Source organism: Bacillus paranthracis (genome assembly GCF_001883995.1).
In the GTDB taxonomy this organism is placed as follows: Bacteria; Bacillota; Bacilli; order Bacillales; family Bacillaceae_G; genus Bacillus_A; species Bacillus_A paranthracis.
Map to the genome: position 1 here is coordinate 57,672 of NZ_MACE01000083.1, position 48,767 is coordinate 106,438.

General features: G+C 35.5%; 52 protein-coding genes, 1 riboswitch and 1 other annotated feature (1 of these 54 only partly in view). Of the genes, 20 read left to right on the forward strand and 32 right to left on the reverse strand.

Translation table 11 applies throughout. From position 1 onward, the window contains the following. The 4 genes from BAQ46_RS27885 to BAQ46_RS27900 form a co-directional block, all read right to left on the reverse strand. Positions 1-263 carry the start of a YjjG family noncanonical pyrimidine nucleotidase gene (locus BAQ46_RS27885; RefSeq protein ID WP_000875919.1) on the reverse strand. It extends 448 nt beyond the left edge of the window, so only the first 263 of its 711 coding nucleotides appear in the window; the start codon lies at positions 261-263; the stop codon falls past the left edge of the window. Between the two features lie 44 nt (positions 264-307). Then, positions 308-1,252 carry a phosphotransferase family protein gene (locus tag BAQ46_RS27890; protein ID WP_033670767.1) on the reverse strand — a complete coding sequence of 315 codons (945 nt, stop codon included), beginning with the start codon at positions 1,250-1,252 and terminating at the stop codon, positions 308-310. 89 nt (positions 1,253-1,341) lie between these two features. Further along, positions 1,342-2,364: a tyrosine-protein phosphatase gene (locus BAQ46_RS27895; protein WP_061131005.1), complete on the reverse strand. Its 1,023-nt coding sequence runs from the start codon at positions 2,362-2,364 to the stop codon at positions 1,342-1,344. A 179-nt stretch (positions 2,365-2,543) separates the two neighbouring features. Then, entirely contained in the window at positions 2,544-3,266 is a 723-nt protein-coding gene (locus BAQ46_RS27900) for a GNAT family N-acetyltransferase (RefSeq protein WP_071743291.1), read from the reverse strand. Between the two features lie 123 nt (positions 3,267-3,389). Between BAQ46_RS27900 and BAQ46_RS27905 the strand changes: the two genes are divergently transcribed. After that, positions 3,390-4,229 carry a DUF2785 domain-containing protein gene (locus BAQ46_RS27905; protein ID WP_000355462.1) on the forward strand — a complete coding sequence of 280 codons (840 nt, stop codon included), beginning with the start codon at positions 3,390-3,392 and terminating at the stop codon, positions 4,227-4,229. Between the two features lie 17 nt (positions 4,230-4,246). Continuing rightward, complete coding sequence (locus BAQ46_RS27910; protein WP_061131008.1) at positions 4,247-4,696, forward strand: NUDIX hydrolase; 450 nt, start codon at positions 4,247-4,249, stop codon at positions 4,694-4,696. 59 nt (positions 4,697-4,755) lie between these two features. Here the strand turns inward: BAQ46_RS27910 and BAQ46_RS27915 are convergent, their stop codons facing one another. The 4 genes from BAQ46_RS27915 to BAQ46_RS27930 all read right to left on the reverse strand — a co-directional run bounded on the left by BAQ46_RS27915 (position 4,756) and on the right by BAQ46_RS27930 (position 8,335). Continuing rightward, positions 4,756-5,136, reverse strand: coding sequence for a VOC family protein (locus BAQ46_RS27915; protein ID WP_061131009.1), 381 nt, complete (start codon positions 5,134-5,136; stop codon positions 4,756-4,758). Between the two features lie 61 nt (positions 5,137-5,197). Continuing rightward, entirely contained in the window at positions 5,198-6,226 is a 1,029-nt protein-coding gene (locus tag BAQ46_RS27920; protein WP_071743293.1) for an ROK family transcriptional regulator, read from the reverse strand. Positions 6,227-6,562: 336 nt separating this feature from the next. Beyond that, a complete protein-coding gene (locus BAQ46_RS27925; RefSeq protein ID WP_000845609.1) occupies positions 6,563-7,126 on the reverse strand; it encodes a maltose acetyltransferase domain-containing protein in 564 nt (187 codons plus the stop codon). A gap of 210 nt (positions 7,127-7,336) precedes the next feature. Then, positions 7,337-8,335 (reverse strand): tryptophan--tRNA ligase, encoded by a 999-nt coding sequence (locus tag BAQ46_RS27930; RefSeq protein WP_071743295.1) that lies wholly within the window; start codon positions 8,333-8,335, stop codon positions 7,337-7,339. 44 nt (positions 8,336-8,379) lie between these two features. Further along, positions 8,380-8,585: a binding site (T-box leader), on the reverse strand. Positions 8,586-8,722: 137 nt separating this feature from the next. Here BAQ46_RS27930 and BAQ46_RS27935 point away from each other — a divergent pair. Then, positions 8,723-9,880, forward strand: a complete 1,158-nt coding sequence (locus BAQ46_RS27935; protein WP_061131011.1) for a 1-deoxy-D-xylulose-5-phosphate reductoisomerase — start codon at positions 8,723-8,725, stop codon at positions 9,878-9,880. A 29-nt stretch (positions 9,881-9,909) separates the two neighbouring features. Here the strand turns inward: BAQ46_RS27935 and BAQ46_RS27940 are convergent, their stop codons facing one another. Both BAQ46_RS27940 and BAQ46_RS27945 read right to left on the reverse strand, forming a co-directional pair. Next, complete coding sequence (locus tag BAQ46_RS27940; protein ID WP_000416969.1) at positions 9,910-11,031, reverse strand: AI-2E family transporter; 1,122 nt, start codon at positions 11,029-11,031, stop codon at positions 9,910-9,912. 63 nt (positions 11,032-11,094) lie between these two features. Continuing rightward, positions 11,095-11,343, reverse strand: a complete 249-nt coding sequence (locus BAQ46_RS27945; RefSeq protein WP_000539718.1) for a GlsB/YeaQ/YmgE family stress response membrane protein — start codon at positions 11,341-11,343, stop codon at positions 11,095-11,097. 137 nt (positions 11,344-11,480) lie between these two features. On the opposite strand from BAQ46_RS27945, the gene BAQ46_RS27950 reads away from it, so the two are divergent. Together BAQ46_RS27950 and BAQ46_RS30865 are read left to right on the forward strand one after the other, a co-directional pair. Further along, a complete protein-coding gene (locus tag BAQ46_RS27950) occupies positions 11,481-11,942 on the forward strand; it encodes a GNAT family N-acetyltransferase (RefSeq protein WP_061131012.1) in 462 nt (153 codons plus the stop codon). Positions 11,943-11,980: 38 nt separating this feature from the next. Beyond that, positions 11,981-12,123: riboswitch (cyclic di-AMP (ydaO/yuaA leader) on the forward strand. 97 nt (positions 12,124-12,220) lie between these two features. After that, complete coding sequence (locus BAQ46_RS30865) at positions 12,221-12,364, forward strand: hypothetical protein (protein ID WP_000945244.1); 144 nt, start codon at positions 12,221-12,223, stop codon at positions 12,362-12,364. A 55-nt stretch (positions 12,365-12,419) separates the two neighbouring features. Here the strand turns inward: BAQ46_RS30865 and BAQ46_RS27960 are convergent, their stop codons facing one another. Together BAQ46_RS27960 and BAQ46_RS27965 are read right to left on the reverse strand one after the other, a co-directional pair. Continuing rightward, positions 12,420-13,175 (reverse strand): class I SAM-dependent methyltransferase, encoded by a 756-nt coding sequence (locus BAQ46_RS27960; protein WP_071743297.1) that lies wholly within the window; start codon positions 13,173-13,175, stop codon positions 12,420-12,422. Between the two features lie 41 nt (positions 13,176-13,216). Next, on the reverse strand, positions 13,217-13,759 hold the full coding sequence (locus tag BAQ46_RS27965; RefSeq protein WP_071743299.1) for a CGNR zinc finger domain-containing protein: 543 nt from the start codon (positions 13,757-13,759) through the stop codon (positions 13,217-13,219). Between the two features lie 112 nt (positions 13,760-13,871). Here BAQ46_RS27965 and BAQ46_RS27970 point away from each other — a divergent pair, with 112 nt between their 5' ends. The 3 genes from BAQ46_RS27970 (at position 13,872) to BAQ46_RS27980 (ending at position 15,918) form a co-directional block, all read left to right on the forward strand. Continuing rightward, complete coding sequence (locus BAQ46_RS27970) at positions 13,872-15,071, forward strand: MDR family MFS transporter (RefSeq protein ID WP_048557678.1); 1,200 nt, start codon at positions 13,872-13,874, stop codon at positions 15,069-15,071. Positions 15,072-15,224: 153 nt separating this feature from the next. Beyond that, positions 15,225-15,602, forward strand: a complete 378-nt coding sequence (locus BAQ46_RS27975) for a hypothetical protein (RefSeq protein ID WP_000823782.1) — start codon at positions 15,225-15,227, stop codon at positions 15,600-15,602. Positions 15,603-15,678: 76 nt separating this feature from the next. Then, positions 15,679-15,918, forward strand: a complete 240-nt coding sequence (locus tag BAQ46_RS27980) for a DUF3923 family protein (protein WP_000747691.1) — start codon at positions 15,679-15,681, stop codon at positions 15,916-15,918. A 97-nt stretch (positions 15,919-16,015) separates the two neighbouring features. On the opposite strand, the gene BAQ46_RS27985 is transcribed toward BAQ46_RS27980, so the two are convergent. The 4 genes from BAQ46_RS27985 to BAQ46_RS28000 form a co-directional block, all read right to left on the reverse strand. After that, positions 16,016-16,564, reverse strand: a complete 549-nt coding sequence (locus tag BAQ46_RS27985; RefSeq protein ID WP_000938434.1) for a DUF2179 domain-containing protein — start codon at positions 16,562-16,564, stop codon at positions 16,016-16,018. Between the two features lie 198 nt (positions 16,565-16,762). After that, positions 16,763-17,176 carry an ATP synthase subunit I gene (locus tag BAQ46_RS27990; protein ID WP_000616837.1) on the reverse strand — a complete coding sequence of 138 codons (414 nt, stop codon included), beginning with the start codon at positions 17,174-17,176 and terminating at the stop codon, positions 16,763-16,765. Positions 17,177-17,228: 52 nt separating this feature from the next. Continuing rightward, positions 17,229-18,557 (reverse strand): hemolysin family protein, encoded by a 1,329-nt coding sequence (locus BAQ46_RS27995; RefSeq protein ID WP_000402267.1) that lies wholly within the window; start codon positions 18,555-18,557, stop codon positions 17,229-17,231. A 119-nt stretch (positions 18,558-18,676) separates the two neighbouring features. After that, a complete protein-coding gene (locus tag BAQ46_RS28000; RefSeq protein WP_000285640.1) occupies positions 18,677-19,084 on the reverse strand; it encodes a MerR family transcriptional regulator in 408 nt (135 codons plus the stop codon). A 276-nt stretch (positions 19,085-19,360) separates the two neighbouring features. Here BAQ46_RS28000 and BAQ46_RS28005 point away from each other — a divergent pair, with 276 nt between their 5' ends. The 5 genes from BAQ46_RS28005 to BAQ46_RS28025 all read left to right on the forward strand — a co-directional run bounded on the left by BAQ46_RS28005 (position 19,361) and on the right by BAQ46_RS28025 (position 24,250). Next, positions 19,361-20,155, forward strand: a complete 795-nt coding sequence (locus BAQ46_RS28005; RefSeq protein WP_001997813.1) for a glycosyltransferase family 2 protein — start codon at positions 19,361-19,363, stop codon at positions 20,153-20,155. 114 nt (positions 20,156-20,269) lie between these two features. Beyond that, entirely contained in the window at positions 20,270-21,037 is a 768-nt protein-coding gene (gene rfbF / locus BAQ46_RS28010) for a glucose-1-phosphate cytidylyltransferase (protein WP_071743301.1), read from the forward strand. Position 21,038: 1 nt separating this feature from the next. After that, positions 21,039-22,094, forward strand: coding sequence for a CDP-glucose 4,6-dehydratase (gene rfbG, locus BAQ46_RS28015; RefSeq protein WP_061131015.1), 1,056 nt, complete (start codon positions 21,039-21,041; stop codon positions 22,092-22,094). Positions 22,095-22,106: 12 nt separating this feature from the next. Beyond that, positions 22,107-23,330 carry a class I SAM-dependent methyltransferase gene (locus tag BAQ46_RS28020; protein WP_071743302.1) on the forward strand — a complete coding sequence of 408 codons (1,224 nt, stop codon included), beginning with the start codon at positions 22,107-22,109 and terminating at the stop codon, positions 23,328-23,330. Further along, positions 23,327-24,250, forward strand: coding sequence for an NAD-dependent epimerase/dehydratase family protein (locus BAQ46_RS28025; RefSeq protein ID WP_071743304.1), 924 nt, complete (start codon positions 23,327-23,329; stop codon positions 24,248-24,250). The genes BAQ46_RS28020 and BAQ46_RS28025 overlap by 4 nt, the downstream gene beginning before the upstream one ends. Here the strand turns inward: BAQ46_RS28025 and BAQ46_RS28030 are convergent. Together BAQ46_RS28030 and BAQ46_RS28035 are read right to left on the reverse strand one after the other, a co-directional pair. Further along, positions 24,219-25,016 (reverse strand): glycosyltransferase family 2 protein, encoded by a 798-nt coding sequence (locus BAQ46_RS28030; protein WP_000797328.1) that lies wholly within the window; start codon positions 25,014-25,016, stop codon positions 24,219-24,221. The genes BAQ46_RS28025 and BAQ46_RS28030 overlap by 32 nt on opposite strands. Positions 25,017-25,079: 63 nt before the next feature. After that, the gene (locus BAQ46_RS28035) at positions 25,080-25,430 is read right to left on the reverse strand and encodes an SH3 domain-containing protein (RefSeq protein ID WP_000875277.1); all 351 of its coding nucleotides are present in this window, start codon (positions 25,428-25,430) and stop codon (positions 25,080-25,082) included. 202 nt (positions 25,431-25,632) lie between these two features. Between BAQ46_RS28035 and BAQ46_RS28040 the strand changes: the two genes are divergently transcribed. Next, positions 25,633-26,517, forward strand: a complete 885-nt coding sequence (locus BAQ46_RS28040; RefSeq protein ID WP_071743305.1) for a DMT family transporter — start codon at positions 25,633-25,635, stop codon at positions 26,515-26,517. 45 nt (positions 26,518-26,562) lie between these two features. Here BAQ46_RS28040 and BAQ46_RS28045 read toward each other — a convergent pair whose 3' ends face one another. Further along, positions 26,563-27,384, reverse strand: a complete 822-nt coding sequence (locus BAQ46_RS28045) for a pentapeptide repeat-containing protein (RefSeq protein WP_071743306.1) — start codon at positions 27,382-27,384, stop codon at positions 26,563-26,565. Between the two features lie 195 nt (positions 27,385-27,579). On the opposite strand from BAQ46_RS28045, the gene BAQ46_RS28050 reads away from it, so the two are divergent. Beyond that, positions 27,580-27,756: a DUF1272 domain-containing protein gene (locus tag BAQ46_RS28050; RefSeq protein WP_001207874.1), complete on the forward strand. Its 177-nt coding sequence runs from the start codon at positions 27,580-27,582 to the stop codon at positions 27,754-27,756. Positions 27,757-27,939: 183 nt separating this feature from the next. On the opposite strand, the gene BAQ46_RS28055 is transcribed toward BAQ46_RS28050, so the two are convergent. From BAQ46_RS28055 to BAQ46_RS28105, 11 genes are all read right to left on the reverse strand, one after another. Further along, entirely contained in the window at positions 27,940-29,001 is a 1,062-nt protein-coding gene (locus BAQ46_RS28055) for a lactonase family protein (RefSeq protein WP_428839392.1), read from the reverse strand. 126 nt (positions 29,002-29,127) lie between these two features. Further along, positions 29,128-30,669 carry a gluconokinase gene (gene gntK, locus BAQ46_RS28060; protein WP_000254936.1) on the reverse strand — a complete coding sequence of 514 codons (1,542 nt, stop codon included), beginning with the start codon at positions 30,667-30,669 and terminating at the stop codon, positions 29,128-29,130. A gap of 55 nt (positions 30,670-30,724) precedes the next feature. Further along, a complete protein-coding gene (gntP, locus tag BAQ46_RS28065) occupies positions 30,725-32,050 on the reverse strand; it encodes a gluconate permease GntP (protein ID WP_001057620.1) in 1,326 nt (441 codons plus the stop codon). 389 nt (positions 32,051-32,439) lie between these two features. Then, positions 32,440-33,108 (reverse strand): fructose-6-phosphate aldolase, encoded by a 669-nt coding sequence (fsa, locus tag BAQ46_RS28070; protein ID WP_000667676.1) that lies wholly within the window; start codon positions 33,106-33,108, stop codon positions 32,440-32,442. A 51-nt stretch (positions 33,109-33,159) separates the two neighbouring features. After that, entirely contained in the window at positions 33,160-34,053 is an 894-nt protein-coding gene (gene gnd / locus BAQ46_RS28075; RefSeq protein WP_071743309.1) for a phosphogluconate dehydrogenase (NAD(+)-dependent, decarboxylating), read from the reverse strand. Positions 34,054-34,157: 104 nt separating this feature from the next. Beyond that, on the reverse strand, positions 34,158-36,152 hold the full coding sequence (gene tkt, locus BAQ46_RS28080) for a transketolase (RefSeq protein WP_071743311.1): 1,995 nt from the start codon (positions 36,150-36,152) through the stop codon (positions 34,158-34,160). A 39-nt stretch (positions 36,153-36,191) separates the two neighbouring features. Then, positions 36,192-37,676: a glucose-6-phosphate dehydrogenase gene (zwf, locus tag BAQ46_RS28085; RefSeq protein ID WP_000445343.1), complete on the reverse strand. Its 1,485-nt coding sequence runs from the start codon at positions 37,674-37,676 to the stop codon at positions 36,192-36,194. Positions 37,677-38,026: 350 nt separating this feature from the next. Next, complete coding sequence (locus tag BAQ46_RS28090; RefSeq protein WP_071743312.1) at positions 38,027-38,575, reverse strand: glucose-6-phosphate dehydrogenase; 549 nt, start codon at positions 38,573-38,575, stop codon at positions 38,027-38,029. Positions 38,576-38,664: 89 nt separating this feature from the next. Next, positions 38,665-39,618, reverse strand: a complete 954-nt coding sequence (locus BAQ46_RS28095; RefSeq protein ID WP_071743314.1) for an NADP-dependent oxidoreductase — start codon at positions 39,616-39,618, stop codon at positions 38,665-38,667. 13 nt (positions 39,619-39,631) lie between these two features. Then, positions 39,632-40,585 carry an LLM class oxidoreductase gene (locus tag BAQ46_RS28100; RefSeq protein WP_071743316.1) on the reverse strand — a complete coding sequence of 318 codons (954 nt, stop codon included), beginning with the start codon at positions 40,583-40,585 and terminating at the stop codon, positions 39,632-39,634. A 134-nt stretch (positions 40,586-40,719) separates the two neighbouring features. Continuing rightward, on the reverse strand, positions 40,720-40,899 hold the full coding sequence (locus tag BAQ46_RS28105) for a hypothetical protein (protein WP_000534222.1): 180 nt from the start codon (positions 40,897-40,899) through the stop codon (positions 40,720-40,722). Positions 40,900-41,004: 105 nt separating this feature from the next. Between BAQ46_RS28105 and BAQ46_RS28110 the strand changes: the two genes are divergently transcribed. Further along, the gene (locus BAQ46_RS28110; RefSeq protein ID WP_071743317.1) at positions 41,005-42,000 is read left to right on the forward strand and encodes a zinc-dependent alcohol dehydrogenase family protein; all 996 of its coding nucleotides are present in this window, start codon (positions 41,005-41,007) and stop codon (positions 41,998-42,000) included. A gap of 254 nt (positions 42,001-42,254) precedes the next feature. On the opposite strand, the gene BAQ46_RS28120 is transcribed toward BAQ46_RS28110, so the two are convergent. Then, complete coding sequence (locus tag BAQ46_RS28120; protein WP_000551093.1) at positions 42,255-43,049, reverse strand: SDR family NAD(P)-dependent oxidoreductase; 795 nt, start codon at positions 43,047-43,049, stop codon at positions 42,255-42,257. A gap of 729 nt (positions 43,050-43,778) precedes the next feature. Here BAQ46_RS28120 and BAQ46_RS28125 point away from each other — a divergent pair. Then, positions 43,779-44,096, forward strand: a complete 318-nt coding sequence (locus BAQ46_RS28125; RefSeq protein ID WP_001064754.1) for a winged helix-turn-helix transcriptional regulator — start codon at positions 43,779-43,781, stop codon at positions 44,094-44,096. 175 nt (positions 44,097-44,271) lie between these two features. Continuing rightward, positions 44,272-44,907, forward strand: coding sequence for an FMN-dependent NADH-azoreductase (locus tag BAQ46_RS28130; RefSeq protein ID WP_000002013.1), 636 nt, complete (start codon positions 44,272-44,274; stop codon positions 44,905-44,907). A gap of 347 nt (positions 44,908-45,254) precedes the next feature. On the opposite strand, the gene BAQ46_RS28135 is transcribed toward BAQ46_RS28130, so the two are convergent. Further along, the gene (locus BAQ46_RS28135; protein WP_001997893.1) at positions 45,255-46,739 is read right to left on the reverse strand and encodes a GMC oxidoreductase; all 1,485 of its coding nucleotides are present in this window, start codon (positions 46,737-46,739) and stop codon (positions 45,255-45,257) included. Between the two features lie 380 nt (positions 46,740-47,119). Between BAQ46_RS28135 and BAQ46_RS28140 the strand changes: the two genes are divergently transcribed. Together BAQ46_RS28140 and BAQ46_RS28145 are read left to right on the forward strand one after the other, a co-directional pair. Beyond that, positions 47,120-47,977, forward strand: a complete 858-nt coding sequence (locus BAQ46_RS28140; protein WP_000353538.1) for a GRP family sugar transporter — start codon at positions 47,120-47,122, stop codon at positions 47,975-47,977. 16 nt (positions 47,978-47,993) lie between these two features. Continuing rightward, the coding region (locus BAQ46_RS28145) for a glucose 1-dehydrogenase (protein WP_071743319.1) at positions 47,994-48,767 on the forward strand (774 nt) is incomplete at its 3' end.

Here is a 48,767-nt window from a genome sequence, read left to right on the forward strand (position 1 = left end):
CTAAATTGCTGTGCATCTACTTCTATATTATGAAGTGCAAATAATTGTCTAAATCGATCTACCGCTAATTCACTTAACGTAATCATTTTATTTTCTAAATCTCTCCATAACCCATTACTAATCTCTTTATAACTTGCAAGATAATCAGTATACCCTGTAGGCATACCAAACTGTACAAACGCATTATGTAATGCGTGTCTTTCCGTTTCAGGGAAATCTAATAATGTATCATCTACGTCGAATAATATAACTTTGTATTTCATGATGTTCTCCTTAGTTCCTATTTTAAAAGCTTCGTTCTCATTGCTTATAAGTTTTTATATATTTCTTGATGAAGCGCTTTAACCCGCTCTTTATAGAATACACCTTTATCTTTTATTTTCAAATGTGCTATAAATAAGTTTGCTAGCATGACAGCTGTATCTAGTCTATAAAATAAACTAACGATATGAGGGGTAACATTAAAGATACTATCATTCTTATATCCATCTTTAAATTCATCCCAACTAATCTCATTAGTTTCAGCTATTCTCATTAACTCCAGCAATGGATGACCAATTAAAGCGTTATCCCAATCAACTATTGCTTTAACTTCTCCATTATACCCGATTAAATTGGCTGGTCGAATGTCCATATGTAATAAGCATTTTACATGATCTGCTGTACTAAGAATATGTTCAATTGTTTTTGTATCTGGAAGTTTAATTCCACAGTTCGTAATTGTATTAAACCCTTCTATCCGTTTCACAATTCTTTCTGCTATATACTTACTAATCGGCTCTTTAATATTTTTCTCGTAATGCAAACCATCAATTGGCATGCTATGAAGCTTGCTCACTAACTCTCCTATTTTGTGCGCAGAAATTGGCATATGATCAGTATACACACAATCCGAAATTAAAAAATCAAGTTCGACAGAAAGATGCAATCCGTGTATCTTTGGCACCGAAATACCTTTTGAATGACAATACTTAGAAAGCTCTGCTTCCTTTTTCAATGAAATCCGACTATTAAATAAATCTTCATTTATATTTTCTACTTCTCTTTCCCACGGCACTCGAAATGCCAAAGACCCCTTTTCTGAATCTCCTCGAAAAACAATATTTTGCACTCCCGTTCCAATCACCTTTAAATCCTGAACAGCTAATTCCTTATAATCTTGACTTAGTATTGTTGCTAGCTTTTCTCTTAACCCCTCTGCTTTTCCACGTGTATGAATCATTTTATCCCCCGATTCGTAAGTTCTTTTCATTCATTCTCTCTTCGTTGCACAACATTCTCATTAGCAAAATTATAACAACAATAAGAAAAGGAGGCTAATCCAATCAGCCTCCCTCCGCTTTATTTATCTTCTAACAATAAAACTTTCATTTGTTCTAACGACTCTTTCGTAAAGCCAAGTGCTTTTTCAGCATACGCTTCAACTGAACCATATTGCTTTTTCACTTCATCAATCGCAGCTTGTAAATACTCAGCACGTGCTTCGAACATCGCACCTAATATCGCTCTACTCTCATCGTTTTGTAGTTTTGCACCTAAAAAGGCCATCATTTTCTCGTTTAACTTTTCACGGAAACCGTTACTTAGTAAATAATCTTCCATTACTGTTTTCTCTGGTACACCTAGTAAAAGTAATAATAATGCTGATCCAAATCCAGTACGGTCTTTCCCAGCTGTACAATGGTTTACTAACGGTAAGTTTTCCGGGTTTTGCGCTAAGTTTAAGAAGCTTACGAACGCCTCGTTACCACTTACGAAATCTTGATTCATTTTCACAAGGTATTCGCCTGGTTTGCCTAACATAGAAAGGTCACCAACTTGGAAAAACTCATTTATGTTCAAGTCTTTTGCTAAGTCTTGCATAACTGGTAAACACACTTGACGAGCTCCTGTAATCTCAGGGTTTGGCTTATGCTTCACTTCAAAGTCTGTACGGTAATCGCAAATTAACTTTAAGCCAGACTTTTGTAAATACGCAATATCCCACTCTGTTAATCCTGCTAATTCTTCAGAACGGTATAATTTACCCCATTTTACTTTACGGCCTTCTGTCGTTTCATATCCTCCCATATCACGGAAGTTAAACGCGCCTTGTAATGGCAGTCTACGCTCAGCTACTGTTACTGCTTGTCCATTACTACCTACTAGTCTAAAATATGGACGCTCATTTTCGCTCAGGTTTTCAATTGTATATGATGATTCTCCATTTACCGTTGCAAGTAATTCTCCATTTTCTTCAATATGATCTGGCGAAGTACTCCAGTAAATGCGAACTTCCTCTATATTATTTTCCCACTTTATTTGTAACGTATTATCTTCATTTCTTTCTACAGTTGCTTGTAACCAATGTCTTTGCTGCCCCATTCTTTCACCAACGCTTTCTCTTATAATCGAATCTTACTCTATTGTATTATACAAATATCTACTTTGTCGTTCTCATTTTTCTTTTTATCTTACAAACAGGCAAAAAGTTCTTTTACTTGTTCATAAGTTGTACACGGATTCCCTCGAAATGAGTTCAAGAGAGTACATCGTTCATCCTCCTAAAACTTTCTCACATATCTCTCAGTTGAACTAAGCAGCTGACATCCGTTATTTTCAAAAATATCCTTCATCCACTCATTTTGTACATTTGTCTCACCGATATAATAAGATGCTCCTATTTCTTTTAATACAAACATTGCTCCTGTAAAGAATGCTGCTTCGTATCCTTTATTTCGCATATTTGGAGCGACTGCGAAATACATAAGTTTTCCTTCTTCTAACGTCCCCTTTTCAATATGTGGGATTACAATTCCGATCGGCTCTTCATTAATACTCGCAGTTAAACAATGTTCTTTCCATTGCTCTCCAATTTCTTGTAGCATCATATTTACAAATTGCTCATAAGTGACTTGTTCTTCTGTCATCTCGTTCCAAAGTGAATAAAAAGCATCTTCACCAACTTCTTCAATCAACTTAAAATCAATTTCACTTTCTACATCTTCTACTTCATATATATCCTTAAACACAATCATGTTTTCAGTAACATATTCAAAAGAATACGCTTCGAAACATTTCTTATACACATCATAATTTGGGCTTTTTGAAGAAACTTCAAAATGTAAGTTTTCAATTCCCTCTTTTTCAGCCTCAGCAACGCAATATTGCATGATTCCCTTTAATTGCTCTTCTGTAAAAATCTCTGCATTATTTTCTTTTATCATGATAGAAGAAGCATTTCTTCTTATTTTAAAATGTTTTACTAACTGTTCTATCGTCGTCATATTCTTCCCTCATCTATGTCATACTTGAATTTCTACTTGTTCTCCTTGCATGAGGAGGATTGTCCTTGAATATATAGAATACTAGAAAACATCGCATCTTTAAAGTGCGGAGGAGGTTCTCCATTGGATATTACAGCGCTGCAACAACAGTTAGAGCTTATACAACAAAATGACTATACGCAACTGCGATATATAGATATAAATGAATTAACGCTCCATATGCTTCAGTATATCGGAACGACTGATAGTTACGTTCGTTATCAACTTATATATAAATGTTTTGTGCATTTTATTCATCATGAATTCCTTATGGATGATCAACTGAAATTACTGTTGCAAACTTGTTTAAGTGATGAATATTTATATTGTGACATATACTCCCCGCATTCAGATGGGGTTTTCACACGTTCTTACACTGTTTCGTTAATTGCGTTAATACTCCAATTCGCTAATTCGCACTACTTTTGTACGGAGGAGGATATTGAAGAAATAAAAAACAAACTCATTACATACACAAACTTAGAAACAGATTTCCGAGGCTATATTGAAAATAAAGGATGGGCTCATTGTCTTGCTCACGTATCTGATGCCTTTACGGAAATTGTTCATAATACGTATACAACTTTTGAATGGTACGAAGAGTTAATTCATTGTTTATTAAATAAAATCTTCATTCCATCTGACCTTTTTCATAATAACGAAGATGAACGCATCGTTACTCCTTTACTAGCGATGTTGTATCATGACTTTCCGCAAGACGAGTTAATTTCTATTATTCATAAAAAAATAAAAAGGCTTCCTCAAATTAGAAAACGCCTTTCGTTAAATGAATATTGTATTTTATGCGCCAACATTAAAACCTTTTTACGCACTTTATTTTTCAGAACGAAAGATGATCATAACTTAGCCTTTACAGCACGGAAAACAGAAAGAATGTTAAAAGAACTTCCTAATTATTATTAGCTATAAGGAGAATAACTATGGGTTATATTGAAGATATGAGAAATTTAGTAGGAAATCAGCCACTGATTTTAATAGGATCACACGCCATTATAGTAAATGAAAACAATGAAATATTGCTGCAGCTCCGCACAGACTTTAACCGCTGGGGCATTATTGGCGGCGCTTTAGAATATAACGAAACATTAGAAGACGCTTTAAAGCGAGAAGTATATGAAGAAACTGGACTTATTATTAAAAATCCAGAACTATTCCGTACATACTCTGGACCAGATTACTTTCAAATCTATCCAAACGGCGATCAAGTACACGGTGTACTCGTTGTTTATATTTGCCGCGAATTCCACGGTGAGCTTGTATGTGATCAAACAGAATCAAAAGAATTACGTTTCTTTCCGCTTGATGAATTACCTAGTACTCTTCATCCAGTTATTGAGGGGATTCTTCGCGATTTTCATCACTCCAATTAAAGATAAAAATAAAACAGCCTCATCTCCCGTCATGATAATGCGAAATGAGGTTGTTCATGTTAGATCGTTATCTCAATCTGATTTCCTTCAGGATCACTTACTACACTTTCATAGTAACCATCCCCTGTAGTTCGTGGGCCGTTTAACACAGGGTACCCTGCTTCTCTTAATGTATTCGTTAATTCGTTCACCTTTTCTTTACTACCTACAGAAAAAGCAATATGTGCATATCCTATTGTTTCTGTTTGTAATGCATCCTCTATCCCTACCCGCTTCATAAGTTCTAGACGCGCACCACCTTCAAAAGTTATAAAATAAGATTTAAATTGCTTTTTCGGATTATCATATAAGCTATTTTCTTCACCATTAAAATATTGTTTATAAAAATCACGCATTCCTACTAAATCATTCACCCAAATTGCTACATGTTCAATTTTCATAATCGACACCTTTTCTTTTATGTTATTCAACTGGCAATTGGATGCTTCATTGCCAGGACATTTAATTTTCTTTATTCGTTCTCGTAATCATAAGATCAAGTCCTAGACTTTTTAATCCATATAAATAATCTTCTTTCCAATTACTCACTGTTATTTTCGGAATATGTTCCGCCGGGATGTACTGCGGACAAGTTTTTACAATTTGATCTATTACAAATTGATTCACTTCATCATCACAGAAGATAAAGGCATGCGGGTTAATAATAGCTATACATGTAGCGATTAAACGAGTAATAGCATCTATATTATATTCCTCTGGATTATTCGGATCTTCACTTCTCAAAGCTTGCAAGAAATTTTTATTATTATACTGCGGGACGAAAGATATCTCTCCTGAGAAAAATGTGCTTCCGCGTACGACATCTCCATTTACCATAATACCTGCACCTGGACCATTTTGACCGGAATACAAATATACAAGAGAGGAATTGTCATAGTTTCCAGTGTTTTTATAATAACCAAGCACAGCAGCATTCATATCGTTTTCTATTACTACTGGTATAGAAAACTGTTCCTCCAAATGACTTTTCAAATTAAAATTTTGGAACTTTTCATATCCAGGAATATAAAAAATACGACCATTATCAACCGAACCAGGCACACCAATTGATATAGAGCTTATTTTCGGGAATGTAGCGATAAGACCTTCAATATGTTTAGATAATAGATTTACGCCCGTATCAATTAACATACTTGAAGTACTCCCCTGTTCTTTTACTTCCCCTAAACAGTTAAAAATTGTATAGTTTGTTTCATTTTTTTCTAAAAATATCGCTAAACCTAACATATATTCTGGATTATATTCATATCGTTTCGCTCTTCTTCCACCACTTGAATCATCTAAACCAGCTAAAGTGACTTCACCGTCTTGTTTCATTTTTTCTATAAATTTACTTATCGTTGGAAAACTAATTTCTAATGTATTACTAAGCTCAACTTTCGTTGCACTACCTCGCTCTAAAAGAACTTTACGAATGCCGCGAAGGATTGTCTCTTTAATCGATTTTTGAGTAACAAACTGTTTACTCAAATCGCTCACCACCTTAATCAACATACTTATTAAACTTTTTTAATAAGTTGCGTTGACAATATATCATACATCATTTTCTAAAGCAATAAAGATGATATATTTCTACTAGCAGTATTCCGAATGCTTCCCCTAGTATACTTAAAAATTGTGTATAACCTATGATAGAAACTTACGGCAAACGAGAAAACCAGCAAAACAAATAAGAAAAAGAGCGTTTCAAGAAGTAAGTAATGTCTTCGTACGATTTTCCGCACTATTTTTCTTTATATGAAACATCTTTCACATTTTCTATACGATACAACATCTGTTTATTCATGCACTCATAAAAAACGATTTCTATAAGTCTATCGTTTTAATAACTTTAGCTGGGTTACCACCAACTACTACATTATTGGGTACATCTTTTGTCACAACTGCCCCTGAAGCAATTACAGCGTTATCTCCAATTGAAATACCAGGGTTAATAATAGCTCCCCCGCCTACCCAAACATTGTTACCAATCTTTACAGGCTTTCCATATTCTTTACCAGAATTCCGCTCTACCGGGTGTAAAGGATGAGTAGCAGTATAAATGTGAACACCAGGTGCAAACATACAATTATCCCCAATTCGCACTTCACAAACGTCTAAAATCACACAATTGAAATTGGAGAAAAAATTCTTTCCAATATGGATATTGTAACCATAATCACAACGAAAAGTAGGTTTAATATGTGATGCCCCGTCAGCTGAAGAACCTAAAAGCTGATTTAATAATGTAAAACGTCTCTCATCTCCTGTCTCCATCGCCTCGTTATAAAGGCGTGTTAAACGTTTTGCCTCCACCCTATCAGCCACTAATTCTTCGTCATCTGCAATATACATTTCTCCCGCTAACATCTTTTCTTTTTCTGTTTTCATACAATCATCTCCTTCGTAATCAAATGAACCCTACTTATTAAACATGTTTATTAAGTGACTTTCATTATACTTATTAAACATGTTTAATAAGCAACCCTATAGTAGCATACTTTTTAATATATGCAACTAATAAGTTTCAAAAGAATATGCGAACTCCTTGCTTTACTCATCGATATGACGAATAAGTTATAGAGAAAAAAGAGGGAACGCTCAGTGCTCCCTCTCAAATCCAATCCGTTTCTTAATTTCTGTTAAATTTACCTTCGCAATAGTCCGCGCCCGCTCAGCACCTTTTTCCAACGCTTCATATAATAAATTCGGTTCATTCATATACATAGCATATTTCTCACGTGGCCCAGCTAATTCACGGTCTACAACGCGAAACAACTCTTTTTTCACATCGCCCCATCCAATGCCAGTTTCATATTTTTCACGCATTGACTGCATTTCATCTTCCGTTGCAAATTCTTTATAAATTGTAAATAACGTTTCTAGTTCTTTCGGTTCATTTGGAAGTGAAGAATCTGTTTTGATTTTAAATATTAACTTTCGTAGTTTTTCTTGCTCCGCGAATAACGGGATCACATTCCCGTAACTTTTACTCATCTTTCTTCCATCAAGCCCTGGTAATATTGCACCCTCTTCTTGTATGACATACTCCGGAAGTGTAAATGTCGTGCCAAAAGTATGATTAAAATACGTCGCAATATCACGCGCAATTTCGATATGCTGAATTTGATCTTTTCCAACGGGTACATGCGTAGCCTGGAATAGTAATATGTCGGCTGCCATTAAAATCGGATACGTATATAATCCCATATTCACTCCTGCATCGACCTCTAAACCCGCTTCTTTATTTTGCTCTACTTTCGCTTTATACGCATGAGCACGGTTCATAAGCCCTTTCGGAGTTAGGCAAGCTAATATCCAAGCTAATTCTAGAATCTCCGGCACTTCTGTTTGCCTATAAAAAATAACATCTTCTCCAAGTCCAAGCGATAACCAAGTAGCTGCTACCTCTTTCGTATAACTACTAAACTGGCTCGGATCATGCACAGCATTTAACGCGTGATAATCTGCTATAAAATACAATGCTTTCCCTTCATTCTTCTTTGACATTTGCAACGCAGGTTTAATTGCACCAATATAATTTCCTAAATGCGGATAACCTGTCGGTTTAATTCCTGTTAACATTATTTTCTCACTCATCCTAACTCCTCCTTTCTCAAAATAAAAAGAGCCCCTCATCCTTAAAAAAGGACGAGAGACTCCCGCGGTACCACCTTAATTAGCTATTGTTAGCTCACTTCAACTTCTTAACGTGAAGCAACCGTCTTTACCTACTCATTTCAGTTAGAAGCTCCAGAGCCTATTCCATATTCATCCCTTACTGATTTCCACCACATATCAGCTCTCTGAAAAGTTTCGAATATGTACTCTTCTCTTTCATCGCTTTTCGTTATTTTTTACAGTTTATCACATTTCACCTCTAAACAAACCAAAATTTTCTATTTTATATAGCAGGAATTTCCACTTCAATTGCCTAATATTATATAGGTTTGCAGAAATACTCGAAACAACTTTGGAGGTTTTTTCATGGTAAAATATATATCCATTTTAGGTTCAACAGGATCTATCGGCACATCTGCATTAGATGTCGTTTCAGCTCATCCCGAATATTTTAAAATCGTCGGTTTAACCGCAAATTATAATATCGAGCTTCTTGAGCAACAAATCAAAAGGTTTCAACCTCGCATTGTAAGCGTCGCGACAAAAGAATTAGCAGACACGCTTCGTACGCGTATTTCAACCAACGTAAAAATTACATACGGAACAGATGGCTTAATTGCGGTAGCTACTCACCCTGATTCAAATCTTGTATTAAGTTCCGTCGTTGGTGTTTCAGGATTACTCCCAACAATTGAAGCATTAAAAGCGAAGAAAGATATTGCCATCGCTAATAAAGAAACGTTAGTTGCAGCTGGTCATATTGTAACTGAACTGGCCAAACAAAACGGATGTCGTTTAATTCCAGTCGATAGCGAACATTCAGCTATTTTCCAATGTTTAAACGGAGAAAATAATAAAGAAATTGACAAATTAATCGTTACAGCTTCTGGCGGTGCATTCCGTGATAAAACACGTGAAGAAATGAAAACTCTACAAGCAAAAGATGCTTTAAAGCACCCAAACTGGTTAATGGGGGCAAAATTAACGATTGATTCTGCCACATTAATGAATAAAGGATTCGAAGTAATGGAAGCAAGATGGCTATTTGATATTCCTTATGAAAAAATTGATGTAATGATTCATAAAGAAAGTATTATTCATTCTTTAGTAGAGTTTATTGATGGATCAGTTATAGCGCAGCTCGGTGCTCCTGATATGAGAATGCCGATTCAATATGCGTTTCACTACCCTACTCGGCTACCTTCTTCCTATGAAAAATTAAATTTATTAGAAATCGGTAGTTTACATTTTGAAAAACCAGATTTAGAGAAGTTCCCTTGTCTACAATACGCATATGAATGTGGCAAAATTGGTGGTACTACTCCTGCTGTATTAAACGCAGCAAATGAAATTGCGAATGCACTATTCTTAAAAAATGAAATTGCCTTTTTCGATATTGAAAAAACAATTTACAAAACAGTTGAAGCCCATCATAACGTAAAAAATCCTTCACTAGATGCTATATTAGAAGCGGATCAATGGGCACGCCAATATGCACATCAATTGTTAATAAAAAAGAGCTAAAACAGATAATACTGTTTTAGCTCTTTTTCCTACGTATTCAACTTAACAAATCGATAACCATGCGTTACTAACACCTTTAATATCGCATACCCTGGAATTGCTAAAATAATCCCCATAATTCCAAATAAATTTCCGGCAGTTAAAATAATAAAAATGATAGTAATCGGGTGAATATCTAGCTTTTTCCCCATGACTTGCGGAGAAATAAATTTACCTTCTGCTAATTGTACAACCATCATTACAATAATTACCTTTAAAACCATCCCCGGCGAATCAATAAACGCAATAATTAACGCTGGTGTAATTGCGATAATTGGTCCTACGTACGGAACGATATTTACAATCATCGCTAAAATAGCGAGTAGTACTGCATATTTAATACCGATAATAAGGTAACCAATTAATAGCATAATACCGATAAATAAGCTAACGATAATTTGTCCTCTAATATACGAGCTAATCGCATAATGCATATCGTCTAGTATTCTCATCGCTGCTGGTCGTCTTTGTTCTGAAATAAACTTTAAAAAGTGATTTGGTAATTGCTCACCATCTTTTAAAAGATAGAACAATATAAACGGAACCATTACAAACGTTAAAACGACCTCTGTAATAGTACTTAAAAATCCAGTTACATTTCCTGTTACTGATGATAAAGATTTCGTAAAATCAACTGTATAGTCCTTTACCATACTCGCTACATCAATATTTAAATTCTCCTGAATTTTTCCTAGTAAATTACTTTCCCCAAATCTACGTGCTGCTCGTTCAATTTCATGACCGAAATACGGTAAGTTATCTATTAATGCATCAATTTGATCTTTAATAATTGGAATAACCGTTAAAACTAAAAACACAAATAATCCAATTACGATTAAGTATATCGAGGCTATTGATACGATTCTTGAAACACCTTTCTTTTCTAAAAGCGAAACGAATGGATGCAAAATGTAAAATAGTACGCCCGCTAATAATACTGGGAAGAAAATTGTTTTTAAAAAGACGATAAACGGCGTAAAAACAAATGATATTTTTGTTAGTAATAAAATATTAATGAACAATAGTGCAAACCCAAGTAACACTGCTAAATAATTGTGTTCTCTAAAAAATTTTTTCAACTTATCTCGTTTTCTTAAACTTACTTTCTCCAATAAAACCACCTCTTCGAATGATGAAAAGCCCTTATATAGGGCTTTTTATCATAATATAACTCTTTATTTCCTTGCAGATTTCACTACAAATGATACAATAAGAACGAGAACAATTGATCCTAATAAAGCTGGTACAATATGAATACCACCTAGTGATGGACCCCAATCTCCAAATAATTTACCGCCTAACCAAGCTCCTAATAAACCAGCAATTATATTTCCAAACATGCCAGCAGGAAAGTCTTTACCTGTAATAGAACCTGCAATTGCACCTATAATAGCACCAACTATTAATGTGATAATCCACCCCATCTTTAGTCCTCCATTTCTATTATAGTGTAATTCAATTTAGCTACTAACTTATTGTGTAACTATGTAATTATTATATCCAAAAAAGAAAAATCTTGTCAAATCTATGAAAATACAGCCAACAAGGAGGTTTCTATTCTATGATTCAAAAATTAATAACAACTTCTCACAAAACTGCAACTTCTATTTTAAGCATTCAAATACCCGCTTATGAAATTGAGGCGAAATATATAAATAGTACAGCTATCCCTCGACTTTATGATACTGTAGCCGATATTCAATCTTGTGATGAAATTTTTTACGGCTATTTTTTTGAAGATACACTTGCTGGTTTTATTTCTTTTAAAATAGATGAAGAAGAAGTGGATATTCATCGTTTAGTAGTATCCCCTGATCATTTTCATAAAGGGATTGCAACAAAACTACTACTTTATGTATTTGACATGTTCTCCCCTTCCAAAACATATATTGTACAAACAGGGAAAGAAAATACACCTGCTTTGTCTTTATATAAAAAACATGGCTTTATCGAAGTACAAAATATCGTATTGCCTGATGGTGTGATTTTAACCTCGTTAAAAAAGACAGAAAACAATAAATAGTTTGACTAACCTGATTATTTGTGTTATCTTTTACTTTATAAAACCTTTTGCTGAGTCCAAAATTTGGAGCGGGGGAACCATTTTTGTAGCTATGCTACTTGGGGCGAATCTTATTTAAGTAGGGAAACTCTCACTTCCCGAGTCCGACAGCTAACCTCGTAAGCGTAATGGGAGAGGAAGGTGCTTTTTGCCTATGTTACACATTTTGCCTCCTTAATTATAAATATGGGATCGATACCAAATAGACACCTATATTTATAGAAAAGGAGACATGCGCTATGTTACGTTTATCTGATCACGCAATCAAAATGATGGAGCAAAGACTTCGACTCGAACAACATCGCACATATCAAGCAAATAAAATTGTAGATAACTTACATCACAAATACTTCTTTCAACATATTTTTCAACCGAAGAGATAAGTACTAACCTTTAATAAAATACAGCGTACGCTTTTTTCAGTGTACGCTGTATTTTTCATTTTCTTGCCTTAATAATAAAAGTAGTCGGCACCATCCTAGCTTTATATAAAGAATAATATTTCGTAGACGGCTCAGCTAGTTCTTCATCAAACAAGCTCGATGGTTCAGGCTCTTCTATTCTCTCAATTGTAAATCCTGCTCTATTTAACTCATTTATGTATGTACTCATTTTTCGTTTATATAATGTCGCTTGTACATCCTCCCCCTTAAATGTTTCAAACGTAATAGGAGTTTCTTCATGATAAGACGAGCTGAAAGCAATCTCCTCTGTTCCATACATTAAGTTTGAATATACGGGATGCTCCCAGCTAAAAATAAAGCTTCCTCCTGGCTTTACATATGAATATATTAGTTCCAACGTTTTTCTTAAATCTGAAGTCCAACCTAATGCATAAATGGAATATACAATATCAAAATACCCTTTCGGAATATCCACTTCCTCTTCCATTGCTCCACATATTAACTTCGGATTCCACGACTGTAATGTTTTATGTGCCGTTTCGATTTGTGTGCTCGAAAGATCAAGTCCCCACAATTCTTCTGCGCCATGTTCCGCCATATATTGCAGCGAATGCCCACTTCCACAACCAATATCAAGAACCTTTTTATTTCTAATTGAATCGAACAAATGAATCTCCTCTTCAGATGCTGTATACGGACCATATTTCGGCAAACAATCTACTTGAAAGAAATAAGGTGCAACTGTGTCCCAACACTTTTTATTTAATGCTATCATTTGTGTACCTTTCATATGCTACATTCCCCCATCCATTTTTCTTCCCCTAATAGTAATTACACATTATAACCCGTTCTTCCTTTTCTCTTCGCGCGGTAATTTTTCACTTTTGCAATTGTACCGCATGCTCTGCCTCCTTCTTCACCAGCATACATACCGCACCATCTTTTGCTTCCATTTCGCGAATGATCGTAAAATACCCAACGGCAATCTGGACATGCTTTTAACCTTCCCCACAAATTTTCTTGAATCGAGATAAACACAATGCTTAATATTTTTGTATACACATTCTCTTCGTATACTGGTTCATATGTAATACCTTTCATATCTTCCTTTATATGTACATGAAATGGGTATTTCTCTAACCATTTTTGCAATGATCCTTCACCTTCAATTGCCGCCCGAATATCTTCTCGAAAACTTTTTAATTCCTCTATCGTATAAAATAGAAGCTCTTCATGAAAAGATTCTTTCATAAATTTCTTTATATCCTCTTCTGTTTGCAGCAAATCAATTGGCTCTCTCGTATCGTTTGGTATTCTCCATGTATTTAAAAACTCTCGAATATACTCTAATTCGTTTGGTGCGTTTTGACTCAATTCTATTCACCTTCTTCTTAAATTTTACTTTTTTCTGACTTTATGTATAATTATAATATAAAATAGTTAACCACTAAAAAAAATTACTGGTTACAATATTAGGAGGAGTTCTATGAAAAGTTTCTCAACACCGATACGTTTCATGCTTATTTCTTCATTTTTTATGTCTTTTGGTTATTTTGCAGTATACGCATTTTTAGCTATTTATCTATTAACCTTTCTCCATTTTTCAGCTTTTCAAGTAGGAACAGTGTTGACGGTTATAATAATTACATCACGAGTTATCCCTTTATTCTCAGGATTAATTGCTGACAAAATAGGCTATATCATTATGATGATAGCCGGATTATTTTTGAGAGGAATCGGATTTATCGCTTTAGGAATATGCTCTGATTTCTACACAATTTCTATTTCTTCTGCACTTATTGGCTTCGGAACTGCATTTTACGAACCTGCCGCTCGCGCTATATTTGGCTCACAACCAGCTCATTTGAGAAAAAATTTATTTACATATTTAAACCTTAGCTTTAATTGCGGTGCAATAATCGGACCAATTGCAGGAGGGTTTTTACTCTTACTCGATCCAATCTATGCTTTCTCTCTAACAGGATCTCTTATGCTGATATTTGCTTTAATCTTTTACTTACTTAAAAATCACTTCCAAGTCACTACTGAAAACACGTCTATTACATTAGGAATACAGGCCATCTTACAAAACAAGTCTTTTCTTCTGTTTTCCTTTATCATGATCTTCTTCTATATTATGTTTACTCAGCTTACTGTCGCACTTCCACTTCATATGAAAAACATTAGTAATAGCAATCAACTTGCTACACTCGTTATTACGATAAATGCAATAACAGGCGTCATATTTATGGTATTATTCCGAAAATTATTCCACAAATACAACACACTTTCGATTATTAAATACGGTGTTTTATTAATGAGTATTTCCTTTTTACTCATTCCTTTATTTCAACACCCATATTGGCTCTTTATTTGTGTAATTTTATTTACAATCGGTGAAACACTCGTATTACCTAACGCTGATATCGCTATTGCAAATTACAGTAATGAATCATATACAGCCACTTTCTTTGGATTTTATCAACTATCACTCGCATTTGGTTTTATCATCGGTAATTATACTGGTACATCTTTTACATCCAATTTAAGCGGAGTGTATACACCATGGCTTATTTTTGGCGGAATAGGACTTATTGGTTTTATTTCATTACATATTTTAAATACAAAAAAGGATTTCCTAAAGAAGATATATGCCTACTGTAAAAATACTAATTTACAGCAATAAGTAAACTTTCAATCTCCTTTAAATTGGATATACAGCCTGCATTATTTTACATATTATGGTATAATCAAAAAGAATGCTCACTAAACGTTTACATAAAACACTAGCAATCTAACAATGCCAAAATCAGAAATCACATAGAATCGGGGGAATGTTATGAAAAGGAAATTACTTGTTCTTCTATTCACTGGAATCATACTATCAGGATGTTCAACTATAGCAGAAAATTCTTTAGAAACCGGAAACGCCAGTATGGAACTATTAACACCAACGATTACAACAAAAGATAATGAATTAGAAATTAAGACTGAAGGTATTGATGAAAATAAAGTGACTTTTATTTATGTTGCTAATAAAAAAGTGTTGGAACAAAAGCTAAAGAATGGTGAATCTTACAAGCTTAACATTAAAGATATCGAACACGCTCATCGGACAGACTACAAACCAAAAGTTCAACTTTTGCAAACGAAAGATAATAATGATGATGGAGAAATAGTCACCTTCAAACAAGTTAGATATACAGTTAAAAACTAATTTTAAAGTTGTTTCATTATAAATGTAACGAACGAAAATATACTTTTAACAGTAGATACATGTAAGGGGTGTTAACATGAAAAAACGATGGATTTCTTGGTGGATTGGTAACCTATTTTGGATTATCGTTTTTGGAATATGGGCAGCTATTATTTGGCTACGAGATGTTGATGGTGCTGGTGTCATTCAAACACCCGAAATTAAATCCATATCACTTATCGTTATATTAATCGCGTTTATCATACCTGTATTTTTTCAAGTTATATGGCTAATCATTAATTTGAGGATGAGTAAAAAAAATAATTATACGATTTAGTTTTTCAATTAACAATAAAAAAGAGAGGAATCTATTTTAATGTAGATTCCTCTCTTTTACATATGGGAACTTTTAAAACGGCACTACTCCCTTTTCTTTACGATGCATGATGATCTTTCTTCTTCATTAACGCTCTTTTCTTCATCGCCTTCGTTAAATATCCGCCTTTAAATGAACGAATTTCATAAGAAGACATAAACGCTTTCGGTGCAATTTCATTAATGATTTCTAATAGTTCTTTTTCTCTAGAACGTTTTGCAACGATATCTAAGCGATAACGTATCGAATTAATACCTTCACCTTCAAATACTGTAACGCCAAATCCAGAGTGACGTAACTCATCTACTAATTCATTACAACGGTCTAGTAAACTAACTTGATACGTAATATAACCAATTGCTAATTTATTCTCTATATAACCGCCTAATAACAGTCCCGCACTAAAGCCAATGACATAGGCAACGATGTTCATCCAATTTGATAAATCTTGAAACACAATACCTAAACTGACAATGTAAATAGCTCCTTCTAACAATCCAACAGCAGCAGCGGATCTTGTTTGATTCTTTACAAGCAAAATCGTACGGATTGTTAAAATGGGAACGTAAATAATTTGAAGCACAAAAATAAGTAGCGCTTGTAACATTGGTATCCACCTCTTTCAAAAAGTCTTTTGTCATGATAACATACATAACCTTTAGAAATCGATGGGTTTTTAAATTTTTTTTTATTATTTTTCATACTATTGAAAAACGCAAAAAAGAAGCGTATTATATTTGTCGTTAATTTAATTACTTGTATCATATCGCTAAACTAAAAAAGGAACCCCATTAGGTCCCTCTCATCATAGCTCTATGTTTTTCGAAGCATGTTCCCTTTTCTTCTCTTCTTCTTTCACTACCTGCATATTTGCATAAGCTAAATTCGCAATCATTAAAAAGTGACCACCTAAAATGCCTGTACCAAATGCCCACATTTCCATTTCATGCTCAATTTCGTACATGATAATAGCTCCTAAAATGGCCGCTGCAAATCGGTTTAAAACTCCTAACCCTGGGGCCTTTTCCTTCATTACAATACTTTTCCCAAGTTTCTCCACTCTGCGAGCTAATAACCAAAGGCAATATGCACTTACAGCTAATCCGATCCCAAACCCTGTTACTTGTTTTCCAAACGGAGTAATCGTCCACATAAGTAGTAAACCACTAAAGATCACATACAATTGTAATCGATATACACGTAAGGCTACTTGAATCAAAATATCCGCTCCTAATTTCTCATTTTTTATACTTTAGAAGAAAAGCAGCAACTTACACAGTTGCTGCTTTCTCTTCTTCTTGTTCCTCTTCCATCTTACGAATTTCAACACGTTTAATTTGGTAAGCGTCTTTTTCTAACACTTTAAATTCATAACCTTCCGCCTCAACGTGTTGTCCTTCTTCGATTTCATGATTTTGCATCATAATCCATCCACCGATTGTATCCACATCATCTTCTTCAATGTGTAATCCAAATAAATCTTTCACTTCTGAGATAAGCACTTTTCCATCAACAATGATATGTTGCTCGTTCACATGTTGAATTGGTGGTGCTTCATCTTCATCATATTCATCACGAATTTCGCCGACGATTTCCTCCAAGATGTCCTCAAGTGTTACAATTCCAGCTGTTCCTCCGTACTCATCATATAAAACAGCCATCGGAATTCGCTTCTTCTGCATTTGAAGTAATAAATCGTGAATTGGAGTCGTTTCCATCACTTCAATAATCGGACGCATATACGAGCGAATAGATGATAAATCTTTTTGATCCTCGGTCATATATCGAATAAAGAAATCTTTTACGTTGACCATACCGATAATATCATCTTTATCTTCTCCAAAAATCGGATAACGTGTGTATCGCTCATTTTGGATTACTTTCATGTGTTCTTCTACTGAATCTTCCAGGTAGAAACCAACGATTTCTGTTCGCGGTACCATAATCTCTTTTGCAATACGATTATCAAATTCAAAAATGTTATTTACATACTTGTATTCAGCCTGATTAATTTCGCCACTTTCATAGCTATCTGAAAGGATAAGGCGTAATTCTTCCTCTGTATGAGCTACTTCATGTTCTGAAGCTGGTTTTAAACCGAATAAGCCAGTTACAACACGAGCTGAACCGTTCAATACCCAAATAAATGGATACATTACTTTATAGAACATCATTAATGGACCTGCCAATAATAACGTTACCTTTTCAGCCTTTTGAATTGCCATCGTTTTCGGAGCTAATTCTCCTACTACAACGTGTAAATACGTCATAATCATAAAAGCAAGACCAAATGTTAATACTGATGAAATAGAAGGGTTTAAGTTCCATTTCTCAAATAACGGGTGTAATAACTTTTCAATTGTCGGTTCACCTAACCAACCTAATCCCATAGCTGTAACTGTAATACCTAATTGACAAGCAGATAAATATTCATCTAAATTTGTTGTTACTTTTTTCGCTGCTAAAGCACCGCGTTTTCCTTCTGCAACAAGCTGATCAATACGACTTGAACGTACTTTTACAATCGCAAACTCAGCTGCTACGAAAAATCCAGTAAATGCGATTAAAATCGCAACCATGACTAAATTAAATATTTCCAATGAATCCCCTTAGTTAAAAAACTAAGGTGTCCACCTCCTGTATACTATAATGTTTTCTTATTTCTTTCTTAGAAAACATAGCCCGATACAAAAATTAAAGAGGTCGGATTTCACTTGTTCTATAATAATAGAGCAAGTGTCTGTATTAAAGCTGTCGTTTGACCAGATAAAGATTTCGATATTTTTTCACGTTGTGAATCAGTCAATCCATCTAAAAGCGGCTTTAATTCCGTTAGCTCTACTTCTAATCGATGAATATGGTCTGTCACTTCATTCACTTGTTTCGAAACGTGTTCATTGATACCGAGCAGCTTCTTCTTCTCCTCGATTTTCTCTTTAATCTCACAAAGCGGCATATGCATTTCTTTGCACTTCTCAATAAATTGTAATGTCTCAAATGCTGTTTCGTCGTAATAGCGATAATTAGATTGAGATCGCTCCGCTTTTAAGATACCTAGATTCGTATAATAATCAATCGTTCGTTTCGACACGTGAGCCATGAGAGCCAACTGTCCGATTCGATACACCTTCCCAACGATCTTCCCCCCTTGTTTATATTACTAACATCATACAATACATAAACTGTACAGTCAAACGTGACGGTTTATTATTCATAATTTATACACAATTCCACTTACCATTTTATCATTTTGTAAATTAACAATACATTACTTAATTCTTATAATCGAATTACATTTCCCATACTACATTACTATGAAAATATCATCATAGAATCGCATATTCCTTTCAACCTTTTTTAATACAAAACATATGATAATAATATTTAATTAAAATTATTATTCATGCTATTGGAGGAGATTGAAATTACTAAAACTATTATCTCTCACTTTTATAACGAGGAGTATTTATTACCATGGTGGCTTATGCATCATACAAAAATATTTGATCACGGTATATTAATTAATAGAGGTTCTACAGATCGTTCCGTTGAAATTTGTAAATTATTTGCTCCCCACTGGGAAGTACGAGATTCAAGATTCCTTGAATTCGATCCCACTAATACTGATATTGAGGTAATGGAAATTGAAAGAGAAGTTTCAGGTTGGAAGATGGTATTAAATACTACAGAATTTCTTTGCTGTAACAATGTAGAAGAATTTTTCTCATCACTTCATACGTTAGGTCAAAATATGTATGCGATTAGAATGATTGTCATGATTGATAAGCATGATTACAATTATTCAAAACTAAGATATTCCATTCCTTTAGTAGAACAACGATATCATGGGCTTTTTCCTTATAACCCAGAAATCGGCTGTGCCTGGAGATTTATACACAACCATCTTGATGGTGCATATTTACCAGGCAGACATTTTACGCGGCATCAACATGTCGTTTATAACTCCCCTTCATTCATTGTTAAATTTTACTTTAGTCCTTGGAACGAACATACAAAGGCAAGAAAATTACAAATTACACCCACCCTTTCAAAAAAGGGCGTTCGAATGGGACTTCAAACACATTATGGTCAGTCCCCTGAGCAACTCGAAACTCGATTTTTAGAGCTTAGTAGCATAACCCAAGATCTTCGTAACCACCCTGAATATCAACAATTATTCCCTAAATTTAAACCTTAATATTTCTCACACCATCATTTTCCACACATTTTTACGCACTTAGTCAAAAACAAAACCATTTGCATACAATATGAATACTGTATATATTATAAATTTTTATTTTAGGAGGAAAAAATGAAAGCTGTTATTCTTGCTGGTGGATACGGGACAAGGATTGGGGAAGAAACACATTTAAAACCGAAACCTATGATTGAAATTGGAACAAAACCTATTCTATGGCACATTATGAGTTTGTATAATCATTACGGTATTACTGAATTTATTATTTGCTTAGGCTATAAAGGATATGCAATTAAAGAGTTCTTTCTAAATTACAACTTACACATGTCAGATTTCACGATACATTTAAGCGATAATACAATTACTAGCCATTCTCAACGTGTAGAACCGTGGAAAGTTACACTAATCGATACTGGTGTAAATACCGAAACGGGAGGACGAGTGAAAAGAATTCAAAATTTTGTTGGAGACGAACCTTTCTGCCTCACTTATGGTGATGGATTAAGCAACGTAAATATAAAAGAACTTATTGCATTTCATAAAAAACATGGAAAAATGGCAACTGTTACCGCCGTACAACCTCCTGGTAGATTCGGTTCTCTCATATTAAATAAACAGTCTGTAACATCTTTTCAAGAGAAGCCACTCGGGGATGGCGGATGGGTTAACGGTGGATTTTTCGTTTTAAACCCTGAAGTTTTCAATTACATTAGTGGAGATAAGTCTGTTTTTGAAACAGACACTTTAGTTCAGTTAGTAAACAAAAACGAACTATCAGCATATCAACATACTGGTTTTTGGCATCCGATGGATACATTGCGCGATAAAAATAAATTAGTCGAGCTATGGGAAAGTAATAACGCTCCGTGGAAGGTTTGGTAATATGGCTTCTTCATCTTTTTGGAATAAGAAAAAAGTATTTATTACGGGACATACTGGATTTAAAGGCTCTTGGCTCACCCTTTTCTTAACTTCTTTAGGTGCAGAAGTAGTTGGCTTATCTTCTCATCCCCCATCGATTCCTAATCTTTTTGAACAATGTAACGTAGCAAAAGAGTGCATAACAATTAAAGGCGACATTACAGATTACGATTCTTTATTACACGCCCTAAAACATCATAACCCTGACATACTATTTCATTTAGCTGCCCAGCCAATCGTCACCACTTCATACAAAGATCCTATCGAAACATTTAAAACGAATGTTTTAGGCACTGTTCACGTATTGGAAGCTGCAAAACATACAGAAAGTATACGTGGCATCATTAATGTTACAAGTGATAAATGTTATGAAAATGACGGGAGCGGTAACCGGGCATTCGTGGAAATTGACCGGCTAGGAGGTATCGACCCTTATAGTGCTAGTAAAGCTTGCGCTGAAATAGTGGCAACATCCTATCAAAAATCATTCTTCCACACTAATACTCAGAAACTCGCCTCAGTAAGAGCAGGTAACGTCATCGGTGGTGGGGATTGGGCAGAAGACCGATTATTCCCAGATGTCATTCGTGCATATTTACAAGATGGTACATTAACGATTAGAAACAAAAAGGCTATTCGCCCGTGGCAACACGTATTAGATCCTTTACACGGCTATATCCTTTTAGCTGAAAAACTTTGGACAGACGCTGCATATGCAGAAGCATGGAATTTCGGCCCGTTGAACGAACCTAACAGAACCGTTCATGATGTCATTCAATCTGTAATAAAATTATGGAATAAACAACTAACGATCACTTCCCCCTCTACAAACACTCCTTATGAATCGCCTGTTTTAACACTCGATAGTACAAAAGCAGTAACTAAACTCGGCTGGACTCCTAAGTTATCAACAGATAAGGCTATCACTTGGACTGTTGATTGGTACAAAAAATATGCATCTGGTGAAAATATCGAATCTTTCACGCGACAACAAATCGATGCATTCAAAAATTTATAAGGGGGCTATAAAATGGAACAGAAAAAATGCCGTTTTTGCCACTCATTACTCAGCAACACTTTTTTAGATTTAGGTGTTTCTCCTCTCGCTAACTCATTTGTTTCTCCAGAAAACGCATATAAAATGGAACCATTTTATCCATTGCACACATTTGTTTGTCACTCTTGTTTACTCGTACAATTAGATGAATTTGAATCTCCGCACAATATTTTTCATGACTATTTATACTTTAGCTCTTACTCATCAAGCTGGCTACTGCATGCTAAACAATATGTAGAAATGGCGATTAAGCGTTTCTATTTAAAGAAAGACTCCAAGGTGGTTGAAATCGCGAGTAACGATGGGTACTTATTACAATACTTTCAAAAAGAAAATATCGAAACATTGGGAATTGAACCTGCAAAAAATGTAGCAGAAATCGCTATCCAAAAAGGAATTCCTACTGAAGTGAATTTTTTCAGCAACGACTTAGCAAAAAAATTACCACAAGCTGATTTAATCATCGCTAATAACGTATTAGCACACGTTCCAAACTTGCATGATTTTGTCGCCGGTTTAAAAACGTTATTAAAACAAGATGGCACGATAACAATTGAATTCCCTCACTTACTAAACCTCATATCCTTTAAACAGTTTGATACGATATACCATGAGCACTTCTCCTATTTCTCACTTATAAGCCTGCAAAAAGTTTTATCTCACCATCATTTACAAATTGTCGATGTAGAAGAACTTGCAACGCACGGTGGTTCCTTACGTATTTTTGTAAAACATCATAGCGACGAATCAACTATCCATTCTAGTGTTACAAAATTAATCCAAAAAGAAGTGGATCACGGGCTAAATACATTAGATTGTTATCTCCTTTTTTCTAAACGCATCGAACAATTGAAAATAAATATTTTACAGTTTTTTATCGAAGCGAAAGCTTTAAACAAACAAATTATCGGTTACGGTGCGCCAGCTAAAGGAAACACCCTTTTAAATTATTGCGGGATAGGAAAAGAATTTCTAGCTTATACAGTAGATAAAAACCCTCATAAACAAAATCTTCTTCTACCAGGAACCCGCATTCCAATAAAATCTCCAGAAGAAATAAAACGTACAAAACCTGATTACATTCTTATACTTCCTTGGAATTTAAAAGACGAGATTATGAAAGAATGCTCTTTCATTCGTGAGTGGGGCGGCAAATTTTTAGTAACAATACCAGAAGTTGAGGTAATTGAGCCATGAAAAAAATCCTTGTAACAGGCGGTAGCGGATGGATTGGTAAATATGTTGTACATTCTCTTATTCAAAAGGGCTATGAAGTGCACGCCACTTACAATACAAATAAGCCTTCCCATCTTTCTTGCCATTGGCATAAAGTCAACTTACTTTGCGATGAAGAAGTAAAAAAACTCATTTACGACATGAAGCCTAGTCATCTCATTCATTTAGCTTGGGAAGCAGTGCCGCCAGCGTGTTATGTATCTATCAATAATTACTATTGGCTTACGTCTAGTATCTCATTGATTCAACACTTCACAACATGCGGCGGAAAGCGAGTCGTCGTTGCCGGGACTGGCGCAGAGTATGAATGGTTTAACGGTGTATTATTTGAAGATTCACCGCTTCTTTCTTATAAAACCCCGTATTCATTATGTAAAAATGCACTACACTCCTGGCTCCAAACGTACGCTGAGCAATCAGGCCTCAGCATGTGTTGGGGCCGCATTTTTCATATGTATGGCCCTCACGAACAAGGGAATCGACTCGTTTCTAACATCATCACTTCTTTATTAAAAAACGAGGAAGCACTATGTACACATGGAAAACAATCAAGAGATTTCCTCCATGTGAGCGACGTCGCTGATGCTCTCATAACAGTATTAGAACATGGCGTTACAGACACAATCAATATCGCTTCGGGTCAATCTGTACAAATTAAAGAATTAGCATCTATCATTGGGAAAAAGATAGGAAAAGAACATCTAATTAAACTAGGTGCAATACCTTTCTCTAAAGATGAACCTTTATTTGTCGGCGTTAATGTAGAACGTTTAAAAACTGAAGTAAACTGGAAACCGACATACGATCTAAATACAGGAATCGAAGCAACAATTTCATGGTGGGAATCATTTATACAAAAACATAACGGTACGCATCACTAAAACGTAAATCCTTCGTTCCTCTTGCTAATTCCTTATACCATTCTTCTAATCTTTCCGGCGTAATAATATGGTGTGTACCCATCCCCCCATGCTTACTAGCTTCAGAAAGAGTCGGACCAATTTGTAACTTTCTCTTTCTCATCGCATCGTTCCACGGACTAAATCCAAACCATAATATACAAGCAAGAGGGGGATAAATCATAGATTCATGCGCGGATAAATGTCTTCCAACTGTATAACTTCCGTGTTCATGATTATGAATAAATCTACCTCTTCTCCACAACGGCCAATCTTCTGGTAAATAACCATGAAATCGCTGTTTCATTAAAGGGAGTCCAAAGTTAAGGTCCGGATAACTGTAGTTAGGATCATCAACCATAATAAGCCCTTCTAGCCAATACATCCTCCCTCCCAATTCATTTAGTGATTTCCAAAACTGATTTTTATCTTGCACACAAAGAAACTCAGTCGTATTTAAAATCATTTTCCATCCTTGTATTTCTTGTTCTACCCTCATCACTTCATGATCCGTCGCATATGCATCAAACTCTGGATTTACAGAATCTCGCACTTCCCAATGCGGTGCGAATTTCTTACAAATCTCCACCGAACGATCTGTTGAGCCTTTATTAATTAAAATACCATGATCAAACAGTTTCGTATGATGAGCAAGCCACCACGGTAATAAATACTCTTCGTTATAAAAATGAGAAATAACGGTTGTAGTTATAATAATCTCCTCTTTCTCTATTAATCTATTTTTCATCCTACAACCAATATACTCATAAACTAAAAATATGTTTCCTATATTAATAACCAAATCGTATTACTAATATTTTTGTAAGTTTTCCTTTGGTACCCAGCCATCCTCACCACCTGTTTTTTCACACCAAACCCATCCATTCAATTCTTCTAACCCAATCAATCTTTCTCCAATACTTACATTTAATTCTTTGGCAGTATATTGTTTCGTAATGATTCCTACATCAGTTATATTTTTCATTATAATTTGCTCCGGAACCCACCCTTTCCGGTCATATTTCTCTTCGTGACAAAACATCCAGTTTTCCCAATTTTCAGGACCATCGTAACTCTCTATCATTTTCACTACATCCCCCTCTTCTAAGCGAATTGGATCAGGATAATTGCTAACATGTGATTTTATAACGATATATTTCATAACAACCTCCAATAATCAGAAAATTAAGTTATAATATCATTATAACTTAAGAAGGAGGAATACACATGTACTACAACACTTCATTCGAAAACGATCAACCTGTAGGCCGTCTATAAACTAAGACGGGCATTCATATAACACGTGCACTATGCCTCGTCTTAGGGAACTCATCATACCCTAAAAATAGACGGAGGTACTTTACATGAAACAAACCATTTTAGGAGCTATATGTTTATCACTAGCAGCTAGTATATGGGGCGGTATGTATGTTGTTAGCAAATATGTACTCGACTTTATCCCACCACTCACACTCGTTTGGCTACGCTTTATCATTGCTTTTGTTGTTTTGTATATGATTTTAAAAATTACTGAGAAAAAGCAAAAGAAAACAGTAACCATTCGTAAAAAAGATTGGCTATTATTCGCTTGGATTGGATTTATCGGATATTTCATTTCGATCACTTGTCAATTTATCGGAACAAAATTATCCGACGCTCATACAGGATCTTTAGTAACATCAGCTACACCTGCATTTATGGTTATATTTGCAGCGATCATTTTAAAAGAAAAACTAACCGCTCGTAGATTACTATCTACCATCATAGCGACAATCGGTGTCATTATCGTAATCGGATGGGATATTGAAATTGGCTCCTATTTTATCGGTACAATCATATTAGTCGAGGCAGCTATTACGTGGGCTTTACTATCTATTTATGTAAAAATTGCTTCAGCTCGATTTTCATCTTTAGTGATTACAACGTACGCTATTTTCTTTTCACTCTTTTTTATTACACCTTTTATGATATGGGAATTTCAATCAAACTCTATTGAACATATGAACCTATATGTAGTATTAGGCGTACTTTATTTAGGAATCATCTCAACGGCAGGTGCCTTTTTCCTTTGGAATAAAGGATTAGAATTAATGGACGCTAGCATCGGTTCGTTATTTTTCTTCTTCCAACCTATCGTCGGTTCGTTGCTCGGTTGGTTCTTATTAAATGAGACATTAAATAGTAACTTTTTTATTGGTGGTATTCTTATTATATGTAGCGTTTTCATTACTACTTTTGAAAGGAAATGAAAAACAGGCAGAGATTAAATATCTCTGCCTGCCTTTTTACACTCTTTACGCACCCCAATGCGATGGCCGGGACAACAATTTCGGTAATTTCGTATGTTTGTCCCCTCTCGCCGCATTAACTTGAACTTGCGTCAGAAAAATACTATTTGTAAAATCAGTCCCGCGAATATCTGCATCTCGTAAATCTGCTCCAATGAGATCCGCCCCTCGTAAGTTTGCACCATTTAAGTTTGCCGCAATTAAATATGCTCCTCTTAAATTCGCCCCTTGTAAATTTTTCTTTTTCAGGTTTGCTCCCATAAGATCTGCGCCGCGGTGTATGATTCGTTTCCTACGCGCAGTATTCATTTCTTTCCATACTAGTTCGCTCGTTTCTAAAAGTAAAATATTCACTTCTGCACGATGTAATGGGATATTTACTTTCATTAACTCGTCCGCATTTAAATTCGAAAGTCGCTCCGTCTCTTCAATTGCTTTACTTAATTCTTTATGGATCGATTGTGTCGCCTTTAATAAAATAGCCTCATTTAAATACCAAAGCATTTCATGGAGCTGATGCATAACTGGAAAAGCATCATACATTTTTCTCGCATGCTTAGCATCTTTCCGCCAATCAATCCCGTTAAATGTAACTTGAGAAATCTTCTGTCCAGCGCCGAAACACTCAAATACTGTACAACCTTTATAACCTTTTCCACGAAGATTTTTATGTATGCTGCATTTAAAATCTGATTGTAAATTGGAACATGGTTTACCACCATCTTTATTCACTGCAAAATCTACTGACGCTGCGAACGGTAACGCCACACAACATAAACCGAAGCATTTTTCGCAGTTTGCTTTTAAATGATCGTTATGATTAGTCAAAATGTATACCCCCTGTTGTCTTTTGACTATTTCATAATATTCTAACTGCATGAAATAATCAATTTAAAAATAAACGAGCGCCTTTCATTTCAAATCACAACTTTATCATTCTATTTCCTTTCAATTGAAAAGGACTAACTCTGCTCATTGAATTATAATTAAATTATAAATATTCAAACTAAAAGGAGAGTTACTATGGCACTACAAATGAAAACAAACTGTCAAATTTGCGATCAATCGCTAGAACAAGATTCTGAAGCATACATTTGCGTATATGAATGTACATTTTGTGCACCATGTACAGAAGAAAGACATAACGTTTGTCCAAACTGCGGCGGCGAGTTAGTACGTAGACCGAAAAAGAAACAGTAAAAAGCAAAGCGATATCGCTTTGCTTTTTTTTAGGCATATGAAATTATATCAACGATTTTTCAAATATATCGAACACAAATTCAAATATATCAACGATTTTTTTAATATATCGACGTTTCGACAAAGGATATCGACTTACCGACAAATAACGACACCTCTGCATGCATTCAGCTTCAACACAACTTAAACATTTAAAAACTTAACACAAACAGGCTCCGGCACAACAACATCAGATTGTAAAAGTGTTAACTTCCCTGTCGTTTCATTTCTTGAAAATAATACAAGATTATGCGACTTTTCATTTGAAGCAATAAGGAACTTTTCAGTAGGATCTAATACAAAGTCTCTTGGCCAATTTCCTTCTGTAGATGTGTGTTCCACAAATGTAAGCTCACCTGAGTTTTGATCCACACTGAAAACAGCGATACTATTATGACCACGATTGCCTGCATATACAAACTGGCCGTCAGAAGAAATATGAATCGCACTTCCTTGATTATTTTCATCAAACGCGGCAGGAATAGTAGAAATATACTGTACTTCTGTAAAAGCTCCTTCTGCCGGATTATATGTTAACACAATAACCTCTGAACTAAGCTCCGTCATCACATACGCATACTTTCCATTCGGATGAAAAGTAATATGTCTCGGACCACTTCCTGGATTTACAGCCAAGCTATTCACTTCTTTTAATACACTATCTTTTATTTCATACGTAATTATTTTATCTATCCCTAAATCAACACCTACCACATATTTTTCATCAGGCGTATATCCTGCGTAATGCGCATGTGGTTTCTCTTGGTTTTCCTTATTCAGACCTGAACCTTTATGCGTTATAATAGAGGTCGCAGGATTTACAGATCCATCTTCTTCATTTACTGCGAAAGACTCAATCGTTCCTTTATGATAATTTGCTGTAACTACCGTGTGAGTCCCACTATCAACACTCACATGACAAGGAGAAGCCCCTTCTACCACTTGTCTATTTTTCTCCTTTAGCTCTCCAGTTTTACTATCAATCAAATGAGCAGCTACACCACCAGATTCTCCTTCCTTAACAACGGAATAGAGATATTCATTATTTCGGTTAATCGTTACATATGTAGGATTATCCAACTTGGCCGCAAGTGTTACATTACTAATTTTCTTTGCTTCCGTGTCTAAAATAAACTTATATATTCCTTCACTTTTTTCTTTCGTGTAAGTTCCAACATATCCAATAAACTCTTTATTATCCTTCATTTTCATAACCCTCTCTCCCTATATTTTTCATTCATCTTACTTCCTATAATATTTTATGTTGAAAGAGTATCCTAAAAAATTAGAGTACCTCTTTATACGTTACCATATTTTCTTGTTAAATAGCTTTTAAACCCACTTTTTTTGGTACGCTGCTATACTTTCATATTCTTCTTCCAATTGACGAGACAGACGAATATAGATTGGTGTTAAATCTTTATACTTTTCTACACTTTCCATGTTTGGTTCATGGTGGAAATTCGCCCCTACCATTTCAGAAACTACATGCAACGTATCTACTTCACCTAAACTATATAAACCGAGGATTGCTGCTCCTAAGCAAGAGCTTTCAAAACTTTCCGGAACATATACGTCTTGATGGAAAATATCTGCCATCATCTGTCTCCAAAGTTCCGATCTTGCAAAACCACCTGTCGCTTGAATTTTTTTCGGTTCACCAATGAGTTCTTTTAAAGCGAGAAGAACGGTGTATAAATTATAAATTACTCCTTCTAAAACAGCACGGATAAGATGTTCTTTCTTATGATGCAATCCAAGTCCGAAGAAAGATCCTCGCGCATTTGCATTCCATAAAGGCGCTCTTTCTCCTGCTAAATACGGGTGAAATAATAAACCGTCGGACCCCGGACTCACTTTTGCTGCTATTTCAGTAAGCACTTCATATGGATCTTTTCCTAAACGCTTCGCAAGCTCAATCTCTGAAGTACCTAATTGATCACGAGCCCATCTGAAAATCATACCACCGTTATTAACCGGTCCACCAATTACCCAATGGTCTTCAGTTAAGGCGTAACAAAAAATTCTACCTTTTGGATCTGTTACAGGACGATTTGTTACAGCACGTATCGCACCGCTTGTACCAATTGTCACAGCAACAACGCCAGGATCTATTGCATTTACACCTAAATTGGATAGGACTCCATCACTCGCTCCTACTACAAATGGAGTAGAAACAAGTACATTCATTTCTTTGGCAAGCTCTTCATCTAATCCTGTTAAGCTGTGCGTCGTTGGAACAAGTTTAGAAAGCTTATCATCTGTAATGCCCGCTACACGTAAAGCCTCTTCATCCCATTTTAAAGATTTCAAATTGAACATTCCTGTCGCTGATGCTATAGAATAATCAATTACATACTCCTTATATAACTTATAAAAAACATACTCTTTAATAGAAATAAATTTATAAGTTTTTGCGAACAATTCTGCCTGCTCATTTTGTAGCCAAACTAATTTCGAAAGTGGTGACATCGGATGAATTGGTGTCCCAGTCCGCAAATAAATTTCATGACCATTCATATCATTCTTTATTTTCTCTGCCCAGCTTGCACTTCTATTATCTGCCCAAGTAATACATCTCGTTAACGGCTTTCCCTTCTCATCTACAGCAATGATACTATGCATTGCCGAACTAAAAGAAACACAAAGAATATCATGCGGCTGTACACTACTTGACTGTACAGTTTCTTTAATCGTATGTATTACTGCACGAAAAATTTCTTCTGGGTCTTGTTCTGCTGTTTCCGGCGTAGGAGAATATAAAGGATATTCAATTCCATGACTTGCAATAACAGATCCATCCGTAGAAAATAGAACTGATTTTGTACTAGTTGTCCCAATGTCTACACCAATCATATATTTTGAACTCACCATTTCTTCCTCCTAACAAAAAATTACTACAGTATCCCACTATAAAAACATCCTTATTTTAAACAAACATATCGAGTAGTAAAACTCCTCCAAAAGCGATAAATGAAAGTAATGTTTCTAATACTGTCCATGTTTTAAATGTTTCTTTCACTGTTAAACCTAGGTATTCTTTTACCATCCAGAACCCAGCATCGTTTACGTGAGAAAACATTAATGCTCCTGCACCCGTTGCAATGACGAGTAATTCTAAATTCACACCTGTCGTATTTTCAACGATTGGCGAAACGATACCCGCTGCTGTTGTTAAGGCGACTGTCGCTGACCCTGTCGCAATTCGAATTAATCCAGCTACCATAAATGCTAATACAATTGGAGATAGTGCTAAATGCTCAGACATTTGAGCAATAGCATTCCCTACACCACTATCGATAAGAATTTGCTTAAATCCCCCGCCGGCACCAATAATCGCAACGATTGAACCGATTGGTAATAAGCTATCTTCTGTTACCTTCTTAATAGCCTTTTTATCGATACCTTGACGAAATCCAAGAAAATAAAACGCTGCAAAACATGCAATCAAAAGTGCAATGATAGGACTACCGATTAAGGTGACCATCTTCATCAAAGTAGTAGAAAGCGGAACATAAGGAGCTGCTGCCGCTAACACCATTAACATTACAGGTAACAATATAACTAAAAACGAAACTCCTATTCCTGGTAATTTCGTTGATTTTGTATTTACACGAATCAATTCTGGCTCATTTTCAGGAATTACACGTTTGTGAATCCATTTAGCGAATATAGGACCTGCAATAATCGCTGCAAAAAATGTAATAATGAGTGAATACAATAGTACCTTCCCAAGGTTCGCTTTATAAATACCTATTGCAACGATTGCCCCTGGATGCGGAGGAACAAGGCCGTGTACGACAGATAACCCAGCAATTGCTGGTAATGCTATCAATAAAATATTTTGTTTCGTTGTTTTATGAATAGAAATTACTAACGGCAATAATATTAAAATGCCTACTTCAAAAAATACTGGAATTCCAATAATAAAACCTGCAATTAACATCGCCCATGGTAAGTTTTTTATTCCGAAGGATTTAATAAAGAACTCTGCCACCTGCATTCCAGCACCTGACTCTGCCATCATTTTCCCTAAAATTGTACCTAATACTAAAATACCTACTAAATGCCCAAGAACACTTCCGACTCCCGTTTCATAAGCACTCACTATTTTATCCATTGGCATTCCAGACATAATTGCTAAAAATAAACTTGCAATCGTTAAACTAATAAACGCGTGCCATCTCCACCACGATACCCCTAAAATAACAATTACAATTGATAATAATGTAATCATTAAAAGGTACATATTCATACGCAATTCCACCCCTTTATGTAAACCCTTTCAAAAATGATATACAATGAAAAGAACCTATATAGTTCTTTTTTGAGTAAAAATTTATATATCGATATACAACTCATCTTCACAACATAATAATTTATATAAAAAGAATCTCCCTTATCAGAGATATACTTTAACTCATCTCTCTGATAAGGGGATTTCTCTTTCATCATTATAATGTTATTGTGATAAACACTTCGCGTAAGCAAATTTTCCTTTTTTAAAAGTGAATGACGCTTTCTTCTCTTGCTGTTTTCACATAGTAAGACTACAAACTCGGGATCCCGTTTAAACGATGAAGTTACTTAGGATTTGTCCTCTCATGAAAAGCAATTTTCGGAAAGCTCCTTCACTTTTATGCATTATAATTTAGGAGCTTTCGCCCAGTCCGCAGCAAACTTCTCAATACCTTGATCTGTTAATGGGTGCATAGCAAGTTGTTCAATTACTTTATAAGGGATTGTTGCAATGTGAGCACCTGCCATCGCTACACGAGTTACATGATCTGGATGTCTAACAGAAGCCGCAATAATTTGTGTATCTAATTGGTGAACATCGAATAATTCAGCAATTTTAGCAACTAATAATACGCCATCTTCAGAAATATCATCTAAACGTCCTAAAAATGGAGAAACATACGTTGCACCTGCTCTGGCAGCTAAAAGTGCTTGGTTCACAGTGAAAATAAGTGTAACGTTCGTTTTCACACCTTTTTCAGTAAGATAGCGACAAGCTTCTAATCCTGCTAGCGTCATTGGAAGTTTTATTGTAACTTTCTCATCGCCGCCGTTAATCTTAATCAACTCTTCTGCTTGAGCAATCATTTCTTCAGCCGTCACAGCATCTGGCGTTACTTCTGCCGAAACAGATTCAACTTTAGGAACTGCCTGACAAATTTCTGCGATACGGTCTTCAAATTTAATGCCCTCTTTTGCTACTAAAGAAGGATTCGTTGTAACACCAGCTAAAACTCCAAGTTTATATGCTTTTTTTATGTCCTCAAGATTTGCAGTATCAATAAAAAATTTCATGATTCATTCCCTCCATTTTTTAAACGTCAATGAGTTAAATTTTTAAGATGTTTATTTCTTTTCTACTGCATGTCCGCCAAATTCATTGCGCAGAGCTGCTACTACTTTTCCTGTAAATGTATCATTGTCTAATGAGCGGTAGCGCATTAATAACGACATTGCGATAACAGGAGTTGCTGTTTGAAGGTCTAATGCTGTTTCTACTGTCCATTTTCCTTCACCAGAAGAATGCATAACACCCTTAATTTCATCTAGTTTTGCATCTTTAGAAAATGCATTTTCTGTTAATTCCATTAACCATGAACGGATTACTGAACCGTTGTTCCATACTCTTGATACTTTTTCATAATCATAGTCAAATTCACTTTTCTCTAGAATCTCAAATCCTTCACCAATAGCAGCCATCATACCGTATTCAATTCCGTTGTGAACCATTTTTAAGAAGTGACCACTACCAGCTTTTCCAGCATATAAGAATCCATTTTCTACAGCAGTATCTCGGAAGATAGGTTCAACGATATCCCAAGCTTCTTGATCTCCTCCGATCATATAACAAGCACCATTACGAGCGCCTTCCATTCCGCCAGAAGTTCCTGCATCCATAAAGTGAATACCATCTTTCTTTAGTTGCTCATATCGGCGAATAGACTCTTTATAATGTGAATTACCCGCTTCAATTAAAATGTCTCCTTTTGATAAAAGTGGTGTAACCTCATCGATAACAGAATCTACAACAGCGTGTGGTACCATAACCCAAAGAACTCTTGGTGATTGTAATGACTGAACAAGTTCATTTAAACTAGATACACCTGTTGCCCCGTACTCTTTCATTTCTTCCACTGCACTTGCATTCAAGTCAAATGCTGCTACTTCATGTTTATGATCGATTAAATTTTTCCCTAAGTTTAATCCCATTTTACCTAAGCCAATTAATCCTACTTGCATAATATAATTCCTCCTCAAATCATCTTTTATTAAAAATTCATATCACTACAATCTGGAATACCTTGCAGCACTGATATGTACGGAAAGGTATTCACAGTCATAGCTTAAGAATTCAATACATTTTTTGTAATTTGAACAACATTTTCTGTCGTAAATCCAAATAGATTCATGACTTCAGCACCAGTTCCTGAAGCTCCAAATGTTTCAATTGATAGTACTTTTCCTTCTTGTCCTACATAACGCTCCCACCCGAGAGATACACCCATCTCAAGAGATACTCGTTTCGTTACAGAAGACGGAAGAACGGATTCTTTATATTCATTCGATTGACGATCGAATAACTCCCAACTTGGCATTGCAACGATGCGAACAGAGACATTGTCTTCTTCTAGTTTCGCTTTTGCACTAGCAGCTAAGGATACTTCAGAACCTGTCGCAATTAAAATTACATCCGGATTTTCATTCGTTTGTGTTAATACGTAAGCCCCTTTAGAAAGATTCTCTATGTTTGCTTTCGTTTCATGAAACACCGGTAAATTTTGACGGCTCAGTACTAAAACGACTGGACCATCCGTTTGCTGTAAAGCATACGCCCACGCACTTGCTGTTTCATTTGCATCTGACGGACGGATAACTGTTAAACCAGGAATTGCCCGAAGAGCTGCTAAATGTTCAATAGGTTCATGCGTTGGACCATCTTCTCCTACAGCAATCGAATCATGTGTAAATACGTACGTAACAGGTAACTTTTGCAATGCAGCCAGTCGAATGGATGGACGAAGATAGTCATTAAATACAAAGAATGTACTCACGAACGGTTTTACTCCTCCATGAAGAGCCAGTCCATTCGCTGCTGCGCCCATTGCATGTTCACGTACACCGAAGTATATATTTCGACCAGCATACGATTCTACTGCATACACTGCTTCACCTTTTATATCTGTCATCGTAGAATGAGAAAGATCCGCACTTCCACCGAAAATAGAAGGAATCGATTTCACATAATGATTAATAGCTTCCCCACTTGCAACACGAGTTGAAATCGTTTTTTCAGTATCGAAGGATAAAATGTCTTTCGCTTCGATTAAAACTTCACCTGTAATCGCTTTTTCTAATTCATCTGCTAGTGCAGGGTTTGACTCTCTGTATAAGTTGAACTGCTCATTCCAGCCATTTTCTTTTTCAATACCTTTTTGTTTCAGTTCATTAAAATGAGCTGTTACTTCTTCAGGTACAAAGAAGTCTTCTTCATAATGCCAACCATACACTTGTTTTGTCGCTGTCGCTTCTTCTACTCCAAGCGGATTACCATGTGCTTTGTTCGTTCCAGCAACTTTTGGACTTCCGTAACCTATAATGGTTCTAATTTCTATAAGAGTAGGTTGGTCCGTATTATCTTTCGCTAATTGAATCGCTTTTGTAATCGCATCAACATCGTTTCCATCTTCAACTCTTACATATTGCCAATGTGCAGATTCTACTCTTTTCTGCATATCTTCAGAGAAAGCAATGTTTAATTCACCATCAAGTGAAATTTCATTTGAATCATACAGCACAATTAACTTGCCAAGTTTCATATGTCCTGCCATTGACATCGCTTCATAAGCGACACCTTCCATTAAATCACCGTCTCCAACTAAAGCGTACGTATTGTGATCAATAATAGAGTGACCACCCTTATTGAACTTCGCCGCTAAATGCGCTTCTGCCATTGCCATTCCGACAGCATTGGCAATCCCTTGTCCTAACGGTCCTGTCGTCGCTTCAACTCCAGAAGTGTGACCAAACTCAGGATGACCTGGTGTTTTACTATTTAACTTTCTGAAGTTTTTCAAGTCATCAATTGAAACGTCATATCCAGCTAAATGAAGTAGGCTATATAATAAGCTAGATCCATGTCCCGCCGATAAAACGAAGCGATCACGGTTAAACCATTTTGGATGATTAGGATTATGATTTAAATGATTCGCCCATAATGCATAAGCCATTGGCGCTGCTCCCATCGGAAGACCTGGATGACCTGAATTTGCCGCATTAATAGCATCAATTGATAACGTACGAATTGTATTCACTGCTAATTGATTTATGTTTTGTGTCATAGTAATCGTCCCCCTACATGCTTTCATGAAAGAAAGTACTTATTTTTTCGTTTCTTGATCTAACCACCATTTAAATCCACTTTCTTGCAATAATTCATTAGATGCCTCTGGACCATATGAACCAGACTCATATTCATGAAGTGGTAATAAGTTTTCCTCGAATGCTTCAAGAATTGGTTGTACCCATTCCCATGACAATTCAACTTCTCTCCAATGTGCAAAGAATGTAGCGTCTCCACTCACAGCATCGTGAATGAGTCTTTCATACGCTTCAGGTACTCCCACATCCGCTTGCTCACAAGTAAAGTTAATACGGATCGGTTCAATTTCTCCATTTTTCAATGGATTTTTACTATTTAACTGTAATGAAACGTTCTCACCTGGGCTAATTTCAATTATTAACAAGTTAGGTGCTGCATTTGGATTACTATCTTGATATTGCTGTTTTAACGTATTTTTAAATTCGATTACAATACGAGTAGACTTTTCTTTCATTCGTTTGCCTGTTCGTATATAAAAGGGAACGCCAGTCCAAAATGGATTATCGATCCACAAGCGAGCAGCGACAAATGTGTCTATATTAGAAGAAGGATTTACTCCTGGCTCCTCTTTATATGCTACAACTTGCCCGCCATTTATCTCACCTGCACCATATTGTCCGCGAATGATATGGTTTTGAACGTCTTCTTTTTTCACTTTACGAAGCGCCTCCATTACCTTTCGCTTTTCCTCTCGAATTTCACATGCATTAACCTTTTCCGGCAAATTCATAGCAGTCATCATTAATATTTGTAACATATGATTTTGAACCATATCTCGAATGGCTCCTGCCTGATCATAATATCCTGCCCTTTCTTCAACCCCAACTGTTTCACTCGCTGTGATTTGTACATTTGCTATATGTTCTTTATTCCAAATCGATTGTAAAACAGGATTTGCAAACTCTAGTGCTTCAAGGTTTTGAATCATCGGCTTACCTAAATAATGATCAATACGATATATCTCGTCTTCTTCAAACGTGCGACTAAGCTTATCATTCAGCTCACGAGCAGATGTAAGGTCGTGCCCGAACGGTTTCTCAATCATTAGGCGTTTCCATCCATCCGTTTTATCAAGTCCGCTTTCCTTAATATTTAAAGCGATTGTCTCAAAAAATTCAGGAGCAACGGAAAGATAGAACATTCTATTCCCTTTTATATGTAGTTCTTCTTCCCTTTCACGAACGACTTGTAATAATCTCTCATAGTCTTCCGGCTTACTCACATCTAATGGACAATAGCGAAAATTATCTAAAAAACCTTCGAGTTCTGGAGTACCTTCTTCTCTATGACGAGAAAACGTCTCTATTGATTCTTTTATTCTTTTTTGAAAATCTACATGAGATACTTCACGTCTCCCAAGCCCGATAACGGATATTTGCTTTGGAAGCTTTTGATCTCTATATAAGTTATATAGTGCGGGGTAAATTTTGCGTTTCGCTAGGTCCCCTGTCGCTCCAAATAAAACAAAGGTCATTGATTCCAATTTCAGTCCCCCTCTTGTTGTATAATCCTGGTCAATATATTAAAAATGAATTGTACAGAAGCTCATGTTTTTATAAAAAACAAAGAGTTATCAAATTCCAATTCTTTTTATACCTTTCGCTTTCTAATTGTCCCCAATATTAATAGTAGCAATTCAAAGCGTTTCTACCACGACTTACTTATTTATAATACTTTACGAAATAACATATATTTAATTACTTTTAGTAATTAAATAATCTTATGTCTAGTATATTAACCACATATATTATTATCGTCAATAAAAATGTCTTAAATTACATACTATTTATTTCGTAATACTTTTCTAAGTTTATCCTTAGTTACCACTCATTTTCAAAGATAATGATCGATATAAAAAATATCAGTTTCATCAAAATCTTCAATTAATTTTTCGTTAAACTCGTGAGCAGACGTTACATGATGACCAAAAGGCTTCTCTATAATAAGACGGTTCAATCCTTTTGTAGCCCACAATCCACTTTCCTTAATATTTAAAGTAATGACATCAAATACTTCTGGTATAACAGATAGGTAAAACATGCGGTCTTCAGGAATGTTCAATTCTGTTTCACGTCTCTTTACAAGACTCAACAAATCTTGATAGTCCTCTATATTCGCTGTATTTAATTGACAATAACGAAATGTGCTAATAAATTCTTCTACTCCTAATTCGTCATCAGTAGATCTTCTAGAAAATGTAGCAAGGGATTGTTCTACCTTTGTTTGAAATTCCACATCTGACATTACCCTTCTACCAATACCGATAATAGAAATAGATTGCGGTATATTCCCATTACTAAATAATTTGTATAAAGCAGGGTAAATTTTGCGTTTCGCTAAATCCCCTGTCGCTCCAAATAAAAGAAATGTCATTGAATCCATTTGTTCTCTCCCTTTTAAAACAATTGCTAGAATAGAATATATAAACTCATTCGCTACTTAGCACAATACTGTCTCTAAAACCTCATACTTTACCAATGTTTCTTCAATACTATTTTGCCACGAGCACGCTCTGACTCACTTATGTGGTGCGCTTTTTTTACACCTTCTACATGTAAAGGCAACACATGCGTGACAACGGGTTTAATCTTCCCGCCCTCAATTAATTCTGTAATAAGAGAAAGTTCATATCCGTTAGGTTCAGTAAATATATGGTCACTCTCAATATTTTTCTCTCTTGATATCTCGGTTTGCGGAATTTCCATACCTTTCGGACCATAAATAGACGCTAACTTTCCATTTGGTGCAAGCACTTTATAACTATCCTTTAGTACATCTCCGCCTAACACATCAAAAACAATATTGTAATTATGCAAAAGCGAAGAAAAGTCTTCTGTTTTGTAATCGACGACAGTATCAGCGCCTAGATCCTTTACAAACTGCATGTTTTTCGTACTAGTCGTAGTTGCAACATGTGCACCGAAACTTTTCGCTAGCTGAATAGCAAACGTACCAATCCCGCCAGATCCAGCATGAATTAAAACCTTATTGCCTTTTTGAATATTTGCGAATTTTACTAAGCTTTGCCAACTTGTCAAACCTACAAGAGGGATTGATGCCGCCTCTTCAAAAGATAAATTCCTCGGTTTTTTCGCCACATATTTCTCATCTACAGCCACGTACTCTGCATAAGCACCGTTTCGTTCAATATCCGGACGACTATATACTTCATCCCCCACTTTACATGCTGTTACGTTTGGCCCTATAGCAGCAACTACACCTGCAACATCCCATCCTAAAACAAGCGGGAAGTCATAAGAAATTACGTCTTGCAGTAAACCTTCACGTATTTTCCAATCCACGGGATTTATACCAGCTGCATATACTTCAATTAGTACATCGGTGTCTCCTAATAGCGGTGTCTGCATTTCAATCTCTTGTAGTAAGCTTTTATCTCCATATTGCATAAGTCCTATCGCTTTCATTCTTTTCACTCCTTTACAATGCTGGGAAATGAGGTAGTACTTCTTCTCCTAGCTCATCCAATACTTCGTCAGCTGGACGTTGACCATCAAATAGAGCAAGGAATAAATGATTCACACCAATACTTTTATATATATCAAGTAATTCAATTAGTGCCTTACGCCCTGTACGGTAACCTAAACGTATCGGTGTAGGACGTTCATTTGGATCTTCAGATAAGTCTAAATGCATCGGTTGGATAAATGGTTTAAATACATCTGGATGATAATCCTCTACTAGTTCTCTCCATTGTCCAATTGCTGCTGCCTGATGCACTGGACTACGTGGGTAGTACATCCATCCATCACCATGTTCAGCGAACCAATCCATATTTTGCTGACTAAAACCTGTAATAAAGGTTGGAACACGTTTAGACGGTTTTGGAACTAAATTTGCTCCATGCACTTCTCCTAGTGTCGACTGGATAGACGGGAAGTTTTTATACAAAATCTCTTCCAAGTAAGCAAACGCTTCTCTAAACTTTTCACCTCGTGTTTCATGACTAACACCTAGCGCTTTGAAATCGGCACGTCTGTCACCGGATGAAACGCCAAGCATAATTCTTTCTGGAAATAGTTGATCTAATGTAGCAATTTCTTTTGCTACACGCAATGGATGACGAAGTGACAATACGGTTGCCGACGTTCCAAATGCGATTTTCTCTGTTTTACTTGCTAAATACGTTAAATAAATCATCATATCGTAAATTTGACCTGTTGCAGGATCACCAAAGTCAGGGTCTTGCAGTAAAACATCGCGAAGCCATACACCTGTAAAACCATATTGTTCTGCTTTTTGTACTAACTCTACTTGTTTTTCCATCGTTGGAGCATGAAACTGATAATTTTCAATCGGAATGTGAACTCCTAATGTAAGCTGATCTTTCGCAAACATACGATTATATCCAAAATGATTCGCAAACTTTTCCATTTGTTTCACTCACTTTCCTTTATTCATATAAATCTATACTTTTCATATTTCTTCTCAAAATTCATAAGCAATACTGCAACACCACATTGTTGCCGATTGTCATCGTTATAACTTTCTTTGTGCTACGAGTGTTATTATAAATCGGCCATAACATGAATAACAGTACGTACTTTAAAGTGATGTAGGCACTTTAAAGTACCTATACTAAGTGAGTAGTAATAAACATAATGAATAAATCGTGCTGCAAAAATAACATCTATCCTTTCTTCAAAAAACTTTACAGTTGCTTTTGCAAGTACGTTACATGATCCCACGTACTTGCCTCTTCTTTATATAAAATGCTCACTAACCAAATTCAAAATATTATACTTATTTTTCGTACTTTGCTATGCTATAACCATAAACAGGAGGTATAAACTATGAAAGCACAAATTATCCATTCTTTTGGGGATTCATCTGTATTTCAATTAGAAGAAGTTTCAAAACCAAAACTTTTACCAGGTCATGTTCTAATCGATGTAAAAGCAACAAGTGTAAATCCAATCGATACGAAAATGCGTAGTGGTGCCGTTTCAGCAGTCGCTCCTGAGTTTCCAGCTATATTACATGGCGATGTAGCTGGTATTGTTATTGAAGTAGGAGAAGGTGTTTCGAAATTCAAAGCTGGCGATGAAGTATACGGATGTGCCGGAGGTTTTAAAGAAACTGGTGGTGCACTTGCAGAGTTTATGCTTGCTGATACGCGATTAATTGCTCACAAACCTAACAATATAACAATGGAAGAAGCAGCTGCTCTACCATTAGTGGCAATTACAGCTTGGGAATCTTTATTTGATCGTGCAAATATTAAACCTGGTCAAAATGTTCTCATTCATGGAGCTACTGGTGGCGTAGGACACGTAGCCATTCAACTAGCTAAATGGACTGGTGCTAAAGTTTTTACAACCGCTTCTCAGCAAAGCAAAATAGAAATAGCCCATCGTCTCGGAGCTGACGTAGCTATTAACTATAAAGAAGAATCTGTTCAAGAATATGTGCAAAAACATACGAATGGCAACGGATTTGAAGTTATATTTGATACAGTAGGTGGCAAAAATCTCGATAACTCTTTCGAAGCTGCTGCAATCAACGGAACTGTCGTAACAATTGCAGCTCGTTCAACCCATGACCTCTCTCCTTTACACGCAAAAGGACTCTCTCTGCACGTTACTTTTATGGCGTTAAAAATATTACATACAGATAAACGTGACGCTTGTGGGGAAATTTTAAATAAACTAACGCAAATAGTAGAAGAAGGAAAACTTCGCCCATTGCTAGATTCGAAAACTTTTACGTTTGATGAAATTGCACAAGCACATGAATATTTGGAATCAAATAAAGCAATAGGGAAAATAGTGTTGAAAAACGTTTGGTAACTTTCACTAAATAATACAAATAACAGCAGGATCACTTCGCCTTATCTTTGTCTTAAGAGGCGTGCCACAACCTTAAAAGCTTCCCATCCTTTACAACAAATAAAAAAATAACAGCCGAATTTTTCTTATAGTAGAAAATCCGGCTGTTTTCATATCACAATTTGCTTTATATATATTTCTGTTAATAAGTAAAATACAACTCATTTGCCTTACCATCTTTACCTTCAACAGCATATTATATTGTTTTAAATTTATTAAAATACACTACGTACTAATCCCCCGTCTATTCGCAACGCGGAACCATTAATCGCTGAAGATAGTGGGCTGCTTAAGAAAGTGACAAGATTGGCAATTTCTTCTGGTCGAATAAGTCTTTGAATAATAGAGGTTGGTCGATTTTCTTTCATAAATCGCTTCTCAGCTTCTTCTATTGTCAATTGCTCATTAGGATAAAGACTATTTAACATAGTCTCCACTCCTTCCGTTAAAGTCGAACCAGGCATGATAGTATTAACAGTCACATTCGTTCCTGTCGTCAGCTCAGCTAAACTACGAGAAAGTGAGAGTTGCATCGTTTTAGTCGCACTATAATGAGCCATTTCTTGAGATGGCATAATAGCTGCTTCGCTAGCAATAAATATAACTCTTCCTTCTTTTCTTTCAATCATTTTTTTCAAGTACGAGCGAGTAAGTCGAACACCACTCATAATATTGACTTCAAACAATTTAAACCAATCTTCATCACGGATATCAAAATATTCTACAGGTTCAAAAATTCCTAAGTTGTTAATAAGAATGTCTACTTCAGGGTACTTTTCAATCACATTTTGGCACCCTTGTTCTGTTCCTAAATCAGCTACTACAGGTTGAAGAATGGCATCAGGATACTGCGCTCGAATTTCGTTTATCGTTTGATTAACATTTTCTTCACGGCGTCCATTAATAAGTACAGTAGCTCCTTCCGCTACTAATGAAGTGGCAATTGCTTTTCCAATGCCTGCCGTAGATCCAGTAACCAGTGCTGTTTTCCCTTTTAATTGCATATGCATATAGATCCCTCCAAATTCATGTGCTACATGATTGACTTACGTTGGAATAAATAATTACGTTTATATTGTGGTTCATTTCTCTTATCTTTAACAGAAAATAAGCTGATCCACCCTTTTTTCAAAAGAGTATAAACGAAAATTATGTAGCTATTGCACTCTGTACGGAATTAAAAAATCACATCAAAAGCAGAGTAAAGCTAAAACCAACTAGTAAATACCATTATGATATATATTAACGATAAAGAAAATTACGCACTTTAAAGTTCCATAGGAACAAAAAAGTGCCCTATAAACTATAATTTCTAACTCTTTATATTTACTAACGTAGTATCCTTTTCTATCATAGAAAAGAGTGTAAAATTATATATTCTTACATACAGTTATAGGATTATTTTTATCCTAATTAACTACAAATTATATAACACATCTATAAGATAACGTTCAAAAAACCTCGCAGAAAAATTCGAGGCCACTGAAAAATCTCCATCTCTAACAACTTTTCTTAATAATTGTAAATTTTGTATATTAATTAGATATAATACGGAAAAAACTTCACATTATAAAAAAATATTATTAAAATAGAAACACGCAGATTGCTTTCCCCCGCTAATTATTTATAATTCCCTACATAAATAACGGAATTATCCTATTTGTTTGATATAATTTATATGGTTACAATACATATATAGAAACACACAATTACAATTTATTGGCACGGAGGTGTGAGAAATGAATAATCAACGAGACATAGAACCTAAAATAGAAAGAAGCTTTGAATTAATAGGAAAAAGATGGACGGGATTAATTATTTATGTACTAATGAGTGGTCCTAAACGTTTTAGCGAGATTCATACAATAATTCCAGATTTAAGTAAACGTATGCTCACAGAAAGAATGAAAGAACTTGAGGATAACGATATAGTGGTAAGACATGTACTCGCAGAACGCCCTGTAAGAATAGAATATTCACTTACCAAAAAAGGCGCAGCATTAGGGGAAATTCTGGGACCAATTAGTCAATGGGCAGAAAGCTGGATGAAAGAATAAATGTAGATCTCCTTTCATATTCACAAGCGAAATAACTCTCAAACAAAGACAAATTATAATTCACTAAAAATTATACTTAATAAGTTCAATAAATGGACAATTTATCTTATAAAATTTACACTGTTTAATATTCAAGTAATAACTGACCTCATTTTAGAAAGGCTGGAATAAATATATGGCAAATCTTCTTTATATTACAGCCCATCCATTTGATGATACTCAATCATACAGTATGGCGGTTGGAAAAGAATTTATTAAATCTTATAAAAAACTAAACCCTAATGATGAAATCGTTCATCTTGATTTATATAAGGCTGATATTCCATATCTGGATGCTGATGTCTTTAACGGATGGAATAAACTTAGATCCGGGACCCCATTGAACGAATTAAAACCTATTGAAATTTCAAAAGTCGGACGTCTAGCTGAATTAGGTGGGCAGTTTGTCTTAGCTGATAAATATGTATTTGTTACTCCTATGTGGAATTTCTCCATCCCTGCCATTTTAAAAACATATCTAGATGCTGTAGCTGTATCTGGAAAAACATTCAAATATACAAAAGAAGGATCAGTTGGATTATTAACAGGTAAAAAAGCATTGCACATTCAAGCGAGTGGCGATATTTATATTGACGGACCAGAAGCATCAAAAGAAATGGGGCACCGCTATTTAAAAGTTATGATGGAGTTTTTTGGAACTTCATCTTTTGAGGGTATCTTTATCGAGGGGCATAACAAGTTTCCTGAAAAAGCATTAGAAATTAAGGAAAATGCTATTCTTAAAGCGAAAGAAATTGCTAAATATTTTTAAATACGAAACTCTAAAGAATAAGGTAATTTCAAAATCAGATCCTTGCAGTCTACAATTAGCTGCTGATTCAAATAATATGTACTCGCTATTTTGCACTATAAATAAACATAAAAAAGCTATCAATTCCTGATAGCTTTTTTATGTTTATTTAATTCCGATAACCTAACTATCTCGTGCAACTTGGGATATCTTCAGCATTTAGAAAAAACACGATACGCAAAAAAAATAGCCCCCACAAAAGAGGGTATTTGAAGTGAAATCCGAAAGTGGCAGTTAATATGCTGTGTACAAAATTTCTTTGTACGTTCCATTATGTATTGAAATTTATATAAGTAAATCACCCCATATTACCCTAGTTGTCGGATAATGTAATCAGCCGTACGAATAGACAATGCAATTGTAGTTAGAGTAGGATTAGCTGCTCCAATGGAGGGAAGTACACTATTATCAGCTACATAAAGACCCGGAATGCCATGAATTTGACCAAATTGATTGGTTGCAGAAGTTAAAGGATCATCACCCATACGGCATGTACCTGACTCATGATAATCATTTCCAGGAGACATTAGAGAGATTGGAGGCCTATTCTCTTGTGAAGTCAAGGATAATTTCATTGCTGAGGTAGCTTGTATCTTAGCTTGTGCCATTTGTTGGATGATCATATTGTCTCTTTCACTGTAGGAAAAACTGACTTGAATCTGTGGTATACCATATTCATCACGTTCGGTAGGGTCTAAGTAAACACTATTTTCAAATCGGGATTCTACTTTACCGAAGGTATTTAACGCAATTTTCACTTCCTCAAGAAATGGTTTTTCCTCAAAAGGCTGATAAGCATAGTATTTTTCCGATCCGAGCATTTGAATTTGAAAAGGAGATTGTTTTGTTTGAGGGATATTTATTACTAAGTTTCCTAGTTCCTCTGAAAAGTTTCTACGGTTTATTTGCCCTATAGCTCTAAGAAGGGAATGATTCGTCAAATAATGGCCAATTGCTGGTCCTTGAATTCCTGAGTAAAGCAAAATTCGAGGTGTTTCTAGAGCACCCGTTGATAATACAACTGTTTTTGCTCTAATGAAATAGGACTTTTTATCAGGAGAAATCACGTGAACTCCGACTGTTCTTCCTTGATCGATTACTACTTGAACGACACGAGAATTGACTGCTAAATCAAAAGCCCTCCAATTCAAGGCATAGGCTAAAAAATGGATTGAGCTAAAAAAAACATCGGAACCAATTTGTCCTTGTTGTGTTCCTTTAAGATTAACAGCCATTGGTAAGTCTATAGCTTCCGGAAATCCATTTTTCTTAAGACGCTCTAACATGATGTTTTGCATAGATGATCCTCGGGCGAAAAACGGAGTGACATTCATTACTTTTTCTGCGATAACATAATAGAATTTCATCTCGTTTGCTGTCACAGGCCATTTTTCCATTTCAAAAGTAGGCATTCGGGGAGATGCCGTACTCCAAAACAAGGTTCTACCTCCAAGAGCAAAAACCAGTGTTGCTTCCGAATATTGAGGCAACCGCTTCCCAATAGGTGTTGCGACTTTAGGAAAATAATTGTTTAAAAGCCGATCAATATTCATTGTGGGAAGATTTTGCCCATGAGTTGGTAAAAGCAAATCCCCTGCTTCCAGAAGACCAATTTGTTTTTTTTTATTTTTCCATTGTTCACATAATCTCCATAGAACCGCCCCGCCTCCTGCTCCACTGCCAACAATCAAAACGTCATATTCTTTATTAGTCATTTGCTCCAACGGTATAACCGAAATCCATTCGTTTGGATGTGATTGCACAGTCTCACTTCCTTTAGAATTTTTACGCATTTATATAACTGTATTACTTTTCTCTTTTATTTATCTTGAATTGAGAATTTTTTTTACTGGGAAGTATATTTAAATCATTCAAAAATTGAAATTCGTAATAAGCAAGTCCATTTTATTAGACTTGCTTATTACGAATTTTTTTATTTACCCTTTTAAAATCGAAAATTAATTCTTGACATAAAATTATTGTGTAGTTATTATTGGTTACATAAAGTAACCTGTTAACAAAAATATATTTAATATAAATTAATTTTAAAACATATTTTTAAATAGGTGCTTATTTTTAATAAAAGGGGGACGTAATTAGATACCAAACAAACTAAGCTTGCTGTCTCTTATATGAATTCAGCTAAATAAATATGTTTTAGGAAGGTTAAAAAATGGATATTTTATTAGCGATTTTACCAGCATTATTTTGGGGAAGTATTGTACTCTTCAACGTTAAACTAGGTGGTGGCCCCTACAGTCAAATACTAGGAACTACCCTTGGCGCTCTAGTTTTTTCTATCGGTGTTTATATTTTTATGAAGCCCGTTTTGACGCCAATGGTTATAATCATCGGGATTATTTCAGGCCTATTTTGGGCAGTAGGACAAGCCAATCAATTGAAAAGTGTTGATTTAATAGGGGTTTCTAAAACAATGCCTATTTCAACAGGAATGCAATTAGTGTCAGCTACTTTATTTGGAGTAATCGTATTTCATGAATGGTCCACAACAACGTCTGTTGTATTAGGTGTTCTGGCACTTATTTGTATCATTGTTGGAATCGTTCTCACATCTCTTCAAAGCAACGAGGAGAAAAACGAAGAACAAACAGGAAATTTCAAAAAAGGGATTGTGATGTTATTCATCTCAACTCTTGGTTACTTAGTGTATGTAGTAATTATCCGCTTATTCGATATAGACGGATGGTCGGCGTTATTGCCGCAAGCGATCGGCATGGTGTTAGGTGGACTGATGCTAACATTTAAGCATCAACCATTTAATAAATATGCCATTCGCAATATTATTCCTGGCTTAATTTGGGCAGCCGGAAATATGTTTTTATTTATTTCACAGCCACGTGTAGGGGTAGCTACAAGCTTCTCCCTTTCCCAAATGGGGATTGTAATCTCAACTTTAGGTGGCATTTTTATATTAGGTGAAAAGAAAACAAAACGTCAGTTTAATGCGATTATCATTGGGATTATCTTTATTGTCGCAGCTGGAGTTATGTTAGGAATTGCAAAAGGATAAAGAGGAGGAAAAAATTATGTATACAGATTTAAAAGGAAAAGTAGTTGTTATTACAGGTGGTGCAACTGGTCTTGGAAGAGCGATGGCAATTCGTTTTGGAGAAGAACAAGCGAAAGTTGTAATTAATTATTATTCAAACGAATCAGAGGCAAATGAAGTAGTACAAGCAGTTAAGCAAGCTGGTGGAGAGGCCATTGCTGTACAAGGAGATGTCAGAGTTGAATCAGATATGATTAATCTAATTCAATCTGCTGTGAAAGAATTTGGTACGCTGAATGTAATGATTAATAATGCAGGTATCGAAAATCCGGTACCTTCACATGAAATGCCATTAAGTGATTGGAATAGAGTAATTAATACGAATTTAACAGGCGCTTTCTTAGGAAGCCGCGAAGCAATTAAATATTTTGTAGAGAACGATATTAAAGGATCAGTTATTAACATGTCAAGCGTTCACGAGCAAATTCCATGGCCATTATTTGTTCACTATGCAGCAAGTAAAGGTGGTGTTAAGCTAATGACAGAAACATTAGCACTAGAATATGCACCAAAAGGAATTCGTGTAAACAATATTGGACCAGGTGCTATCAATACGCCAATTAATGCTGAGAAATTTGCAGATCCAGAAAAACGTGCCGATGTTGAAAGTATGGTTCCAATGGGATATATCGGAGAACCAAAAGAAATTGCAGCGGTAGCAGCATGGCTTGCTTCTTCACAAGCGAGTTATGTAACAGGTATTACACTGTTTGCTGATGGCGGCATGACTCTATATCCATCCTTCCAAGCT

Bases quoted from the DNA above. Each gene is read 5' to 3' on its own strand.
- BAQ46_RS27980 (WP_000747691.1), top strand. From the start codon at position 15,679: ATGAAAAAACGATGGATTTCTTGGTGGATTGGTAACCTATTTTGGATT.
- fsa (WP_000667676.1), bottom strand. From the start codon at position 33,108: ATGAAATTTTTTATTGATACTGCAAATCTTGAGGACATAAAAAAAGCA.
- BAQ46_RS27970 (WP_048557678.1), top strand. From the start codon at position 13,872: ATGAAAAGTTTCTCAACACCGATACGTTTCATGCTTATTTCTTCATTT.
- BAQ46_RS27890 (WP_033670767.1), bottom strand. From the start codon at position 1,252: ATGAAAAGAACTTACGAATCGGGGGATAAAATGATTCATACACGTGGA.
- BAQ46_RS28090 (WP_071743312.1), bottom strand. From the start codon at position 38,575: ATGGATTCAATGACATTTCTTTTATTTGGAGCGACAGGGGATTTAGCG.
- gntP (WP_001057620.1), bottom strand. From the start codon at position 32,050: ATGAATATGTACCTTTTAATGATTACATTATTATCAATTGTAATTGTT.
- tkt (WP_071743311.1), bottom strand. From the start codon at position 36,152: ATGACACAAAACATAAATCAATTAGCAGTGAATACAATTCGTACGTTA.
- BAQ46_RS28040 (WP_071743305.1), top strand. From the start codon at position 25,633: ATGAAACAAACCATTTTAGGAGCTATATGTTTATCACTAGCAGCTAGT.
- BAQ46_RS28030 (WP_000797328.1), bottom strand. From the start codon at position 25,016: ATGAAAAATAGATTAATAGAGAAAGAGGAGATTATTATAACTACAACC.
- BAQ46_RS28120 (WP_000551093.1), bottom strand. From the start codon at position 43,049: ATGCATATGCAATTAAAAGGGAAAACAGCACTGGTTACTGGATCTACG.
- BAQ46_RS28125 (WP_001064754.1), top strand. From the start codon at position 43,779: ATGAATAATCAACGAGACATAGAACCTAAAATAGAAAGAAGCTTTGAA.
- BAQ46_RS28055 (WP_428839392.1), bottom strand. From the start codon at position 29,001: ATGAAGGATAATAAAGAGTTTATTGGATATGTTGGAACTTACACGAAA.
- BAQ46_RS28100 (WP_071743316.1), bottom strand. From the start codon at position 40,585: ATGGAAAAGTTTGCGAATCATTTTGGATATAATCGTATGTTTGCGAAA.
- BAQ46_RS27895 (WP_061131005.1), bottom strand. From the start codon at position 2,364: ATGGGGCAGCAAAGACATTGGTTACAAGCAACTGTAGAAAGAAATGAA.
- rfbF (WP_071743301.1), top strand. From the start codon at position 20,270: ATGAAAGCTGTTATTCTTGCTGGTGGATACGGGACAAGGATTGGGGAA.
- BAQ46_RS27945 (WP_000539718.1), bottom strand. From the start codon at position 11,343: ATGGGGTGGATTATCACATTAATAGTTGGTGCTATTATAGGTGCAATT.
- rfbG (WP_061131015.1), top strand. From the start codon at position 21,039: ATGGCTTCTTCATCTTTTTGGAATAAGAAAAAAGTATTTATTACGGGA.
- BAQ46_RS28025 (WP_071743304.1), top strand. From the start codon at position 23,327: ATGAAAAAAATCCTTGTAACAGGCGGTAGCGGATGGATTGGTAAATAT.
- BAQ46_RS27915 (WP_061131009.1), bottom strand. From the start codon at position 5,136: ATGAAAATTGAACATGTAGCAATTTGGGTGAATGATTTAGTAGGAATG.
- BAQ46_RS27935 (WP_061131011.1), top strand. From the start codon at position 8,723: ATGGTAAAATATATATCCATTTTAGGTTCAACAGGATCTATCGGCACA.
- BAQ46_RS28110 (WP_071743317.1), top strand. From the start codon at position 41,005: ATGAAAGCACAAATTATCCATTCTTTTGGGGATTCATCTGTATTTCAA.
- BAQ46_RS27910 (WP_061131008.1), top strand. From the start codon at position 4,247: ATGGGTTATATTGAAGATATGAGAAATTTAGTAGGAAATCAGCCACTG.
- BAQ46_RS27925 (WP_000845609.1), bottom strand. From the start codon at position 7,126: ATGAAAACAGAAAAAGAAAAGATGTTAGCGGGAGAAATGTATATTGCA.
- BAQ46_RS27930 (WP_071743295.1), bottom strand. From the start codon at position 8,335: ATGAGTGAGAAAATAATGTTAACAGGAATTAAACCGACAGGTTATCCG.
- BAQ46_RS28005 (WP_001997813.1), top strand. From the start codon at position 19,361: ATGCTATTGGAGGAGATTGAAATTACTAAAACTATTATCTCTCACTTT.
- BAQ46_RS30865 (WP_000945244.1), top strand. From the start codon at position 12,221: ATGTTACGTTTATCTGATCACGCAATCAAAATGATGGAGCAAAGACTT.
- BAQ46_RS27975 (WP_000823782.1), top strand. From the start codon at position 15,225: ATGAAAAGGAAATTACTTGTTCTTCTATTCACTGGAATCATACTATCA.
- BAQ46_RS27985 (WP_000938434.1), bottom strand. From the start codon at position 16,564: ATGTTACAAGCGCTACTTATTTTTGTGCTTCAAATTATTTACGTTCCC.
- BAQ46_RS28130 (WP_000002013.1), top strand. From the start codon at position 44,272: ATGGCAAATCTTCTTTATATTACAGCCCATCCATTTGATGATACTCAA.
- BAQ46_RS28135 (WP_001997893.1), bottom strand. From the start codon at position 46,739: ATGCGTAAAAATTCTAAAGGAAGTGAGACTGTGCAATCACATCCAAAC.
- BAQ46_RS27950 (WP_061131012.1), top strand. From the start codon at position 11,481: ATGATTCAAAAATTAATAACAACTTCTCACAAAACTGCAACTTCTATT.
- BAQ46_RS28050 (WP_001207874.1), top strand. From the start codon at position 27,580: ATGGCACTACAAATGAAAACAAACTGTCAAATTTGCGATCAATCGCTA.
- BAQ46_RS28140 (WP_000353538.1), top strand. From the start codon at position 47,120: ATGGATATTTTATTAGCGATTTTACCAGCATTATTTTGGGGAAGTATT.
- BAQ46_RS27960 (WP_071743297.1), bottom strand. From the start codon at position 13,175: ATGAAAGGTACACAAATGATAGCATTAAATAAAAAGTGTTGGGACACA.
- gntK (WP_000254936.1), bottom strand. From the start codon at position 30,669: ATGGTGAGTTCAAAATATATGATTGGTGTAGACATTGGGACAACTAGT.
- BAQ46_RS27900 (WP_071743291.1), bottom strand. From the start codon at position 3,266: ATGACGACGATAGAACAGTTAGTAAAACATTTTAAAATAAGAAGAAAT.
- gnd (WP_071743309.1), bottom strand. From the start codon at position 34,053: ATGCAAGTAGGATTAATTGGCTTAGGTAAAATGGGATTAAACTTAGGG.
- BAQ46_RS28035 (WP_000875277.1), bottom strand. From the start codon at position 25,430: ATGAAATATATCGTTATAAAATCACATGTTAGCAATTATCCTGATCCA.
- BAQ46_RS28095 (WP_071743314.1), bottom strand. From the start codon at position 39,618: ATGAAAGCGATAGGACTTATGCAATATGGAGATAAAAGCTTACTACAA.
- BAQ46_RS28020 (WP_071743302.1), top strand. From the start codon at position 22,107: ATGGAACAGAAAAAATGCCGTTTTTGCCACTCATTACTCAGCAACACT.